At 49.5% G+C, this 54,195-nt stretch carries 34 protein-coding genes and 1 pseudogene; 2 read left to right on the plus strand and 33 right to left on the minus strand.

The window, feature by feature from the left end; all coding sequences use genetic code 11:
* The 21 genes and pseudogenes from QEH59_RS14345 to QEH59_RS14440 all read right to left on the minus strand — a co-directional run.
* Positions 1–1,435, minus strand: a 1,435-nt coding sequence (locus QEH59_RS14345; RefSeq protein ID WP_308986068.1) for an alkaline phosphatase D family protein, incomplete at its 3' end; no start/stop codon positions are given.
* Positions 1,436–1,645: 210 nt separating this feature from the next.
* Positions 1,646–2,422, minus strand: a complete 777-nt coding sequence (locus tag QEH59_RS14350; protein WP_308986069.1) for a PEP-CTERM sorting domain-containing protein — start codon at positions 2,420–2,422, stop codon at positions 1,646–1,648.
* A 272-nt stretch (positions 2,423–2,694) separates the two neighbouring features.
* Positions 2,695–4,122: a DUF459 domain-containing protein gene (locus tag QEH59_RS14355; RefSeq protein ID WP_308986070.1), complete on the minus strand. Its 1,428-nt coding sequence runs from the start codon at positions 4,120–4,122 to the stop codon at positions 2,695–2,697.
* Positions 4,123–4,194: 72 nt separating this feature from the next.
* Positions 4,195–5,010 carry a hypothetical protein gene (locus tag QEH59_RS14360; protein WP_308986071.1) on the minus strand — a complete coding sequence of 272 codons (816 nt, stop codon included), beginning with the start codon at positions 5,008–5,010 and terminating at the stop codon, positions 4,195–4,197.
* 125 nt (positions 5,011–5,135) lie between these two features.
* Entirely contained in the window at positions 5,136–6,350 is a 1,215-nt protein-coding gene (locus tag QEH59_RS14365) for an alpha/beta hydrolase family protein (protein WP_308986072.1), read from the minus strand.
* A gap of 129 nt (positions 6,351–6,479) precedes the next feature.
* Positions 6,480–7,322 carry a hypothetical protein gene (locus QEH59_RS14370; RefSeq protein WP_308986073.1) on the minus strand — a complete coding sequence of 281 codons (843 nt, stop codon included), beginning with the start codon at positions 7,320–7,322 and terminating at the stop codon, positions 6,480–6,482.
* A gap of 152 nt (positions 7,323–7,474) precedes the next feature.
* The gene (locus tag QEH59_RS14375) at positions 7,475–8,803 is read right to left on the minus strand and encodes a sulfatase family protein (protein WP_308986074.1); all 1,329 of its coding nucleotides are present in this window, start codon (positions 8,801–8,803) and stop codon (positions 7,475–7,477) included.
* 10 nt (positions 8,804–8,813) lie between these two features.
* Complete coding sequence (locus QEH59_RS14380; RefSeq protein WP_308986075.1) at positions 8,814–11,285, minus strand: glycosyl hydrolase family 95 catalytic domain-containing protein; 2,472 nt, start codon at positions 11,283–11,285, stop codon at positions 8,814–8,816.
* A 101-nt stretch (positions 11,286–11,386) separates the two neighbouring features.
* Entirely contained in the window at positions 11,387–12,058 is a 672-nt protein-coding gene (locus QEH59_RS18880; RefSeq protein ID WP_345785350.1) for a carbohydrate binding domain-containing protein, read from the minus strand.
* Positions 12,059–12,103: 45 nt separating this feature from the next.
* Positions 12,104–12,970 (minus strand): annotated as a pseudogene (locus QEH59_RS18885) (family 43 glycosylhydrolase); the annotation flags it as partial.
* A 98-nt stretch (positions 12,971–13,068) separates the two neighbouring features.
* Complete coding sequence (locus QEH59_RS14390; protein WP_308986077.1) at positions 13,069–14,520, minus strand: glycoside hydrolase family 28 protein; 1,452 nt, start codon at positions 14,518–14,520, stop codon at positions 13,069–13,071.
* A 32-nt stretch (positions 14,521–14,552) separates the two neighbouring features.
* Positions 14,553–15,935, minus strand: coding sequence for a glycoside hydrolase family 28 protein (locus tag QEH59_RS14395; protein ID WP_308986078.1), 1,383 nt, complete (start codon positions 15,933–15,935; stop codon positions 14,553–14,555).
* Between the two features lie 10 nt (positions 15,936–15,945).
* Positions 15,946–17,283 carry an alpha-L-fucosidase gene (locus QEH59_RS14400; RefSeq protein ID WP_308986079.1) on the minus strand — a complete coding sequence of 446 codons (1,338 nt, stop codon included), beginning with the start codon at positions 17,281–17,283 and terminating at the stop codon, positions 15,946–15,948.
* A gap of 231 nt (positions 17,284–17,514) precedes the next feature.
* Positions 17,515–19,032 carry a sialate O-acetylesterase gene (locus QEH59_RS14405; protein ID WP_308986080.1) on the minus strand — a complete coding sequence of 506 codons (1,518 nt, stop codon included), beginning with the start codon at positions 19,030–19,032 and terminating at the stop codon, positions 17,515–17,517.
* Complete coding sequence (locus QEH59_RS14410) at positions 19,029–19,598, minus strand: sulfatase-like hydrolase/transferase (protein ID WP_308986081.1); 570 nt, start codon at positions 19,596–19,598, stop codon at positions 19,029–19,031. The genes QEH59_RS14405 and QEH59_RS14410 overlap by 4 nt, the downstream gene beginning before the upstream one ends.
* Positions 19,599–19,702: 104 nt before the next feature.
* Positions 19,703–21,106 (minus strand): alpha-L-fucosidase, encoded by a 1,404-nt coding sequence (locus QEH59_RS14415; protein WP_308986082.1) that lies wholly within the window; start codon positions 21,104–21,106, stop codon positions 19,703–19,705.
* Between the two features lie 20 nt (positions 21,107–21,126).
* Positions 21,127–22,491 carry a TRAP transporter large permease gene (locus QEH59_RS14420; RefSeq protein WP_308986083.1) on the minus strand — a complete coding sequence of 455 codons (1,365 nt, stop codon included), beginning with the start codon at positions 22,489–22,491 and terminating at the stop codon, positions 21,127–21,129.
* On the minus strand, positions 22,491–23,018 hold the full coding sequence (locus tag QEH59_RS14425) for a TRAP transporter small permease (RefSeq protein WP_308986084.1): 528 nt from the start codon (positions 23,016–23,018) through the stop codon (positions 22,491–22,493). The genes QEH59_RS14420 and QEH59_RS14425 overlap by 1 nt, the downstream gene beginning before the upstream one ends.
* On the minus strand, positions 23,018–24,034 hold the full coding sequence (locus tag QEH59_RS14430) for a TRAP transporter substrate-binding protein (RefSeq protein ID WP_308986085.1): 1,017 nt from the start codon (positions 24,032–24,034) through the stop codon (positions 23,018–23,020). The genes QEH59_RS14425 and QEH59_RS14430 overlap by 1 nt, the downstream gene beginning before the upstream one ends.
* 12 nt (positions 24,035–24,046) lie before the next feature.
* Positions 24,047–26,221 carry a glycosyl hydrolase 115 family protein gene (locus QEH59_RS14435; protein ID WP_308986086.1) on the minus strand — a complete coding sequence of 725 codons (2,175 nt, stop codon included), beginning with the start codon at positions 26,219–26,221 and terminating at the stop codon, positions 24,047–24,049.
* An 18-nt stretch (positions 26,222–26,239) separates the two neighbouring features.
* The gene (locus QEH59_RS14440) at positions 26,240–28,495 is read right to left on the minus strand and encodes a sulfatase (RefSeq protein WP_308986087.1); all 2,256 of its coding nucleotides are present in this window, start codon (positions 28,493–28,495) and stop codon (positions 26,240–26,242) included.
* A 264-nt stretch (positions 28,496–28,759) separates the two neighbouring features.
* Between QEH59_RS14440 and QEH59_RS14445 the strand changes: the two genes are divergently transcribed.
* Together QEH59_RS14445 and QEH59_RS14450 are read left to right on the plus strand one after the other, a co-directional pair.
* Positions 28,760–30,691: a histidine kinase gene (locus QEH59_RS14445; protein ID WP_308986088.1), complete on the plus strand. Its 1,932-nt coding sequence runs from the start codon at positions 28,760–28,762 to the stop codon at positions 30,689–30,691.
* Positions 30,688–31,344 carry a response regulator transcription factor gene (locus QEH59_RS14450; protein ID WP_308986089.1) on the plus strand — a complete coding sequence of 219 codons (657 nt, stop codon included), beginning with the start codon at positions 30,688–30,690 and terminating at the stop codon, positions 31,342–31,344. The genes QEH59_RS14445 and QEH59_RS14450 overlap by 4 nt, the downstream gene beginning before the upstream one ends.
* A gap of 41 nt (positions 31,345–31,385) precedes the next feature.
* Here QEH59_RS14450 and QEH59_RS14455 read toward each other — a convergent pair whose 3' ends face one another.
* The 12 genes from QEH59_RS14455 to QEH59_RS19020 all read right to left on the minus strand — a co-directional run bounded on the left by QEH59_RS14455 (position 31,386) and on the right by QEH59_RS19020 (position 54,105).
* Positions 31,386–32,069 carry a hypothetical protein gene (locus QEH59_RS14455; RefSeq protein ID WP_308986090.1) on the minus strand — a complete coding sequence of 228 codons (684 nt, stop codon included), beginning with the start codon at positions 32,067–32,069 and terminating at the stop codon, positions 31,386–31,388.
* A gap of 58 nt (positions 32,070–32,127) precedes the next feature.
* Positions 32,128–35,466 carry a hypothetical protein gene (locus tag QEH59_RS14460; RefSeq protein ID WP_308986091.1) on the minus strand — a complete coding sequence of 1,113 codons (3,339 nt, stop codon included), beginning with the start codon at positions 35,464–35,466 and terminating at the stop codon, positions 32,128–32,130.
* Positions 35,467–35,858: 392 nt separating this feature from the next.
* Positions 35,859–37,277: a sulfatase family protein gene (locus tag QEH59_RS14465; protein ID WP_308986092.1), complete on the minus strand. Its 1,419-nt coding sequence runs from the start codon at positions 37,275–37,277 to the stop codon at positions 35,859–35,861.
* A 130-nt stretch (positions 37,278–37,407) separates the two neighbouring features.
* Positions 37,408–39,915: a glycosyl hydrolase family 95 catalytic domain-containing protein gene (locus QEH59_RS14470; RefSeq protein ID WP_308986093.1), complete on the minus strand. Its 2,508-nt coding sequence runs from the start codon at positions 39,913–39,915 to the stop codon at positions 37,408–37,410.
* Between the two features lie 203 nt (positions 39,916–40,118).
* A complete protein-coding gene (locus QEH59_RS14475) occupies positions 40,119–41,369 on the minus strand; it encodes a DUF6786 family protein (RefSeq protein ID WP_308986094.1) in 1,251 nt (416 codons plus the stop codon).
* Between the two features lie 69 nt (positions 41,370–41,438).
* A complete protein-coding gene (locus tag QEH59_RS14480; RefSeq protein ID WP_308986095.1) occupies positions 41,439–44,249 on the minus strand; it encodes a GH116 family glycosyl-hydrolase in 2,811 nt (936 codons plus the stop codon).
* Positions 44,250–44,532: 283 nt separating this feature from the next.
* Entirely contained in the window at positions 44,533–47,331 is a 2,799-nt protein-coding gene (locus QEH59_RS14485) for a glycosyl hydrolase family 95 catalytic domain-containing protein (RefSeq protein ID WP_308986096.1), read from the minus strand.
* A gap of 51 nt (positions 47,332–47,382) precedes the next feature.
* Positions 47,383–49,842 (minus strand): right-handed parallel beta-helix repeat-containing protein, encoded by a 2,460-nt coding sequence (locus QEH59_RS14490; protein ID WP_308986097.1) that lies wholly within the window; start codon positions 49,840–49,842, stop codon positions 47,383–47,385.
* A 205-nt stretch (positions 49,843–50,047) separates the two neighbouring features.
* Positions 50,048–50,713 (minus strand): PEP-CTERM sorting domain-containing protein, encoded by a 666-nt coding sequence (locus QEH59_RS14495; RefSeq protein ID WP_308986098.1) that lies wholly within the window; start codon positions 50,711–50,713, stop codon positions 50,048–50,050.
* Between the two features lie 193 nt (positions 50,714–50,906).
* Positions 50,907–53,093 carry an NPCBM/NEW2 domain-containing protein gene (locus QEH59_RS14500; RefSeq protein WP_308986099.1) on the minus strand — a complete coding sequence of 729 codons (2,187 nt, stop codon included), beginning with the start codon at positions 53,091–53,093 and terminating at the stop codon, positions 50,907–50,909.
* A gap of 109 nt (positions 53,094–53,202) precedes the next feature.
* The gene (locus QEH59_RS14505; protein WP_308986100.1) at positions 53,203–53,976 is read right to left on the minus strand and encodes an SGNH/GDSL hydrolase family protein; all 774 of its coding nucleotides are present in this window, start codon (positions 53,974–53,976) and stop codon (positions 53,203–53,205) included.
* Positions 53,977–54,018: 42 nt separating this feature from the next.
* A complete protein-coding gene (locus QEH59_RS19020) occupies positions 54,019–54,105 on the minus strand; it encodes a PEP-CTERM sorting domain-containing protein (protein ID WP_425609250.1) in 87 nt (28 codons plus the stop codon).
* Positions 54,106–54,195 lie beyond the last annotated feature (90 nt).

The following is a 54,195-nucleotide window of genomic DNA, read 5'->3' on the forward strand; positions in this document are numbered from 1 at the left end:
TGAGCCGAAATACAGTTTTCAGCCCCTGCCCGTCCGGGCTAAAAGTTAATTCGCCAAAGGCCCAGGAGCGGCTCTCCAAGCCAAACAGTTGATCCTCTGTATTTTTACCAAAGGCTCCCGGCCCGGGGACTCCCCCCATGGTCGCAACTTCAAGTTCGTAAATCTTCTTACCATTTGGCCGCGGAATCTCAAACCCGCGCGCACCGTGACGATCGCCTGATAAGAGTAGCACCAGTGAATCTGATTTGGCATCGATCCATTGGAAGATTTCTTCACGACCTTCAATATCCCAAGTGCCCCAACTATCCTTGCCGTCTGAAATATAATCACTCCACATCGTGCCACCACTAATGACAATGCAAGGAGAGGTGGACTCTGCCAGTTGCTGCTTCAGCCATTGTGTTTGAGTCTCCCCCAGAAAAGAATGCAACTGTCCACGTTGGGCATTGACCCGGCAGGAACGCGTGTCGAGAGCAATGTAATGAACAGGGCCGATCTTGGTCTGAAAATAGATCCCTTCCCGCTCAACATCCCGTTGAGGATTGTTCCACTGCATTCTCCAGGACTGAAGCAGACCCGCGACATCAATCGGCTTCTTCTGATTGTTGAACGCTCCAGAGGTATCGTTCCCCCAATAATCATGATCATCCCAAGTCGCAGTGATCGGGACATTCGCCGACAACTGTTGCCACGGAGCGGACAAATCGCGCAAGAGATAGTCGACATTGATCATCTGCAGATCATCCTTACGCCCGTCGACAGCCGAGTCTCCCAGTATCCACATGGCACGATTTCCGCGCTCTTGGATGAGTTGCATCAACTCTGGCCGATACATACCAACTTTATGGAAACAGGTGCCAAAAGCCATGCGAAACGGCTGCTTCAAGCGCTCAGTCGGCGCAGTGACAAAGCGCCCCTCCCCTAAGCGAACACCATCGGAAGCAATCACTTGATAGCGGTAAGCGGTATCCGGTGAAAGCCCCTCGCAACGCACAGAATGCACCCTCGCGGCCTCACTCGCGATGAAAGTGGTCGATGTATCAGAATCGACAGCTGTCAGCAGCACTTTGACAACATCAGGCTCCGGCAGGTGCATCCACACCGCCACACTCGAAGCACTTAGATCCCCGAGCAGCGGGCCACCAATCTTCCGACGGTTGAATTGCCGACAAACCTGCGCCACCGCTTGCTCGGGTGAATTTCCAGTCATCGCCACGCGGCAGGCCGTATAAAAATCCTGCACAACCCGTGGCTGCTTCATGTATTGATTCATGATCCGTAGATCAATCTCCAGAGTGCCAATGTGCGCGTCCTTTAAAGAGACAATACGAGGTGGCGCAGTGATTTGACTGCCATAGCCCACGAGTGTACCACCAATTGCTGTGGCGGCTAAAGCAAGGAATTCTCGTCTCGGAAGAGAATGGTAATGATTCATACAAATACAGGGGTAATTAAAAAAGTCGCTTAAGGTTGAATCATATACGAAATACGAAAAAGATCTATCGCGCGTTTAAGCGAGATTCTGCGCTAAAACGTGTCCCCAAAGCCATCTTACCTGAGACACCAGAAAACAATAGATACGTAGAAAACAGAAAGGCGTAGTGCTGAAAGCACTACGCCTAAACCTTCCCCCTAAATAAAAAATCTAAACACAGGACCTACGGCGACGAACCATAACAGACACTAAACCCAAAGCACCGGAAATAAGAGCAAAGGATGAAGGCTCAGGAATCGCGACAAGATCGAAGCCATTCATCGCCAAAAACGTACTATTCACGGCTGTATAAGTGATCTGTGCCATACCCGTGGCATCTGAGGTCAACGAAAAATCAAACTGAAAATCACCAACATTTGCCATTCCAGCATCAACTGTGCTGGTTTTACCCTGAGTAAAAATAGTGGAGCCAGAAGCATCTGTCGTAAACAGGAAAGAATTATCCCCCCCATCGACATGATAGGACGTGAGCACGAACTCTTGATTCGCTTCCAAGCCAGTTAGAGTCAGCGTCATTCTGCTCCCCGCACCGATTCCGCCATTTTCGGGACGAATGTCCATACCGATGTTGTCATTATAAAAATCATTCAGATTAGAATCTGTACGACCGTATGCTTGTTTCGTATCATCAGGATCAGCGGCACCACCATTATCATTCGCATCCGGCCAGGTAATCTCGACACCGACATTGTAGGTGCCTCCGAGACCACCTTCGAAGAAACTAATGCCATTAAAGGTTTGAAGATTCCCGGTCGTCGGCGATTCGTGATCAGAGAAAAAATCGAGGTAAGTCACGTCAGCTCCTGTTGGGCCCTGACCTGAAGCTGAGTCAGAACGACCAAAATTGACATTCATTTCTGCCTGCGCTAATACGGGGAGGAGAATTGAAGCCACAAGAGGAATGATTATTTTTATTTGAGGTTTCATGCTAAGGGTAGAGTGATTGTATTACTAATTTGAGATGCAGAATCTCAACTGGATGCCTGAATTATACACGATTCATAAAAATTATGACATCACGTATCTTCGCGAGAAACGGTGAATTCATCGCTACAGAAGGAAACCAAACCTCTAGAATCAGCTCAAAGAATCACACCACGCGGCCACTTAAAATATCAGTATCAGCTGTGACAAAAGACACAGAATCGACCAAAAATAGACGAAGAAACCGCTCACTCCCGCTGCATTCCGTCTGAAAATCAATTCGAGCCCCCTTGGGCACTTAATCCCAATAACGCTTCAGCATAACGCAGTCCAAGTTCGAACTGACTTTCCGTATTAAAGTGCCATCGATCTTGAGCGATCAAGCCCTCCGACGAGACACATGCGGTCATCGGCACAGCATACGGAAGCGCAGCTAGCTGGTTATTTATTAGTGGTATACCGTTAATCTGCCCGACAATGAAAGGCAATTTGGGATCTCCTAAATCCATTCGTAAATCGGCAATCAATTGTGTCAATTTAAGCAGATAATCCTCATCCTGATAGTCCGTCTCGCCTTGATGCCAAAGTATTCCTCTAAGAATCCCAGTTTGCTGTGCGACTTTCACCCGATTCACTGTCGAAGTATAATAATGCCCTCCCCGCCCCCAAGATCGAATACTGGAACCGCCCCTGGCATTAACGATCAAACCAAGCGGAACGCCTGGGTTAATAGATCGCATTTGTTGAGCAAAAGAGTAAGCGGGGCCCAGTTTTTGCATGTTCAAATCTTTTCGAATCGTGGAGTAACTGTTGAACGGATGCCTTGCAGGACTCCATTCGGCTTGCTCATTCAACAAAAACACCTGATCTAGAGCCTCTTGTACCTCTTGCGGGATCGGCGCACGCCCCGCCATATTCGACTGTCCTATCAACAAATAAAGATCCATCGATTGCACAGAGCCCGAGACCAGCGATTCCGAAGAAACCGAGTAAGATATCCCCAGTAAGTCACACACCTGCTGGGCAACTAGCTGATTCCCTATAGTGTTCAGATGAACGCCGTCTCGGGTTAAAACTCCTTGCTTCAATTGCTCACGGTTATACTTCGAAAGATATTCAACAAACACCTGCCTCAAATCAAGCAACTGTGCCCCAGTATCCCGCGCCACCATGCGAACGATGGCAGCATATGCATCCAGGCGTTGAAAATCCGGACTGTCAGGATCCACTATCTCACCGATGACAGTGGGTGTGCACAGTATCACCCGCGCCTGGGCCGATTGGATTTTGTTTACCAACTCACGAAGCCCCGCTTCATAAAGCTCAGGCGTCGTTCCTTCGCGCTTCGCCCCGGTCACAGGATGTGGCTTCGTCCAATGCCACACATCATTGATCCCAATGAAGATCATGACTGCGGTCGGCGCTTGACTCAGGACATCGCGATCCACACGCGCGAGCAAATCCGGCACTTTATTACCTCCAATCCCGGCACCAATTACTTGAATATTTTTTTGAGGAAAAACTGCAGCCACGGCATCTGAAACCAAGCTAACATACCCACCTGAATCTGCCCCAAAGCGCGTGATCGAATCACCAAAAAATACGAGTGTTTCGTTGCTTTTCAATCCTGGCTCTTTGCCGCATACTCGCCCCGAAAAAACAACAAGCAGCATGCTAAATACCAATAGAGAATTCCTGATCATTATAAAAAAATAGAGCGCTGGAAAATCCCAGCGCTCTTTGTTGCTATGAAAACTATTCCCGTCGAAGACTGACTAACGGCGACGTTTAGTTAGTCCTACAAGCAAAACTCCCAACCCACCGAAAAGAGCAAAGCACGAGGGCTCCGGAATCTGTACGACATCAAGTGCAATATTATGCGTCAAAGAATGCAAACGAACACGGTCATCAGTGCCCGCTGTCACAGTCTCGGAAACGACATCACCTACATTTATTGTAAAGCTCGACGCGGTGACACTTAACCCCAAATCACTAAAGCTATAACCACCAGTTGTAGTTGGTTGGCCGAAGTATGTATTCGTCCCATCGGTGATTGTAAGCTGTGTGTCATTGGCGGCCACACTCGACAATGTCAGTGTCGAAAAACCTACTGTCGCAGCATTCAACGTAGGATCCGTCACACCGGCAATACTGCCGGAAATGTAGTTCGTAAAATCGACATTCAAATTAGAAATGGCTAGGGTCAATCCTTCGAACTGATCCGCATCAAATTTCTGCGTATCCAACCATCCTGTTTCCGAAGCGTCTTCTCCTGCGGGAACATAACCTACGCCAAAACCACCAGAATTAGGTTCCGGGTTAAGAAAGCCATCCGTAGCGGTATATGTGACAACATATGAAAAATTAATGCCAGTAGTCGCGTCTGAAAACGAATAAGTGACCGCATCAACGGAGCTGGAACCGTCATCAACGATCCCTGAATCCAGACTAGTCCCATTTGGGTTATAAGCGGTAGTGCCACTCGTATTCGTGTCTGAACTGAGATCAAAATTAGGATTAAAAGTCACAACTTCCGCATGGCTCAGGGACACACAAGAAAGTAGTACAATGGGGATATAGGTATGTTTCATAGTAATAGAGTAGAGAGAATCTTAGAACAAAGCATTATACACTAAATGTAATAATCAGAGCATCATAACACGTATGAAGAAACATTTGCTATCGCGTATTTACGCGCGGACTACCGAGTTCAGAATTATTTAATTTGCTGATAATTCGAACTGGCGACCAGATCATTACTCTTTACATTAATAAACCACGCAGTGCTTCCCTTCGGCAAAGTAGCAGTCACTGTCCACTTCGTATCTGTCTTCGAAATCGTAGCACCCGATTCTACCCACGTACGCTGCCCGGTAACCCCCGTATCGGTAGTCGAAACCAATACTGCACTCTCCAGTGTTTTCGTAGAGCTAAAGCTCACCTTCACGAGATCTGCCTGCAAGGATACCTCTTTTTCCACACACCACGGCCCCACTCCATCAAGTAAACTCTCCGCAAAGGCATAGCCCTCCGGTCGCCTTTGCGGCGCCCGATGACCATGCCCCATCTCAGGCACAAGCGCCACCATGTGCTCACCAGAGACCCTGCCATAACACGCAGCAAAATGATTCATGGGGAAATGTTGGTCCTCCGGCCAAGATAGCCATAGTGTCGGCATAGCAACTTTGTGCATGCGCAACATCGGATCCCAAACCTCATGATACGTTTCGTTTTCACTCAAGGCCCGACCATACTGATTCGCAGCTTCCGCCAAGTCACCGCAACCATAGCTCGGGATGGCAAAGACAAAACGATTGTCGATACCAATCACCGTGCTAGTAATCACCCCACCCCAGGAAATCCCCATCAACCCAACACGTTCGGGGTCAACACCTTTCACTGAACGAATCAATGAACTCGCTAAAATCGTATCCGCCACGGCATGATACATCCATTGGTCTTCCAAGGGCTCATCTGAGTCACGATAAATGCCATTTCTCTCTGGCCCAGCCCATTCGTGTCGTTCCCATCGCTTATCGCGACGTTGGTCCGTCTGCCCTTCAACTGCAATACTGATCGCAGCATAGCCCCGCCTTGTCCACTCTTTGACCCAGTCCTTAAAGGCAGTGCCACCACCTCCATGCACTAATACCATCGCAGGCACATCTTCGGTCACATTCTGAGGCATACCAATCCATGCAAACACCTTAGTGGGCTTTCCCTTCCAATCCAAGGCGTCATAATATATTGCGGCTAATTGGTCCGTCGAATCAAAGCCCTCAGCTCGAAACATCTCTGGAGCGCTGGATAAATCAGCGAGGGCAGCCACTTTAGTGCGCTGCGCCTCAAAATCAGTTTGCCTTGTCTCGATTAAACTTAGCTCCTCATCATGCTTAACCAAGCGATCTTTCGAATTAACGGAGCAAGTCATCAAAAAAAGCCCCAAGCAAAGTATCACGATTCTTTTCATTTTAGATTTATAATGACAATACGTTCAGAATGAAAAAGGGCGCCGGGGAAACCCAGCGCCCTGACAGGTAAATAAGACTTTTGCTAATAACTATTTACGGCGACGCAGTAATACAGCACCGAGAGCAAATGCACTTACAATAAGTGAATAGCTGGAAGACTCCGGAATCGCGACCCCATCAAGAATAATACCAAATGCTCGTGCACGAGAACCATCTAAATCGGTGTTGATAAAGCGAAAGTCGAACGTCGCATCCGCAAAACTATCAGCAACATTATCAAAAGTAAACGAGGTGATTGCCGTCCCGCTCACTCCAAGCGATGTCCCAGAAAAATCATAGGAAGTGCCTGTAGTATCAAAAGCGTCTCCCGTGTCTTCCGCTCCAAGAAAACCACCAACTACCTCCTGATTTGAATCACCGAGCTGAACCTGTGCATAATCAGACGCAGTCGCGAAAATGAAATAAATAGTCCCAGAATTGTATCCAGCGGTATTAATAGTTCCAGAAAGATCTGACGCACGAATACCAGTATTTGTGGCGAAATTTGTGGTACCATCGGGTAGCGTTAAATCAACCTGAGCAAGGGTAGATGAAGATACTGTATTGGCAGGAAAAGTCGGTGTAGAAATCGAGGATCCAGCAGAGGCATACACATTCGCAGAGCCAGAAGCAGTCGTCGTCACACCATCTCCATTAAAAAACTTATATTCCGACACCGTTCCATCTCCCAGCGTAATTGGACCCACAGTGGAGCTATTCACATAGGTGCCACTAGCGCTGGCACTGCCAGCGGTGAGATCAATAATCACAGATCCAGCTAAGTTTTGCTCGTCTGAAAGACGTAGAGAAGAGCCATGTGCAATATCAGCCGCAGTCACAATTGAAGCACTGAATAGTGTGTAGGATGCAATGAATAGGATTTCTTTTTTCATAATGGGGTTTTGGTTTGAAGAAAGGAAGGTTAGCGTGAATAAATTTCCAATTGACCACCTCGTAATATACTCAATAGCACATAATTCAGCTATCGCGCATTTGCGCGAGATGCGATGATCCCACCTGTATATTTAACGAAATACAATAGGCTCTAATTCGCGAGTTCCGCTTGAACTTTCGTTATCTTTCTCTGATACGCAGCATTGGTCTCCGGCATGGAAGCGATGGCTTTCTTGAGCGCTTCGTAAGTTTGCTGTTGTGCAGCCGAGAGTTGATTCAATGAAATCGGACTGAGTTCTTCGCGATCTTTAACGATGTCATAAAAGAGTCCGTTTCCATATAGCTTATAATACTGATTCTGCACCCAGATGAGTTCTTCATTGCCGAGTTCATCAGGAATCCAGCTCCAGGACTTTGGCCAATAATATTGAAAGATCCAGTCACGGGGCGCGCCAGCTTCCCCGATGCACTGCGGCCAAAAGCTGCGCCCATCCAGCTGAGCTTCGGGCAGATCCGCGCCAGCGATTTCGGCGAGCGTGGGCAGGACATCGGAAAAATCGATCATATCGCTAGACCGTGCGCCAGCCGCGATATGTTTCGGGTTCCAAACAATCAATGGAGAGTGTGTGCCACGATCATGAGGCACGCCTTTCTTACCAGACACGGTTTCCCCGAATGATTCATACTGAAGCACTCGATTGGTGCCATTGTCGGTGCAGAAAAGCACGATCGTATTGTCGGCCACTCCCGCTTGCTTCAGCCCATCGACCACTCGCCCAACACACTTATCCATGTATTGGATCATATCTTTAAAATTCTCCTGCTGGTTCGTATTCTCGCGATTGACGCTATCAGGTGTGGGCTTAAACGGACCGTGAACCAGCAGCATCGGATAATACACAAAGAACGGGCCGTCCTTATTCTGATCTACGAAATCTAAAATGGATTCGACACACAGATCGGGACCGTAGTCATTATCAGCAAAGGTGACATGCTCCCCATTCACATCAAAATTAGGTTTCCAATAGCGGGAGCCATGACCAAATTGCGTATTCCACAATATCCACGAATCAAAGCCAGCCTCGCTGGTCGGCGTGCCACCCTTGCCGTCAAGTTGCCACTTCCCCGCAGCATGAGTGGTATACCCGGCTCGCTGCAGCATGTGCGCAAAGGTAGTTTCTGTCGACGGTAGGACTCCAAATGCTTCGTAATTACGAATACCACTGCGCCCAGTCATAATCTTCACACGGCTGGGCGTGCATTTGGGAGTCGAATACGCATGCTCAAAGGTAATGCCTTCGTCCGCCAGTTGATCCAGCCGAGGCGTCCATGACTCGCGCGCACCATAGGCCCCAAAATTGTTATCATAGGCGACATCATCGGCCATGATCAGCACAATATTGGGACGCTCTGCGGCCTGCAGACTAAAGGCGCTGAACAAAGCGGCTACGACAAATATTTTCTGAATGATTAAACGCATCGCTAGCCAATTATTTGAGTTGAACCCTTAACTTCAGACTATCTCCCTGAGCCAACTTCACCGTGCGATAGCGACTGCCATATTTGGACTCGGACACGGCCTCGGGTTGGCTGGAGTTTAACTCCGCGAGCTCCGCGGGGAATTTCAGATCGAAGAGCGCATCACGCACCGCGTTCAACTCTAGTTCAATCGTCTGATCCTGCAGATTCCAATTGGCGGATGTGCGCACACCTGAGCGTGTCAACATATCGCGAAAGGAGCCCTCGCCCCACTCTTCAGGCACGGCTGGAAAAATACGCAACATATCAGAAGTCGAACCGCACAGCATCTCCATTACCGCCGCTGGTATCCCAAAGTTGGCATCCATCTGAAAGGGCGCAGAGCGTCCATACTTATGATCGAGCGTCACGCCCATCTTGCGCCAGTCATTATGATAGGTAAACAAGTTTTGGCCCAGGCAACTGCGCGCCAGAATATTGAGCGCTTCCAAAGCACCCGCTCCATCGCCCAAGCGGGCATAGACATTGGCCATGTGAGCTAGCGACCAACCGGTCTGAGACTGGAGTCCAATCACCAGGCGCTTCTCAATCGCCACACGGCAAGCTTCGTAAATTTCCGGATTGGTCTCTTCAGTCACTTCAGTGCCCGGGAATAAGGGGTAGATGTGCGACTGATGCCGGTGCTCATAATTATCATCGAAATCAGGATGCATCCATTCACGGATGGCACCATCCTCGTTCACTTGATACTCCGGCATATCTGCGAGCATTTCTTTCCAACGCTGCACACCGGCCGCTTCCACATTCAGATGTTCACATGCTTCGACCAGGTTGTGGAAGACTTCCTTGGCAACCGCGACCGCGATGGTGGAATTGATCTGCACCTTGATCTTATAAACGTGCCCGGTTTTCGGATCTTCGATCATTTTATCTGCAGGCTGATTCTCAGGAGACTGTGCCGGCAGAAACATGTTTTTACCCTGCTCATCTTTGACGATGTAATCCTCATAGAACAAGGCGACCTCCTTCATAAACGGAATCGCACGCTCTCGGAGGAACTGCTCATCCCCTGTGAAGAGATAATAATCATAATAAAACGATGCCAACCAACCCGCAGCATCCGTCCAATAAATCACATGCGGACCAGTATGCCGTAACACCCCTGACTCCGGCGACATGAACGGTGGAATAAAAATTCCCCGACAGCCGTAAAGCTGCTGTGCATTGTGGCGAAACTCATCCAGGTGCGCATCAAAGTAATCAAAAAAGCCCATCATCGATTCCTTCAAATTACCCGGTAAAGCCTGCCAATACGCCATCTGCAGGTTCTCATTATTTCCGAGAAAAGCACTCCATGGTGGCCGGTAGTCCCCGTTCCAAATGCCTTGCAGGTTGGCAGGATACCCGCCCGATCGGCTGCTGGAAATCAACAAATAGCGCCCATAGTCGAAGAGTTTCTGAACCAACTCAGGCGATGCCGGATTCTGATACGCATCCAGCAGCAGGTGTTCATTCGGAGTGTCCTGTGGCCCCGCTGGGTTCAGGTTGACCTCCATCACATCAAACTTCTCACGGTGTAAGGGCGCATGACGCGCAAACAAGGTATCGTAATCCCCCTCAAGGGCCGACAACTGTCTTTTTAAACGTGGCACTGCAGCGCTCGCGGGCTCATTAGCAAAGAGTGCAACAATCAAAATGACCTCATCCGCGCCGACGAAGCGGATCTTTTGACCATCAACTTCCGTGCTTCCCTCTCGCGTCAATACACGCAAAACCCCACCAAACTCACCGCCGTCGGAGCCATCTGCACGAAATTCGACAAATTCACCCGACACCTGCGTCTGGTAAGTAAAGCCCGGATCAAAATCTTTGCCCTGCTGATCAATCGCATCTTTTAGATCATGGATATTCAGCGTCACGCTCCCATCCACAGCACCCGCTTGATCCGCGGTAATCGACATCACCGAAACATCATCGGGAATCGATACAAACAGTTTCCGAGAGAAGCGGGTGTCACCATCCCGCCATGTCACCTCCACTTCACCGGTCTCAAAGTCTACAGTGCGCAGATATTCTTCAAACATCTGATTGGTCTCCGTGATGAGATCCATGTCAAAGGCCGGATGGTAACGCGCATTTGTCAGATTGAAGCCCACATCCTTCAGCTGACTGCGGTAGTGCTCATTCGCTTCGCGATATTTCCCCTCCAGCAGTAACTGTCTGACCACTGGCAGCTCGGCCGAGACATCGGGTAATTCGCCCACGCGCCCCTGATACCACAGCTTATTGTGATTAAACAAAACACGCTCCTGATGCACGGATCCATAAACCAAGGCACCAATCATCCCATTGCCTGAGGGCAGCGCCTCACGCCATTGTTCAGCCGGCTTGATCATGCTCATGCCACGTCCAGATGAAGCGGCACTCACCGAAGTGATCGTTGCCAATATAATTAGGCCTAAAGTTATTGTCTTTTTTAGCATAGATTTTTCCTGACTCGCAATGTCCTCAATCAACAATGCGCTTAAGCAGAGCTACAAGCCCGGCGCTGGTTTATATTATTTTAAAATTACACGTGGATTGATCACTCTTCAGCAAGGACCAGCTGGTCCCAAAAACACCTGCCGCTGAAGTCTTTTGATGTACTGATTTGCAGAGTGATTTTTCGATTCTCCCCGCTATTAAAATCGGTGCTTAGCTGAACCCATTCGCCGCCCTGCGCGTCGGCGCTCAAGGCCAGCTTACAGTTCTCATTAAAAGGCTCCAGAGCATCTACGATCACTTGCCCCTCTGAATCTGGGCTTAGTTTCATCCAAGCACTCAAATGGTAGCGTTTATGAGGCTCCAGAGCGATACTTTGTGTAAGCGGTCGCATCGCTTTATCAGCCTGATACCACAGCGCATAATAACCGTCAGCAGGATCCTCTAAGCTGCGATTTAAATGACTAATATGCCGTCCTTGCCACCAGGATATGGTCTGTTCCACGCCTTGTTCAAAAGAGCCATTGATGACCAAATTATCTGATGGGCCGCTGCGTGTGACTTTTATAGAGGAAATAGCATTGTCGCAGCCAAGAACACTCAAATCGATACAGTCGTTTTCAAAGCGCCAGACATTACCTAAGAAATTGTCTTCTTCAAAACACTCCACCACGGTGCCGGGAGCGACTTCAAGTGATGAAATCGCATCATTCTCGATCCCCTGTTTAGCTAAATCTGCCGTGGTATAAGCGCCAAGATCAAGCATCCCCAGCATCCGGTTGAAATGGATATCCCGATGAAAGGTAGGCAACGGAACACCTCGCGATTGTTCCACCTTCCGGATGGTCCCATCCTCGTTAAAGAAAATCGGATCGAAACAAATAGACCGGTTATGTTCGATTCCGCCCGACAGAGCCCCACTGTGGTAAAACAAATACCACTGACCTTTGTATTCTACGCAAGAACCGTGAGTCGTTAATACACTGGTTTCATCCAACAGGACGCCTTTACTCTCCCAAGGGCCCAAAGGGTGCTCACTCATGGCATAATTCATTCGATGTCCACCGCTCGAATTGTCCGGGTAGATTAAATAATAAATCGCATTCCGCTTAAAGACATAGGGACCTTCGCGTAAGTCGTGCAGTCCTTCCTGCGCAACCATCGCCCCTTCAATTTCCATCATATTATCCTTGAGCTTACCAGCGTAGACAGGAGCCGGGCCGCCATGGTAGAGGTAGGCCTGTCCGTCATCATCGATGAATACACATGGATCAATCTGCGGAGTCAGCCCTTCGATATAACCCTGCACCTCAAAGCCTGAAGCTGGGTTTTGACTGGTGGCGACCCCGATCTTCCAGGTTTTACGATGATCATTGCCGCTGGGATGCGGAAAGTAGAAATAATAGGTGCCATCTTTATACGCACAGTCAGGAGCCCACATATAGCCGCCCCGCTCGCGTCCCCACGGGACATCATCCGAATGAAGAATTTCGCCATGATCCACCCATGTAATCAAATCATCCGTGGAAAACACATGATACCCGTCCATCGTCGCATAGCCCGCCGGCGATGATGTATCAGTGGAAGGATACACGTAAAGTCGCCCATCTTCCCAAACATGGGCAGATGGATCCGCCGTAAACATATGACTCACGATCGGATTGGAACGCCGCTGCGGATCTGCCATCAAGCTGCCCACGCCCGCCAGCAGTAAAACAAGTATATGTTTTGTATATTTCATACATTCAATCGATCTGAACTAACATAATTCAAAACCCGACTGGCTTAGTGCAGTTGGACTCCTTCGACATCGACCATCACGATTTTCTCCCGTGCATCGGGCGAACGGGTCGTCATTGTCACATTCTTAAATTCTACATTTTTAGCGTGACGGATGTAGGCCCCCCAAGCGGGCAGCACGCCAAAGAAGAATTGCTCCGGATAGCGCGCAATATCTTCAGCCACTACACGCTGCGCATCCTGTTCGCTACCGTGACCGGGGTATGAAATTTCGATATTTTCCAAGTGCACATTTTCAATCAAGTGCCCGGGAATACCGGTAATCATAATCGGCCCGGCTTTGGACTTTTCTTCGTCCGTAATGCCAGGCGTCCGATTCAACTTCAGGTTCTTATAGGGAGCTGCGATGGCTTTGGCGCGATCCTCGATCGTGACCTCTGCATACACATCGCGAATCCGAACATTTCTAAATTGTCCCACCGGCACACCTTCCGGTTCGACATCGGCGCCCTGCCCTCGATCGCTGTTGTTATCCTTGGTAAAATCCCGTCCACGATTCCCCAGCCGGAGAAAGATCGGATTGCCAACGTTCTTCATCACTATCCGCGAGATATCTACATTTTCCAGAATACCGCCATCCACCACTTGCAATTTGATCGCGCCCATCGGGCTATCGTAAAAATAACAATTGCTCACATCCACGTCGATAAATCCGCCACGCGAAGAGGTGCCAAATTTCAAAGCTGCCGTATTGCTGGAAACCGAACAGTTGCGAATCGTAATATTGCGGCATGGGTTTAAACTACTCTTCAAACAGATGGCGTCATCACCGGCGATTATGTCAGAATTTTCGATCAGCACATTTTCACAACCATCGAGATCCAGACCGTCGTTATTATAATTGTTGTTCCGCATCCGCAGCGTCACACCATTGAAATGCACCTCTTTACAATCCACCAAGTGCAAGCCCCAGAAAGCGGGATTCTTATAGGTGACACCAGAAAACTTCAAATGCTTACAATTCTCGAACCGCATCAGGCGGGGACGTGGCAGGCGTCCATTTTTCAGGCTCCCGTCCTTTGCCCGTGGAAAAGCCAGGTGTGTTCCGCGGCCATCAATGACGCCAAGCCCCTCGATCGTTATATTAGAAGCGTCTTCTGCATATAACAAACAGTGAGGCCCGCCCTCCCGGGCTTCGCGTAGATTGCCGACCGGGTAATCCGCCAGGTCCTGACTTCCCAGAATGGAAGCCCCATAGTCCAATGACAAGACGATGTCACTTTTCAGGTGAAGCGTCCCCGTCTGGTAGTCGCCGGGTGGCAACCAAACCGTGCCGCCGCCAGCAGCACTGCAAGCATCGATCGCAGCTTGCAGTGCCTCTGTTTCCATCGCGATACCATCCCCCACTGCCCCGAAATCCTTGACGTTATATACGGCCGCCGACGAAGCAGAGAAGCCAGCAACTAGCACATAAACAATGAAGTATAATGTTTTCACAATCGGGGCAGCAATGGAGGGATTAATCTGACTTACAGTTCGTCGCTCACGAAGTTTTCGACATTGACCTGAACAAACTTTGGACGCGCATCCAGAGCGCGGGTGCTCATATTGACGTTCTTAAATTCGACGTTCTTGGCGTGTCGGATGTAGAGGCCCCAGGATGGCAACACTCCAAAGAAAAACTGCTCCGGATAGCGGGCAATGTCCTCAGCCACTTCAACTTGAGCCTGCTCGGCAGTGCCACCACCGGGATAGCTGATCTCGATATTTTCCAATAACACATCCTCAATCATGTGACCGGGAATTCCGGAAATCATCATTCCCTGACGATCCAATTTGTCACCACTCACGGTCGCCTTGATATCGCTGATATGGATCCCCTTAATGTAGCCGACAGGTGCGCCTTCCGGCTCCACATCTTTAGCCTGAATCTGTTCGGTTGGCTTTTCATAGGTGCGCCCACGGTTCGCCAGTCGAATGAAGATAGGCCCTTCCACATCATCCATTACGATGTTGGAAATTCTAACATCTTCAATGAATCCACCATCTACAGCGAGTAGTTTTATGGCTCCCATGCGAGTTCCGGAGAAATCACAATCGGTCACCAGGATATTCTTAAAGCCACCACGCGATGAAGTGCCGAGTTTGAAAGCAGAAGTATGACTGATGGCACGGGTGTTGCGAACGACTACATTTTCAACGACTCGTGTTGTCGTGCTCTTTGGGCAAATACTATCATCTCCGGTGCGAATGTCGCAGTCTTCAATGAGAACATTCTTACAACCATCCAAGTCGAAGCCGTCGTTATTACGATTAACGACGCTATCGATCGTGACATTACGTGCGACGATGTTGTCGCAATCGACCAAGTGAGTGCACCATGAGGCCGCATTTTTAAATGTCACATCCTCAAAATGCACCCCGACGCAATCGACAAAACGAATCAACATAGGACGATCATGATAGGCAGTGCGTTCACCGACCGGGAAATTTTCTCTGTGACCACGGCCGTTAATAGTGCCACCACCAGTGATACGAATATTATTAGCATTTTCAGCATAGACGAGGCATTCATCAAATGCAGGGGCTTCAATCGCGCCCTGAATATCGCGGGCATAATCATCAAGCGATAAACTACCAAGCAGCTCGGCCTCGGGCTCTAGGCGCAGCTCGATATTACTCTTTAATTTAATCGTTCCAGTTACGTATTGTCCGGCGGGAACGAGCACAACACCTCCTCCAGCGTCGGCACAGGCATCGATCGTGGCTTGCAAGGCCTTCGTGTTTAACGCGACACCATCACCGATGGCTCCGTAGTCCTTCACATTATAAATCGACGTTGTTCTGGTAGCGCAACCAGTCGCAAGCCCGGCTGCCAGTAGCAACAATGATACTATTAGTTTTTTCATCATGATATTTTGTTTATTTAAATTCTACGTTGTTCAGTTTTACGACCACCGTGTTCGGCCAAGAGCGATTATTATAGATCCGCTGCGCACGCATGACTGAGACCTCCAAACCGTTTTCGGTTTGCTGGAAAGTAGACTGCGGTGCTGCATTCGGCTGATACTCCAGGAACTGGCTATTCTGCCCCAAAACGGATATTTCCGTCGTCGAGGTCGCTCTCAAATCTTTCAATAGGATATGCTTACGTTCGCCGTATTTCCACCGATTTTTCTCATTTGAAAATTGAGTCATAAAAGCGTAAACCGAGCTCCCGTCCTTTGACTGTGTATAATAAATACCGTCGTCGCCAATTATCTCACAGGGACGAACATTATGAATCGATTCACCATTGATAAACATCCAAAGCGCCAACTCCCGAAACCGCCGATCCTGCTCAAAGGGAATCACCCCCAGGGGATCCGGTCCGACGTTGATCAATAAATTGCCCCCCTTGGCACGCGTTTCGATCAACATATTGATCAGTTGCCCACCAGATTTATAATTCTCGTTGGTTGGTTTAAACTGCCATTGATTGCCTAAGGTAAAGCATGATTCCCATGGCCCGGGCAGTGGCTCTTTAGGCAGCTTTTGCTCTGGCGTCTCCATCTCACCACGAGTCACCAAACACTCCGGTTGCAACTGATGGATATACTGCGTGAGTGCTTCCATCCCTCTTCCGTCGAAGAACACCACATCAATGTCACCGTAGTTCGTAAATAACTCATCCAACTGCTGCTTGTTATAATCGCCCAACTCTGTCAGCCCATCGCTCATACGGCCCGCCGAACGACGAATATCCAATCCATTATTATACTGGAAAATAAAATCCTCCGGTGAAAAATAGAACCCGACTTTGATACCGTGGCGGCGGCAAGCGTCCACATAGGCCCGGACAATATCCTGAGCATATGGGGTATTCATAATATTAAAATCAGTGGTCTTGGTATCCCACATGCAAAAGCCATTGTGATGCTTCGTCGTGAAAACCATGTATTTCACCCCCGCAAGCTTGGCGATTTCCATCCATGCATCCGGATCGTAGTTCCTCGGATTAAAGGTCTTCGGCAGCTCATTGACATAGCGATTCACATAATCATCCGAAGCCCCCACCATCGAATGGCTGATCACCGAGCCCAATTGCGAATCCAATGACCAATGCACAAACATACCCAGCCCCCAGTCCATGAAAGCTTCTTCGCGCTGTGGGTCATTGAGCAAGGGCCCACGACTATACACTTGCAAAGCAAGGGCATCGTTCGCCGTCGTCCCAAGAATAGCAGCCAACGCGAGCAGTTTAATTAGTATTTTTGTCATCGAGGTATCCAACTGTATCCAAAACAAACAACAGTATCGGTGAAGAGAGGGTAAGCAGAGTATCCCATCATACTAACACCGACAGCCGTTGACCACCATCGCGCGTTTGCTCGATAAATGCTGATAATTGCGCATGAACGAGGTTTTCGCTCATCTGCATAAAGAACTACCCTATCAGGCTAACTAAAATTTAGAGATCTAACACCCCTGTCAGTCTTGCACTCCAGTATACTATTTTAGACTCAGCCCGAGGCCTTCCAACCACACGCGACACTCCGGCATCCAATTGACATCCTTCAACCCATGTCCGCCTGTTTCTGAAACGATGAGGTAAGTGGAAATACCTGCGGCCTTCAGCCCTTGCTCATAGGCAATCCCACCGGGATAAAAGCTATGGTCATCCTTGGCATAAACGAGAAAAGTCGGCGCGATATCGGCCGTCATTGGAAACTCTTCGGCCAATACAGACTCCTGCTGTGCCCCTTGACCTTTGTAGAAATAGGCTCCGGAAAAGATCACGACGAACTGAGGTTCACAACTTTCGCGATCGGCGGCATCCACAGCAGCATACGCAGGTGTAGCATAGTGCTGACTCAAACGAGCCACCAAGTGACCGCCCGCAGAAGAACCCACCACACCCAGTTGATCCGGATCCACGTTCCAACGCTTTGCATTGTGGCGCACTAATCGCATCGCACGCTGCACATCTTTAAAGGCCGTCTCGCGATCGTCAGGGACAGTGTAACGCAGCATAAACACCGAGATTCCCTGGGCGTTTAACCATTCAATAATCTCTGGCCGCGGTGTCAGGTGTTTATAGCCCCCCCCAGGGCTATACACCACCGCCGGCGTGGGCGCATGACTCTCCGCGAGATACACGACCAGATTGGCATCTTTGACATTCTCGTAGCGAATTTTGCCGCGTCGTGTAATATCCAAGCGGGGTTGAATCGCCGAATGGTCGCCCGAATCGTCTGGCCAGAGACGAAGCACTTCATGAGTGCCGACAATAGGATCCTCAACGGTATCGGCCTTGCTGGCTGAATCTGGCGAGTTCGTTTCAATCAATTCAATCGATTTATTGGCAAACTCTGTCCCTAAGGTTTCATAGCCTTCAACGGAGTAATGCAGGTCATTCACGACAACTTCACCTCGTGCGTTCAGTCCATCGTTCAAACTATCCGTATCAACCAAAGCCGCACGTGGGTTCGCTTTAACGACAGCAGCTTGCGCATCGCGCACCAGCATCCAATCCGGATATTTCTCACCTTTCAGGTCAAAATCGCTGAGACGACCGATCACGACATTGATATCGTCACGACCTAAGTCCCCAGACAATTGCTCAAGCAAGCCCTGCAAACTCGCGGCATAGACAGACCCGTGTTGCTCGCGGGCATCGCGCTCCCCTTGCATCCAGACGAAGGTGATGCTGGCAAGCTCCTGCCCCTCCGTCGCCTCTTCGACCATCGTCATTAACTGGTCGTAAAGATCCCCCGTAGCTTTCGGTTCATCCCCTTGCGCTGGCTTCCAATTTTTATACCACCGGCGAATCGGCAGTCCACCCTGAGCGTGCTTCACTACAATGACATTATCTTTGCCCAAAGCAGCCTCCACCATCGGAGTGAATGAAATCGCAGGATCAAGCCGCGCCATATTGGACTGCCCTGACAGGATAAAAAGATGCTTCTGCGCATTAGCGGCACTGACCGATAGCAGAGCGATGAATAGGATTTGTATAATTTTCTTCATAGGTTGTTCATTTGGGCTAAGGCCTTTTCTTTCCAAAGCACTATATCCACATCGTTGTTCAAATCAACTCCTGCCGTGCTACGACCGCGGACAACATCAGACTCTAGTTGTTGAAGCAAACGGTTGGCAATTTCCGGATGGGAATTATATAGATTGGTCGTTGGAATTCCAAGCCCGAGCTGCCACTTCCCGATGGCAGCTGTATGATAGCCCTGTGCTTTCAATAATTCCGCAACGGTCAAGCGATCATCCGCAAGCAAGGGTGCGCTAAAACCATACAACACATGCTTCTGCAAGCGGGTGCGCCAATTGTAACGCCCAGTCAAAATACCGTAACGCGTGGGCGTGCACACTGAAGAACTGCTATGCACATCGGTAAAGATCATACCGTCTGCCGCCAATTGATCCATGTGCGGTGTCGGAATCTGACTTCGCTCCGGGTTCATACACTGCACGTCACCGTAACCAAGATCATCGGCAAGAATGTAAACGATGTTCGGCCGGGGTGCCGCTTGAGCTATCGTACCGAAGCAAAGCAATAGAACTGCAATATAGAATTGTTTCACCGTTTTAATGATACAGTTATTCTAGTTCGAATAAGTGGAATCTTCATCAATTCCTCTGGGTCCTTATGATATTTCTTGGTGCATACATGCCTGCTGAAGCAGCTCTAAGGTGCGGAGCTGGATACATCCTGTATAAAGTCGACATTCTCAAAACGTAGGACAATCGCGTTTGGCCAGTTCCGCCAGTTATACAGGCGTTGCTGCCGTGGCACGTCCATACTGAGGCCCTCCGCGCTGTTCTCGAAGCGAATCGTCAGATCGATCCTGTCGCTGTAGCGCTCTTGGCGATGATCCTGACCGAGAATAGTGACCTTGGTCTCTGCATTGGCGATCAAATCAGGCAGCACAAATTGCTTACGTGTCGAACGTGGCCAAATCCGATTGTTGGGATCGGGTTGTGCTTCCGTAAATTGAGTGATGATCGCGTAGGTGTATTTTCCGTCCTTAGATTGCGTATAATACCCATCCTTGCTACCAGCGACCACACACGGACGAACGTTATGAATCGCTTCATCGTTCACGAACATCCACAGAGCTAGCTCACGAAAACGCTCCTCTTGCTCAATCGGAATCGTTCCGTCTGGTTTGGGCCCCACATTAATCAACAGATTACCGCCTTTGGCCCGCGTTTCGACCAGCATGTTAATCAGTGTGCTGCCCGACTTTAAATTGTCATTGGTCGGTTTATACTGCCATTGATTGCCCAGCGTGAAGCAGGTTTCCCATGGTCCGGGGATCGGATCCTTGGGCAGTCGTTGCTCCGGAGTCACCATTTCCCCACGCGTGACGAGCACGTTCGGATCCAGTTCGTGACAATACTCCGCAAGCTCTGCCTTATGCCCGCCGTCAAGGAACAAGGCATCCATAGGGCCATAGTTGGTGAGTAGTTCTTTAATTTGAACTTTGGTGAATTCGATCAGCTCTTTGCGTTTCTCACTGGGCATCTTCCCACCGCGAGCAGGATAGCCCTCCCGATAATTCCATGCAAAATCTTCGGGAGAATAGTAAAAACCGACCTTGATTCCGTAGCGGCGACAGGCATCGACATAGGCTTTCACGATGTCCTTTTGATACGGCGTATTTGCAATATCAAAGTCTGTGACCGCCGAGTCCCACAGGCAAAAACCGCTGTGGTGCTTCGTTGTGAGCACCATGTATTTCACCCCGGCGAGCTTGGCGAGCTGCATCCACTCGTCCGGATCATAGCGTTTCGGGTTAAAGGTCTGGGGCAGTTCGTGAATCACGCGCTCCAGATGCTTATCGGAGGCCATGTCCATGTGGTGACTAATCACCGAGCCCAACTGCGAGTCATGCGCCCAGTGCACAAAGAGCCCGAGCCCCCAATCCATAAATTCTGCTTCCCGCTCGGGTAGATTTCGCAGCTCGCCCGCCATCTTCGGCTTGCTGTAGCCCTGGGCACTAGCCGTCGAGCTGAGGCCGATCATCGCAAAGCCAACCAATAGAAAAAGGTAGACTCTACGGCGAAGTGATTGGGGCAATATCATCATTATTATGAATTATAAATAAGTTAAGGTTGGCTCGTTAATTCCTCGGTATCCTGAGGCGCATTCATAAAGTGAGCATTCTCAACATCGGTTGCTTTTAATTGCTTGGTCTCTACTGGCAGCCACAAGGAAACTGCGGGCACATAGGTGATGACTAAGAGCGCGACAATCATTGAAGCAAAAAACGGCAGCATGGTTTTAGTGACTTTTGCAATCGTGGTCTGCCCCACTCCGCAGCCGATAAAGAGGCAGGTGCCGACTGGCGGCGTGCACAGTCCAATACAGAGGTTGGCAATCATCATGATACCGAAATGCACCTCATGCATACCAAGCGCCGAGACGACTGGCAGAAAGATCGGAGTAAAGATCAGCACCGCCGGCGTCATATCCATAAAAGTGCCCACGCAGAGCAGTAGCAGATTTATGGTCAGCAAAATTAAGATTGGATTATCCGAGAGCCCGAGCAGAACCGCACTCACAGTCTGCGGGATGTTCGCCATAGTCATAATCCAGCTCATCCCGGAACTGGCCCCAATCAATAACATGACGACCGCGGTGGTGATACCTGTCTGTAGCAGCAGCTCCGGAAGTTCTCTGAGCTTGATTTCGCGGTAGTAGAGCACCGTCAAAAGGAAGGCATACACGACAGCGATCGCGGCAGCTTCCGTCGCGGTAAAGATGCCCGCGAGAATGCCACCGATCACCACAACAATCAGAAAGAGACTGAGAAAGGCGCGCTTAAAACCGATCAACATCTGCCGGATCGTTGAACGCGGCTCACGTGGATACTTTTTAGTGTAAGCAAATGCACCACAGACGAGCATGATGAAAAGGCCTGAAATAATTCCCGGTAGAATCCCCGCCATGAACATGGCCGCAATCGACACTGAGCCCGCGGCGACTGAGTAAACAATCATGATGTTACTCGGCGGAATCAGCAGCCCGGTCGTCGCGGCTGTGGTGGTGACGGATACATTAAACTCGCGGTTGTAACCCTTGCGATTCATCTCGGGAATCATGAAGCCGCCGACCGATGAGACCGCAGCCGCGGCCGAACCCGAAATAGAGCCAAAGAGCATGCAGGTGAGCGTATTGACGTAAGCTAAGCCACCGGGCAAAAAGCCAACCAAGGTGGCGGCAAAATCAATCAGTCGCCGCGCCATGCCGCCGCGCCCCATCAGGTGCCCCGAAAGAATGAAAAAAGGGATCGCCAATAGCGCGAAGCTATTCACGCCGTTCACCATATTAGCGGCCACCACAATGGTCGGATCGGCGCCCTCGGCGAGAATCGCCACAAAGGTCGCCAGTGCAATCGACACAGCGATTGGCACGTTCATGGCCAAGAGTAGCAGGAAGATCGCAATTAAGATCAATGCAGTTGTGCCCATTACTCAGCCCCTCCTTCAGCACTTACCTGGTTCCGATCAGCCGTAGGCGCCCACAGAACTTCGATAATATTCTCTAGCGTGAACAAGCTCATAAACACCCCCGCGATCGGCAATGCCAGATAGACATGGCCCATTTTGATGCCTAAGGCCGGAGTGGTTTGCTCCAAAATCAAGGCGTCGGAGACAACCTGCCAGCCACCGATCAAAAAGATCGAGACCGCAAAAAACAGCACCAATAAATGCGCGACCACCGCCATCAATTTTCGTATTTCAGGATGTAACTTTTCCACGAAGTAATCCACCCCGAGGTGACTCTTCTGCCCGAAGGCCACCGCACCGCCCAGCAGGGACACCCAAACCAAAAGGAATCGAGCCAGCTCCTCTGTCCAGTTGGCCTGCTCGCCCATCACGTAGCGTGTAAACACCCCCCAGACGACGTCCAGGACCAGTAGCGCAACAGCCAGGATCAGCAGCCCGTTGAGCGCTGTAGTCATCCACTGCTTAAATTTTAATAGAGCTTGTCGCATTAGTTCACTTGGGAAATTTGTTGAAGTAGTATGCGCACATCCGGGTGCTCGACTGCGTTGAGCATCGGCTGCACTTTTGCCTGGAAGAGTGCGGTATCGACTTCGTAAATATGCACGCCTTCAGCAGCCGCCTGCTCCATCGCCAGCTTGGTTTTCTGATTCCAAAGTTCGCGTTGATAGTCCGAGGACTCTTGCGCCACCTGCTGCACCCATCCTTGCACCTGCGGCGAAAGTTGCTTCCAGACCTTTGAACTCATCAGCAACATGTCGGGAATACGGGTATGCCCATCGAGTGAGAAATGCTTACACACTTCATAGTGCTTGTTGGAGTAGAAACTTGGGACGTTGTTCTCCGCACCATCGACGGTGCCTTGAGCCAGCGCGGAGTAGAGCTCACCCCATGCAATCGGTGTCGGCGAGCCTCCCAGTGCTTTGACCATATCAATGGCGGTGGCACTGTTCATGACCCGGATCTTCATTCCGGTTAAGTCATCCGGTGTGCGGATGGGCTTATCCTTGGTGTAAAAATTACGACTGCCGGCATCATAATAGCAGAGTCCGCGTAGATATTTGGCCTCGCCCTTTTCCATCAGCTCATGCCCGATTTCACCGTTCAGCACTTGCCAGTAATGCTCGGAATCGCGAAAGACATAAGGCAGGCTGAATGCAGCCATCGACGGGATGAAGTTTTCCAGTGCCGCGACGGACTGACAAGTCATGGCAAGCGAGCCATTCTGAAGTTGTTCTATGCTCTGCACTTCAGCTCCCAGAACTGCACTCGGATAGATATCGATCGTGACTGAACCACTGGAAAGCTCCTCCAATCGCTCCTTCATAAAGACCAATGATTGATGCACTGGATGTGCCGTATCAAGCCCGTGCCCTAGCTTGAGCACAGTTTGTGACGCAACTCCCCCACCGCTCTTTTGAGCACGTAGAAAGAGCGCAAAGCCACTCGTGGCCAATAAAGCACCGATGAAGATGCCTGCGATCAGGGTCGATAGAGTTTTATTCATAGTCGGGGAGACTTATTCGGGGTAGCTGCCATTCTCTAACACATCGAGTCCACGGCCAGTATGTTTATAGAAATAAGGATATACGCCTTCGGCATTGTTCATATAGTCTTGAGCCGAGCCCCAGAATGAACCGTTCATAATGCCGCGATACTTCGAGGTGTAAGGGCTGCCTTCTATGCGTGCAATCGTCTCCTTCAACATCAGACGGGTGCGCCACATATCCATCAGGCGCACATGCATGAACATCGTGTCCCAAATCCCATATTCCGCCTTATGCGCTTCGCTCAGGATCTTTTCCAGTTCGGCCAGTGCGAGCTTTAGATTATTGGCAAACACTTGAGGGTTCTGATCGACGAGGTATGCATCCACGCCCTGAACGACTTGATCCAGCATACGGCTGCCATACATGTGCACCGCGACCTGATAAGTGAAGTGCGCCTGGTAAAAATTCCGGCGGTCGACAGGAATGCGCGACTCCAGCGCCTTGGTTTCACGCCAGAGCGCGGGAAAGAATTCAGCGGTCTCGGTGAGGGGGCCTTTGGTCTGCTTCATTTGATTCGCAAAGCCCGACACATTGCGAATGTCTTCGCCCTTCTCGATGGCGTTGCTGTATTTCTTCAGCACTTCCTGAGTCAGGTATTGAAGCAAATGCTCCCCCCGGGCGCCTCTCCAACGGGTTGGATCAGGCATATTCTCACGCAGGTAAGGAATGTCATAGTAGTGCAGGCGCAAGGCTGCTAAATCGGCTGCCAACTCAGGTGAAAACTGCTTCGCATACCATTGCTGCAAGTATGCTTGCATCGCTTTATCGGCAGGTTGACTCAAATAAGGCTCTGCATCCCAGAGGAAATCATTGATCGCCTGCACAGACATCGCTGCGGGGCGAATACCGCTCACATTGATGATCGCATACTTAGTGGCACCACGCTCCACATAACGACGCAATTCATTATAAATACGGGCTGGCGGCACGGCCTCCGTGGTGCGGTTCTGCGTATTCATCATCATCATGACATGATAATAAAGCCCGTCACCTGGCGATAAATCGGAGCCATCGCCCTTGTCGCGCATATACCCACGACCATCATCGGCGAACATCTTGCAGACACCGTCAGGTATTTGCAGGATCCCATCATTGTAAAAGCGTCCCAGCTCATTCCACAGCGCAGCCACAATGGTAGCATCGGGATCAAACTCGCGCACGATCTCCGTCTGCTTCTGCATGGCAGCTGCAATCACATCCGCGCGGCCCTGATCATCTTTTGGCGCAGCAGGATCGCTGTGCCAGAAGGCCCCATCCGATTCGCCGCGAAAGCCGACGATCCATGCCACTTTCTTATCAGCCAGCGCTTGCGCCGATTTCCGCCAGGCATCTTCCAGGATATCCTTGTGGGTGACATAGGAAAACGGCAGGCCCTTCGGCCAATCCATCATGTTCAATCCCAAGGGAGATATATGGTGAAAGGTGATAATGACGTCGCGGCGTTTGCAAAGATCATAGACCGTGGCATCCGAATACGAAGACGACTCAGGGATCAGCATGTTTCCCTTGGTGCGGAGCAAGGTTTCGATAATTTTATCCATCCACTCCATGGAGATCACGTTGCCGCCGAGCGGATCGCGGTGCATACCGTCGTGCAATTCTTCATCGTTGATGAACCAACCACGGTTCTCAAAAGTCGGTTTCTTCGAAATATATTCATCCGCCGAAGTAAAGCTCACCTCAGTGCGTTTTTCAGGAATGCTATCGGTAAAGACATACATGGGGTCGATACCGAGCACCTCTTCGCAAAAGGTATAGATGGCAAAGATCGTGCCACGTGTGTCGCCACCGATCGCAGCGATTCCCGGGTTGTTCTTCACCTGAGCCAAGCGCAACACGTGTTGCTCCGCTCCCGCGGGAACTTGAGCATCCACCAGCGAGCTGGTATGTTCCACGGAACCGAAAATGACGACCGGCCCCGTCCAACTACTGCGTGTGTTATTCTTAAAAATGACCGGCGGATAGCCAAACACCTTATACCAATCGCGCTCCGCATCACGGATGGCTTCTTGAATTGCAGGATTTTCGAAATCGGCCGCCGTGACCACCCACGGAGTATCACCGTTGATGGTCAGACCATCCATCGATTTAGCAGTCAGGCTCGTGGTGACCAGCACGCACATAAAAAAGTGAATCCATTTCATGATATAATTCTCAAATGATTAAAAGGCTCCGCTTTGGCGGAAGAGGTTTAGGTAATAGTTATCCGCCTGTGGAATGACGCCGTGCCGATCACGGATGGCTTTTCTGAGTCCACGAATGCTGGCATAGTATTGTTCATCTGTGCCCTCGCCTGCCGCATACAATGCTTCTGCTTGAGCCAAGGCCTCGGACAAATCCGGAGCAGGCTTTTGCAGCTGTTTAAGCGCCGCCGAGGCTTCATGCCCCAACTGGATCAAGGCATAAAGACCTGGCCGGAAGGGATAGGCATGCTTGAGATACGATGAATCGGCATGACTGGACGACACCTCCCGATAGGACGGCAGTGTCTCAGACATCACTAGAAAGCCCTCGCTGTCGGTCATGCAAAAAACCGCATGGGAGGTGCCCGGCGGCACCCGCCCCTCAATACGACCGCCAGTAATCTCAGCGGGTGCTTCAAACCACATTTCACGGCGTCCGCGTGAAAGCTCAAACTCGCCGCCGTTCACCGTGTAAAGCAGCTTAGCATCCACGATGCTCGATGTATCCTTGCCTGTTTCAACTTCGACCCAGATACGGTCGCGGTCTTCACCGCGCGCGAGAACTTCGGGGATATTGTCCTGATGTTCGTGGCTCTCAATCGTCGGATTTTTATAAGGGTAGCTCACCCCAGCCGCATCCAGAAAGGCATCCAGTTCACTCAATAATTCTTGAGTCAATTCCGGCATGGCATCGGCCAGGTTATTCGCTTCCCCCACATCCGCCATTGAGCCATCCTCATGATACAGCCGATAGAGCGAAACCATGGGGTCTTTATTATTCCCCGGCCCAAGATTACGATACACCTTCCATGGTCCCTTGCGCATTGCAGCGCCGGAGGACAATTCGATCGGAAAATAGAAATAAATGCTCTCACGTGCGGTGCCATCCGCAAAACGAGCCACTGAGTCTGTGCCTTCAAATAATGGGCGAATATTACATCCATCCAGTTTTGGATTATCCGACTCAGGCAATCCAACCAGATCAACAAAAGTTGGATATAAATCGATTAAAGAAATCGGAGTGTCGCAAACAGAGCCTTCGGGAACATTAGGACCACTGACAATGAATGGAATGCGCACGCCCCCTTCATGTATGTCCTGTTTTCCTTCACGCAGCGGGAAATTATCAGTGACAGTGCCCCCCGCGCGGCGCACGAGTCCCCCATTGTCCGAACTCACGATGATATAGGTATTATCAATGAGCTTGTGTCCGGGGTTACGGGGATCCTCCGTATCTTCCAAATAGCTGATGACCTCGCCAATCATCCAGTCGAGCTCATCCACCATCGTGGCATAATACGGATCTGTTTTGCCGCCCAGCCCCACATTAATCGTTCCCGGATCCGTCGGAAAATCCAGGCCCATTTTTTTGCAATAATACTCCAGACGCTTGCGGTCCCGGGTTTGGATCGGGCCATGCACGTAATAGGTGCAGTAATTCAGGAAAAATGGCTCTGCGTGATGCTTCTCGAGCCACTTGAGCGCGACATCGAGCGTCTTGTCAAAAGGCCGCCCATCGTCACCTAATTGAAAGGGATCATCGGGGTCTTCAGTCGCCCAGCCTGTGATACGGTCAGGCTTCATCGTTTTCGCCAAACCGTTGTGCTGGTTACGCAGTTGATTCCTTGGGCCCCAAATATCCGGATCCGGATAGTAAGTGCCCCCCTTCCCCAAATCATCGACATAGCCAAGATCAAACCCATAGTCGCCAGGAAACGGATACCCGTTACTACGCCCGCCCAAATGCCATTTCCCGACATGGCCCGTCGTATAACCCGCCCGTTTCAGCTCTTTGGGAATCGTCATTTCCGTCAGCGGTAAGCGATAACGATAGAATGGATTTATATAGGTAAAATTGGGTGAATACGCCCGCGGCAACTTGCCCCCCATCACATGATAAATCCCCGTATGGGCTGGATATTGACCCGAGATATAGGCCGCCCGCGAAGGGGCACAAGTCGGCGATGGCGAATACGCCTGCATAAATCTACGCCCCCGCTGGGCCAACTTATCTAAATTAGGCGTCTCAAAAGGAGTCTCACCATCCACATCCATGCAGACAGGATCCTGCCAACCAAAATCATCAGTCAAGATGTGCACGATATTCGGCTTGGGCCGCTCACTCCCTCCAAGTGCAGCCCGTCCCTCCGCTGCGTATAAATCTGCGCACAGGGCAGCACATAGCGAAAAAATAAAAAGACAAAACCATTGGGGATTCTTACGGGGGTATTGCATAATTCCAAAGAGTGATACTACCCCATTACCCTACCCCCAACAATCGCGCATTCGCTCGATAAAACCTGGTATTTATTTTCCCGACGGCTCGCGATAAACAGAGAAGAGCTTGCAAGTCGCAGGCATGCGCTTCAATGTAAACAGACCCACTACACACTGGATCTATAGTAGTAATTGTATCTCCGCCCCTAGCGATCCACGACCAACATCGGTTCCTGCTTGAAGAACTTACACCCAATAAAAGCCATCTGCACATGCATCCTTTTGCTTGTATTCATACAAGCAAGTAGTGCAGAGTCCTCACAACCGTTCACGGAACTCTGGTTGCATGAACTGGAGGCACTAAAGCAACAAACTGAAGCCGAATTGAACGGACTGGCCCATCCCAGCCTCAATAGTGGCGTGGGTGCGGTCGGGTACCGATCCAAAGCTTATGCAGACGACGGAAACCATTATGAGTGGGTACAAATCGATCTAGAAGGCAGCTACATAATAGATACGATATTTATTATACCCACCTTGTGGCGCGATACGCGCTTCGGATTTGTCAATGATGCCTTTCCTCAGAAATTTCGTATTCTAATCGGTAATGCAGCCCATCCAGAGGGTAAGGTCATCTTCACCTACAATGCAGACGAAGCTCCCTTCACTGGGATCACGCCAATGCAAATCCCAGTGGATTCTAAACCCGCCTCATGGGTGAGAGTGGAAACCAATCACCTCACACAGCGCGCCCTCGATGGCATGTATATCTTTCAGCTATCTGAAATCATGGTCTTCGAGGGCAACGAAGACCGCGCGCTACGTAAACCCGTGTCTGCATCGTCTCCAGTTTATGAGAGTGCGACGCGCAATGCAGGGACGCTTGTCGACGGCATCTTACCGTATTTAATCAACTCAACCGAAGAAGAGCACAGCCGCGCTTATGTCAGTGATATCGATGTAGGCGATCGCCCGGCTCTCACCATCGACCTGTTGGAAACCACTGAAATAACAGGTATCCGACTCCATGCAACCGATCAAGCAGACACGGTCCCGACTGCACACGCGGGTGAATTTGGCCTCCCACCACATTTCATTGTCGAAACCGCCAACAACGAGGATTTCACAGATGCCGAAATTGTCTTAAATGTAAAACTGAACTCTATTTTCGAAATGGGACCAGTGCTCAGTTGGAACTTTAGCAAGCCATCACACGCACGCTACATTCGTGTCACCGCTTTAACGCCATATTATCATAGAGAAAACCACAAGGGCTCACGTGTAAGTTTCGCCGAAATTGAAGTGCTTCAACAAGGGCTCAACATTGCACGAAATAAACCCATCAGTACAAACTACAAAAGTGAGACAAGTGACTCCACTCTAAGCGCACTCGTCGACGGCATGAATATCTATGGCCATATTCTGCCACAGAAACAATGGTTAGAACAATTGTCACGTCGGCACGAACTCACGATACTGCTCGGGAAACTACGAATTGAACTACAGAGGCGCTACACACAGCAAAAGTCTTTTCTCAGGTGGGCAATCATAGCAGCGATCTTCATGGCACTCGTTATTGTTTTTACCATTCCCTACTATAAAATGCTTAGTTATAGGAAGGAGGTTCACATTCGCGAGCGTATTGCGGCAAATCTACATGATGAATTGGGCGCCAACCTTCACGCAATTGGAATGTTAGGCGATGTTGCTGAACGTTCTATAAACGTCCCCGAACGCCTCGTCGAAGCGGTCCGTCGCATTCGCGCCTTAACGGAACGCACCGGAGAGGCCGCACGTCACTGCACCAACATGCTAGAAGCACAAAATATTTGCAAGGACATCGTACTTGAAATCAAGCAAGATACTCAACGTCTCTTAGGGGACCATGAAGTCAGCTTAAGACTCTATGGTGAAGCAGAACTTGAAGCCCTCCCCCGTCGCGCTCGAATCGATCTTTATCTGTTCTTTAAAGAAAGTCTAACGAATATTAATCGACATGCGCAGGCCACCAAAGTATATATTCGTATTGCGGCCGACCCACAGATCGTAAAGCTCTCGGTTATAGACAACGGCTGCGGCATGAATGCGCCTCCAAAATCCTTACTACGCCGAGCACGCTTAATGCGAGCTTCCATTCAAACCAAACCAGTGCAACCTCATGGAACTCACATCCGGCTCAAAATAAAACTTAAAAGAAACCGACTATTCCTATGACCACAAAACATCAAATCATGTTAATCGAAGATAACCAGGAATTCCGTTCTGTATTGGAATTCTCATTATCCGGTGAGTCAGATATGGAAATCGGACGTCAATGCAGCTCTGCTGAATTTGCACTCAGAGTATTAGAAAATGAACCCGCAGACAAAGCGCCCACACTCATCTTACTAGATCTAAACTTAACCGGTATGACAGGCATCGAAGCACTCCCAGCTTTGAAGAAAATTGCACCGCAAACTCCGATCATTATTTTGAGTCAATCCAACAAAGAAACAGATGTCTTAACAGCGATCGCGAAAGGTGCTTCAGGTTATTTGCTCAAGTCTTCCACCGTTGATCAGATTATTGATGCCATTCGTGAAGTCATCGCAGGGGGCTCATCACTTGACCCAAAGGTCGCGTCTTACCTGTTAAAGCAAATAAGGGAACACGCCCCCGACGATGACGTGAACACCATACTTACTTCACGCGAGCGCGAAGTGCTTGAGTTATTGGCAGAAGGTTACGTTAAGAAAGAAATTTCAGATAAACTCGGCATTTCCTACCGAACAGTGGACACCCACATCCGACATATCTACGAGAAACTGCATGTAAACAACGGCCCTGCAGCAGTTAACGTCGCCCACAAACTCGGCCTATTTCAATAGCCTAAACTGCTTTCATTGCAGCACTTCCAGACTCAACTCACTTACTCTGCTAGAGGTGTCCTCAGGTCTTTCACGACCTCAGTAATAATACGAACACCTAAGCGCCCCTTACCGCGTCGACCATCGTAATTCCTCAGAAAAACTAGGTCGCGCACCTCGGGCTCGCTATACCATTTTTTGCTGTAGAGTAAATCCCCTGCGGCATCTCGAAAAACCACCGAAACAAAGCCTGCTTTATCTAGATCCGGCTTAATGGTTAAACGCTGACCTGGCTCAATCTTCTGCGGTTTTTTATCTTCAATTTGAAAATACAAAGTTTCATTGGCAAAGCTCACGAGTCGAAATGAATTCCGAGGAAACTCATCTAACGAGTCCTCCAATGTATAAATTCGATAATCAAACACGCTCGAATTATCAGGTTCGGGTGAGATAACCACCAAGACACGCCCACCATTTTGCTGGATTACTGTTTCACCACAAACTTGATACTGCACCTCCTCGGAAACTCCGGGCTCAAGGCTGACTACTTTCTTAAATAGCTGAAAGCGTTTGGGTCCCGAATAAACATAAGGCTTGGTGCGACTTAAATTACGCATTTCAATAAGCTCGTATTGATCGCCATTCCGATAGTATACCTCCTCTACACCACGCTTGGCCCAGTCGTAACAAGTGAAAACAACACGCACCTGATTCGTACCATCCTGAGCTGAAACTTCCAGATTCAAAGCTATGCTTATGGAGAAAAAGAGGAGTATATATCGAATCAACATTACTAGGTTTATTTTAGAGCCACTTGAAACTGACAATTTTGAAACGACGACCAAACAAATTATTCGATGCGCTTAAATCTTCGGGCAAAGTAAAGGCATCATTTGCTTCGTCCACATACTCCGGCAAACGCTGCACAACAACCTCACAAGTAGCCTGACTCGCGACATCTCCATTCAGCGTTCGACTTTCCCCATATGCACGAATTCGAAATGTATCCGATCGAGCAACCAGTTTAGGTCCAATCGCTTGTAGAATATCGGCTTGCTCAATAAATCCGTTGATGCCGCCCGAAGTAAAACCGGTGCCAGCATCTGAATTTTCATAATAGGTAGAATAGTCTGCGGGCACGCCCTCATTATTCTCTATATCAGAATTTAAACCAGTTGCTTTGATGGCTGCTTGTAGTGCCCCCATACGGCCCGTTTGATCAGTATCCAGTCGGCGATTGACAAAATCACTTAAACTCATGAATGGCCCACGCAATCGCACCTGCTTCACGATTTCAGCCGCTAAGCCAGTATCATCGGATTCGTCGTTAGGGGTGCCTTGATCATTCCAAATCAAATTCGGATTCACTCTGGAAAATCCAGCCCACGCATCACCAGAGTCACCATTAGGACGTTGCGATTTAAGAAAGGGTATGCCCGTAGCCGTATCCGATATTTCAGACAAACTATCAGCTGCGAAATAATCGATGGTCATATCCCGGTTCCCGCCTAATACAGCTGCCCATGCAGCCACTGATGTGGAATTCACATTAAAACCACCCTGCATAAGCATTGATGCTCCGATCTCTTTATAACCGTCCCCCGTAGTCAACTGATTCGCTATGCTATTAGGTGTCGAATCTGTTGCTATATTTGGAATCAAGTTAGCATTTCCATAGCGATCTGGATCCTGTTCAAAAAAACGAGTCAATGCGGCTTCCAGGTTCTCACTGGCAGCATAAGCCCCTGAACTATAACTGTAGGCTGGAGCGATCCCCGAGAAATAGTATTTATCCCACAGCGCATCGTTCAGCAACCATGTCGAATCATAGCGCTCAGCAGTCTGAGGTCCAGGCATGTCCCCATACAATTCATCCTGTCGTAAACGAGGATTTGCATAAGAGTTCCCTACAGCACGCGGATTCTCGAAAATGTAGGGTGTCAACATACCATTTCTTAATTGGGCTAAAGAGGTCATCGGTTCCGAAGGCAACGAAAATGCCGGGATATAATTACTTCCAGCAGAACTATACTCATAGCCCCAAAAGCCAGAATCGCCAAATGACTCAGGTAACATGACATTCAGAGAGGGCTCGGAAATTAGATGTAAGTAACGATTCCGCTGTGGAAAGACACGGATGTCACCGATTGAACTGACTGACAGTGGATTGAAAGCCGCCATAATCTCCGTGGGCTCGGCAGTCGTATTCGTTGGCTTCATCAAATAATCCAAATAGCCTAACCAAGATTTTCTGGATGATAAACTGGCCCCATCAAATGTAAGCTCAACCACATCGACTTGCTCTCCTGCAGAGGCCGCCGAGTTTGTCTGAATAGAGACAAATTGAGTTTTCAAGTGAGTTGAACGTTGGGTGCCAGTGCGTGCATTCGCGAGGTCGTCGTCATCAACAAGATAAGAAGTCGACCTGAAACGTCCGTTCTGAGCATCAGTCCCTGCCGTCTTTGTAGTGATCCCTAAGTTGACTTTGATAGTCGCAGCGCTCACTCCATCCACTAGAATCTCTCCTGCTTCGGGGTGTAGCCTTAAAATATTGCCACTCGTCGCGGTAATATTAGTCACGCCGGGGTAGCAATCTCCGTTTGTGCCAGAAGCAGAGAACAAGCGTACTTCGCCAGGCGCGAGCACAACATCACCAGCTGGATCCATCAAAAATGAATACAATTTATCCGATGAGCCATCCCAACCGTTTTCGATTAAATAATCCGTAAGTAGCACCTCGTCGATGGCTCGTGTCCCATTATTATCAGTCACCTCGAACTCGATGGTGACTGGAATTTCCTCATTATATTCAACTTTATAGTTCTCGAACCGAATGCTCTTATCATAGGGATTCCAGAGATAATAGACTGGGTCGAAAGCGAAAGCGATCTTAGCAGTATCGGCGACAGAGTCATACTCATAGGACGCCACCGAAAAAATTAAACGATACCCCAACATCACGGGCGTATAATTTCCACGGCTCAAATGATACAAATAGCGGCCCCCAGAATCTGTAAACTCCTGAACAAACGGATCGCCCCCCTTTGCAAATCTCCCTTCGAGAAAATCATATGCATTGCTTGCACTCTGCACCTCTGGATTATTGGGATAGAAAGGCTGCGCATTCAGGGTGAGATTGCCTGAACTCTGATCTAAACGCTTATATAAATTATAGTAATCCCGCAATAAATGCCAAGTCGGACCACGCGCTTTATTGACCGTAGAAGCTGTGCCATACGGAAAATGCGCATACACATAGCGACTATAAAAATCATGTCCCGGCGCCTGGCTGATCGCACCAGTGAGTGTATTTTCCACTTCCCGATTTCCACTATCACCGACAAAATCTGAATTATTGAAATAGCTCAGCCCGTTGGGACCTTGCAGCGCACCATCCATTTCAAATGCCAACGACAAGTCTTGTTTGAAGCCCCCATTGCGGACATCAGTCATCAGGCTGTGGGAATAAATCGTGAATTCGTGGCGATTTGCATTCACCCAAGTATTGTCCTCGGATGCGGTCAACCCTAGTTCGTCATCACTTTGAACCTTCTGCATGGCGCGGATTAGATCGTCATTAGAAGTTGACGAGATGGGGTATGTAATTGCCGATTCCATCCCTCCTCCCATACGACCGTAGTCAATACCATAGTTTAAACCATGAACCAATGGATTTGCATAAGCATCGTCATTCAGCACTGTATTAGATGCTTGCGGCAAAGGCTTCACAGAAGCTTTAACTCCCTCATCTTCTATCCAAAAAGCATACGCAGTATCCTCATCCAAAGTTTCGACCAAGGGAACGCGAACATCATCGCCGATATCATCCGAATCGAAGAGAATGATACTCTCGTTGGTATCCAATACGGCGCTCGGATATCCGACTTGATCACTCACTCCATCACTGTTTCCCGAAACGAGCCATTCGATAAATCCGTCATCATTTGAACCACTCTGCGCACCATGAGAGGCAGTTGGATTCATGTGATCAGTCGTCGAATTATTCCAAACACCAAGCCAACGGCGATTACCATCAACAGCTTCCACTCCGGCACTACCTATGGAAGAAAGAATCGAAGCGGTCGCGGTAATACGCTGATCGCCACCAGCTGCTTCCTGCAACTCACCGAGAGCAACTCGCATAGCAAGAAGCGCCGATTGCTCCGCTTTAACTCGCTCACTTGAAATGACAGAACTTTGTTGCTCAACCTGTACTAGTGTCGTTATGGACAACAATAACAGGAGGACAAAAGCCATCAAACTCAAAGCAATCACCAACGCAAAACCATTATTTCTGTGTGACACTTCACGCAAATTAACTATCTTTAAATACATTTTCGCGCTATGGGGGATCAGGTAGTAGGGAGTAGAAGAAGCTAAACTTTAGCCTCAATTAGTCTAGCAGAATCCAAATGTTTGTATATCGCGCGTTCTCGCGACGATCTATATTGAACTCAAATTTAAAAGTATAATAGTTAAAATCTGGGCTAAATCCCTAAGTAATGAGGGAATCTTGAGCACTCATTGCTCCACTTCTATTTTAAGGTCTCACGCAGCTTTGAAAAAACATCTCCAGTAGGCTCTGGTGGCAATGTTGCCAGCCAATCCGTAAGTTTTTGCTGTAGCTTAAAAACAGTCTCCGGATGTGCCTCCGCTAGGTTTTTAGATTCTAAAGGATCCGTAACAATATCATAGAGCTCCATATTGGAGGGATCACCATTTGTCAGGAACTTCCAATGGTCTGAAACAACGACATAATTCGCCCAATGAGAGGATGCTTCCGGCTTAGTGCGGCGAGTTTCAGATTTCCAAAACAAATCTTTTTCCCGCCCCGTTGTGGATTCTCCCAATAAGGCCGCAACTTGGTTGATGCCATCCGGCTCATATCCTTCGACTAAGTCAGCACCTGCAATACTACAAAATGTTGGTAACAAATCAACCGCAGAAATCATCGACTGATCATCAACCGCCCCTTCAGGGATCTTCCCGGGCCAACGTGCAAGAAAAGGAACATTGATCCCACCTTGATACAAAGCAGCCTTATAGCCCTTTCGCCCTCCTGTCAGTCCTTTGGCCGCAGCGATACCGAAGCCAACTCCAGTTGCAGAATCATAGCTCATCGTTAATTCCTGCCCCTCACGTGCCCGTGCGGGTCCATTATCCGAACTAAAGATCACCAGTGTGTCGTCCGCTAGATCCAGCGCATCCAAAGCATCCAACACCTCGCCGATACGCTCATCAGCATACGCAAGCGTAGCGGCATAGATACTGTCGCCATCGTCCTCAAGCTCGGGAAACATTTGACGGTATTTTGGAATGACGTGGAACGGTGTGTGCGGCTCATGAATCCATAAGTTAATGAAAAATGGGCGCTCTTCTGCTTTGGCCTTTTCCATAAATGCGATCGCCCGTCTAGCATCGTGATCATAGGGCATTTGTTCGCCCGATGCGTTAAAAGTGCCGTATTCATCATAACCATATTCTGAAGCTGGAGGCGAATCAGGGATCATATTGTTGGAAATATGCCACTTGCCGAAGTGAGCCGTTCGATAGCCCGCGGATTGCAGCATGCGGGGAAGCATCGGTGCCGCAGGGTCCACCCAGTCCGGCATGCCTCTTCGCGCATTATCCTTCACCCAGGCAAAGTGACCATCGACATTATATCGAGCAGGAAAGTGTCCGGTCATCACCGCCGTGCGACTTGGAGAACACACACCACTCGCGACTGTGAAACGATGGAAGTCAGTCCCCTCCGCTGCAAGGCGATCAATATTTGGCGTTTTTACATAAGGGTGCCCATGGCAACTTAGATCTTCCCAACCCCAGTCATCGGCAAAAATAAACAAAATATTCGGTTGACTCGCGACAAGCTCGGAAGTTTCGGCATGCGAGTATGAGACGCTGGTCGAAACCAAACTCGCAATCAGGGATATAAGAACGGGGATTTTTTTCATAAATATAGTAATAAGTCTAAAACAAATGAAGACAGTCAGTTATAGCGTCCTGACGATCTTCACTTTTAAAAGTATATAACAACGGGGTATCGTGCTCTAGATAAATAAGTTCTGATAAATTACAAACTCTCTATCGGAGGTGAATGGTCATCCTTACACTTTGATTTTCATCCAAATTCAGCACTCGATATTGATCACCCAATTCAGACGATTGCACCCGATCCACTTGATCACTCTCAATCGACTGAATCGCGCTGGGCAATTTCAGCGTAAACCCAGTGGCGCGTCCGGCGGTGAGTTGCAAACGGATCTCCTTCTTCGACAGATCCCACTGCGCCGAGGTAGTCACCCCCACCCGGGTCTGCATATCCTTAAATTGACCTGCCTCCCATTTTGTTGGCAATGCGGGTAAAATACGGAGCATATCGACAGTCGAGCCACAAAGCATTTCGGTAATCGCGGCTGTAATACCAAAATTAGCATCCATTTGAAAAGGTGCTGACTGCCCCCATTTGAACGGCAAAGTCACTCCCATACTGCGCCAGTCGTTGTGGTAAGTGAAGAAATTCTTCCCCAGGCAACTGCGGGTTAAGATATCCAATGCTTCAAGTGCTTTATCGCCATCACCCAGGCGCGCATAAACATTGGCCATGTGGGCCAAGGACCAACCGGTTTGAGACTGAAGACCAATCACCAGACGTTTTTCAATCGCCACGCGTGCGGCCTCGTAGATCTCAGGATCCGATTCTTCTGTCACCTCATTACCTGGAAAGACCGGATAGATATGAGATTGATGGCGGTGCTCATAATTGTCTGTAAAATCCGGATGCATCCACTCACGCAGCGCCCCGTCTTCGTTGATCTGATATTCGGGCATCAGAGCTAGCATTTTCTTCCAGCGAGCCACCCCCTCCGCTTCGACATTTAATATTTCGCACGAGCGGATCAGATTAGTCAGCACTTCTTTGCAAATTGCCACCGCGATCGTGGAATTCATCTGCACCTTAATCTTGGTCACACGCCCGGTTTTCGGATCCTCGATCATCATATCTGCGGGTTGATTCTCCGGAGATTGAGAAGGGAAAAACACATAGGTTCCATCCTCCCCTAGGACCGCATAGTCTTCATAGAATAAGGCGACTTCCTTCATGAAAGGAATCGCACGCTCTTCCAGAAATTTGGCATCTCCAGTGAAGAGATAATAATCGTAGTAGAAGGATGCTAACCACCCGGCCGCATCAGTCCAGTGCACCACGTGCGGGGCCGTCATCCGCATCACACCGGACTCCGGAGACATAAAAGGAGGAATGTAAATACCCTCAGTGCCCCATAATTGTTTAGCATTATAGCGAAACTCATCCAAATGCGCATCGAAATAATCATAAAAGGCCATCATCGACTCCTGCAGATTTCCCGGCAAAGCTTGCCAATAGTTCATCTGCAAATTTTCGTTAATACCATACAAGCCGCTCCAAGGCGCGCGGTAATCACCATTCCAAATACCTTGCAATCCGGGAGGATAACCACCCGCGGTGCTACTGGAAATCAACAGATAGCGCCCGTAATCAAAGAGTTTTTCCAAAAGCTCTGTCGAGGCCGCATTGCCTGAATAGGCATCCAGGAGCAAGTGTTCGTTTGAAGTAGAACGATCCTCAGTAGTGTTGATATCAATACCGATCGAATTGAATTTAGCTCGATGCATTTCCGCATGACGCTCAAATAGGGCCGCGTAATTAGGCTTCAAGTTAGCCAGTTGATCTTTCAAACGCGGAACCGCAGTCTCACTCGCTTCATTTGCATAGATGGCAATTAATAAAACCACCTCATCTACATTGTTAAAGTGCAAGTGTGTCTCCTCAGTCACATTAAGCACAGCCTTCGCCTTGCCATCCTTAAATGCAACCGCACGCAGCACTCCACCAAATTCACCCCCATCGGAGCCATCTGCCATAAATTCAACAAAGCCATCCTCCGCAACTGTCTTGTATTTAAAACCCGGATCGAAATAATCCCCATTCTGCTGAATTGCATCCTTGAGGTCGTGAATATCCAAAGTCACATCCCCACTCACTGAGCCTGCTTGATTGGCACGAATCTGCATGACCGATATCCCATCTGGAATAGAAACAAACAAGCTGCGTGCATATTCCGTAGCCCCATCACGCCAATTAACAACAACCTCGCCCGTCTCAAAATCCACTGTCCGTGAATAGTCTTTGAAAATCTGCTGCGTATCGGTGGTGAGCAACACATCAAATGCCGGATGATACATCGCGTTTCTGGCAGAAAAGCCCTTCTCTCCCAGCTTCTTCCGATAATAATCGTTCGCTTCAAGGTATTCGCCATCCAACATCAGCTGACGCACCACAGGCAGCTCTGCCGACATATCAGGCACTTCGTCGATCTTTCCTCCATACCAGAGCTCGTTATGGTTAAAGAGCACTCGCTCAGCATTCACCGACCCATAAACCAACGCGCCCACGGTTCCATTTCCCGAGGGTAAAGCCTCCCGCCACTGGTCTGCAGGTGTGAGTAGCGTCATGCCACGTCGATAAGAGACCTCAGCTTGTCCAATCGAAAGTAAAGATATTGAAAAGAGAGCAGTTCCAGCTAGTATTTTGGAGATACGATTGAGCATATTCTAATGAGGTATAAAATTCCATATCCACATATGGAACGGATAGGGTAAGCTCAGTTTACACCTACAATAACAATCGCACAATCGAGCATATACGCGAGATAAGCGGGAAAAAGCGAGCTACCACCATTACCGCTGTATCCAAATATTAAGGACTAAACGCTAAATATCATCAGTCGCTTATTCTTCAAAGAACCCCAAAACTAAAAGACCGCCTGAATGCCATCCAGGCTGACCCCGAATAGATCGCGAGACAAAGGGTCCAGCGTAACTTCTGCACCTTGAATGTGGAAGGTGCGTTGCACATGGCGCATGGTCTCTCCAGGCCGAAGAGCAGCGGCAGGAGAGGAGGTTTCCAACTCATAAAACGGCCCAAGCGGCGCGACGCCTGCTGCGGGTGAGCCGTCGTTATAAGCATTGATCACATCACCGGCATAAGGCTCTTGTTGTAACTCCCACATGGAATTGACGAAACCGTGGGGCGCATCCTGCACATTGTAGGTGACAACATTCAACACCTGCCCTGCGGCATCATAACTCCCCGCAATCCCCTTGGAACGTTGCGGACTAATACCGATCTTACCACGACGAGTGCCATCTCCTTTAAAAAAGAGCTTTTGCTCTTCTACATGTAAATAGTCTTCTGGAACCGCACCAAAGTAGCTATCGTTCACTTTAGGGCCGAGCACTTGTGCATCCCCTTCTTTAAAAGGAATCACAACTGTCGTTTCCGGCGAAGGATTATACATGCCAAGTATCCAAATCGACGGCAACCCGGACTCAGGCACCCAAGCCTGAGTCCCGATATTGGTGATTCGGTTGTCGGTCTCATAGCCAACTACGCGCAGACCTTCAGGTAGATCGACTTCAAGTAGTTCGGCAATTTCATCGTCCCCGAGTAAAGTCACACTGCGCTCAATTAACATATTAAATACGGTGCCACTGTAATTCATCAATTCAGTCTCTTTTTGGAAACTGGCACTGGTGGCTGACTTCTTAACGACTTTGAACGGCTCCGAATCAATGACCGCAGGCGTCTTCCAATCAGAAAATTCAAACTCAGCGCCTGGCTTAAAATACAATGCGTATTGCCCGCCTTCCGGCCCAAGCCAGAAACGCTCTTCACCACCGAAGATATAAATGTGCGCTTCCAACTGCCCCTCAATTTCCTCTTCAGAGCGAATCCCTTTTTCAATTACCGGACGGTTGATCCAACCGAAACTCGGGCCAGCCTTGCGATCATAGGTGCTGGTCATCACGCGCCCTTGATAATCTGGCGCGACCGCCACCGAAGCATCACCGTCTTGAAGAAGAATGATTGGCGTGTGTTGCTTCATAAATGATACATCATCCGAAAAAGCGCCTGGATCCGTCGTTGAAACAGTATGGCAACCCACGCTGAGAAGCGAAGCGACTCCAAGAGATCCTGCCAGTATTTTTTGTAACCCATTCATATCTGTCCCTTTCCTTAATCTTACTTGGCTCCTTTGAACGATCCAAACATCAATAAAACGGCGAATCCGCTAGCTAAGTTTCACATCCAACACTGTGTCGGTTGCGAGAGTGATTGGCTGTTCCAATTCGATGAAACACTGGCCGTTGGGCTGTTTTAAAACGGCCGCGATTGCTTCCCCCCGATAACTGACTTCAACCTTCTGAGGTGTCAGCTCCCGTGGCGCCAATTGCAGTGTTTTCATCGAAAGGCTGCCCCAGTTCAGCTTGAGTTGCGCATGCATCGTGTCGGCACTAAGCTGCTGACTATACGTCCCCCAACCTTCAGCGGCAGTAAATGGAGCCTTAAAATTGTCCGGGTGGATCTTTGGATCAAAACCGATGGCTCCCTTCGGCCCATGGTAGGTAAAACCGCATACCGTGAGAAAGATACCATAGGATGCCATTGAGCGTGCATAGTGGTCGCCACATTCGATCTCATTATACGGATTGCGCTTCGCTGCACCATAGCGATCGTGGACCGCCTTCATGATCGCGAGACCTTTTTCCAGCAACGAACTATCGGGAGCGGCTTCGGCCACCATGTGCCAAGCAACTTGATATTCAAAGCCGTTCATACACTCGTTGAAATAGCCCCCGGGGCCTGTCCACATTTCGGGATTCTCCACACTACGCAGCGTATCGCCGGGGATGGCGTCTTTCGCACCTCCTTTTGGCCATGTCGTCATCAGGAGGCCCGCTTCGCCTTCCATCGCATACCAGCGAAAAGCTTCTTCAATTTCCCGATGTTTGAGCGCATAGCCACCCGCATCAGGGGCAAAGTTGTATTTCCAAATACTTTCGAGCGCAGAAACCGTTTCTTTCTTCGGAATCACACGTCCCAATCCCACCTGATGCATCCAGGACTGGCCCAGCACTTGATCGATATGACAACCGATATTCGTATTAAACCCTTTGCCGACAGGCGGCCCCGGCTTGTGGATGAAGTATTCACCATCAAACAATTCGCTCACAATATTTTGGTAACCTTGGTCCAGAATCTTGCGGCATTTATTCGCGAAAGCATCGTCACCGACTTCACTCGCCATTGCCTCCCCGGCAGCTAAAGCCCCCAGATACATACTACTCATCCACGCAAATTTACCGGTCCACGCCGCATCGAGTGTATTTTGCTGTGCACCAGTCATGATACCGTCCTCGTCCGGATCTTTCGTCATCAGGTATTCAATCGACTGCTTCACACGCGGCCACAAGCGCTTCAAGAAGGCATCATCAGCGGACATCTGGTGCTCGCGATAGACGCGTAGGATCGTGCCCGCCTGACCATCTTCCGCAACCTTCTGCCTGGAATAGCCTCGATAGCCGATGCCGCCTGTTTCTTCGATAAAGGCCTGCCCGTAATCTGTCTTTTCCCGTAGACTGCGCTCCAATTCCGGGAAAATGCGCCCCATTGCTTGAGCGTAGTGAAACACATGTGTGCAGGTGCCCTCACAGCAATCCACACCTTCCCATGCCCAGGGACGCCCGTCATCAAACCAGTGAAACGTTTGTGTGGCTAAACAATCCAGTGCAATCATGCTGCGATCGAGCAACCAATAAGGCAGTGAACTGTCATACCAGGTTCGATTCCAAAGCAAAGTGCCATCGATCAGTTCTTCACTTTTCCCGGCAATATACTCTGCCACTTCGCCAGCAGACTCAAACCAAGGCAGGTAATGTCGATTGCCGAACGATTGCCCGACGTGCCCTTCCCGCTTTTGATGGTAAGGAAAATACCAAGTGACCAGACAGGTGATGACTCGGCTCTCACCGGGAGCGAGCTCCATCGATGCCATCATACCGCCAACCAGCAATTCATCCAATGGTCGAGTCACTGCAGCCGTATCGACTTGATCGAGTTCGGTGAATAATTGCTTCGCATCCTGCGGGTTGCCGATCGACGGCGCAGCGCTCACCCGAACCTTCGCGTCTGACAAAATGGTGAATGCGCTTGAGCCGTAGCCATGCTCTTTGGTTATGGCTTGCGAACCTTCTACAGTGCTTAATACGGAAGTGCGCAGTGGGCTCTGTTGCAATTGGTTCCTGCGCTGACCGAATGCAGCCTCTACAGTGTATGGGCAGATGGCATTTTGCAAATAGCCCCCCAGATCCACCTTCAACTTTGCATCCGAAGTATTCGTTACGGTGTAGCGCATGGTTGTAGCCGGCAGCGCGGAGTCTTTAGTATTTAAAGGAATAAAGGGACTGAAGGCTTCGAGCTGCACTTCCGCAGGAAAATCCGGATCCCGGTAAGTCACGCGCCCCACAGGATACTCCCCCCGAAAAGTCACTCCGGGGAATCCTTTACCATCCAGTGAACGCACGAATGATTGATCGCCCGACTGCACCCGGATCGCGAAACCTTGCGCCACTTGTTCACCATTTTGATGTGTGTATTCCTCCCCCACAGCCACTGGGTGCGGGTAGTGCCCTCCCATCGTCATGGCACTCATCTTCATCTCATGCTTTTCGCGCTTGTAGTTGGATTTAAAAATATCCCAGTGCCAGAGCCTCCCATCCCCCGCCAGATACAATTGACCACAACCGATACCACCAATCGGCATACCAATATATTTCAATTCCTCGCCCGAAAAAACCTCAGCGGCCCCGCGCTTGGTGAGCGCAGCAATCCAATTAGCGCTCAGTTTTTTATCGGCTGGTATCAGTTGTTCAAAGTCTTTCGCAGTAAAAGGCCCTGCCATTACAGGCAAACGACCAATCAACAGGAGAGCGGAGCTGAGTCCACCCGCTTGAATAAATTTTCGGCGGCTGATTGCAGTCATCAAACTGCTTTGTGCAGAGTTGTCGCCAGTAGTTTTTAGGGGGTAATTATCTACACTCATGAATAATGGGATAAGTGTAGATATTAACTGAACCCGGCTCAATTGAACATCGCGCATTCACTCGACACGTCAGCCAAACTGCCGGTGGTCGTTCCACTGGTTACAGTGCCCTCTCTAGTCATATCGCCATTAAAGCATTGGGCTATAGTTTCGGATAGTGCATAAAATATCCACTTTTATCGGCTAATACTCTAATCATACTATCGCTTAAATTCGCTATAATATGATTACAATCAGTAAAAAAAATACCTGACTGCCGCCTATTAAAATTCTATTTAGACAGTTAAAAAACTGTAAGTGCTCGAGCAGCACAGCCGGCTTGAGAATAAACACGTTTACGGTTCTCATCAAATATTCGAATCGTAAACCCTTCCAGCCGGTCTGCATTACCTTCTCGATTATAGACTCGGATTGATTCTATATCCACCTGCCGGCCAAGATCGACTTCCCACCATGGGTTTGCGTCATCGGTTTTAGTATGCGTGACTGATTGAGCATTGTAGTCGCCATTGGTATTACCATCGACCGCACGCTCGGCAATTCCGCCATATACCGTAGTGGACTGTGAGACAGCTTTATTAAGAGCTATATTCTTGCCTTCTTCGAAAACTTCAACTTCAGCCAGCGAGAGCGTCCGCTCTGCTCCAGGTAGCTCAATGCGAACATACCGCCCTGCTGGCAAGGGCACCCGCTTCGATAGCACCTTTGAAGGCTCTCGGGGCGTCACGTTCGGCTCTTTATAATAATGCTGATGCCCGGGCAAGCGTGTGGTTTTCTCGTTGAGCCCAAATAAGTTTAAACTCTCCGAGGCGACTGGAATCGCCTCAATCGTCAAATCAGTTTGACTGAGAGCTGTTGCCGTAATGAGCGCGGTCTCACCTTTTCTGAGGGGCAGCTTATAGAGGCCGTCTCCACTCGTCTGAAGCTGGAGTTCGCGCCCATTCACCGTGATGATAGGCTTCGGAATATCGACCTGCACGTCACAAGATGAACCAATCAAACTTTTCACTCTGACGAATTGCGTCACGCCATTTTCTTGCTTTGCACTCACGAGAAAGGCGCCCTGCCCCCGCAGATCATTAAAAGCGACATCGTCCCATAACTTGGGTGTAGCCGGGAACACGCGCAGCACCCCACCCCAGCTCTGCAAGAGCATGTCGTGAATACTCGTGGCAAATGACAATGGGCTTTCAATCACGGGGTTCCCCTCGGCATACATCGTCGTGGGCGAGACCCGATCGTGCTGAATGAAAAAATCAAGGTAATGGTAAGCCTGATCTTCATCGCCCAGCCAAGCATACATGGAAGCCGCGCCCGTGGCGGTATAACCGGTCACTGGCATGGCACTATCTTTATTTTCCCGAGTAAAAGTGACATCCAACCAATGATCCAGCGTGGTGCGTAGCAGCGTTTTGCCTTCAGCATTATCTGGTTTTAAAACCGCCAGTGGATAGAACGGTAGCAGGTGTGAATAATGACGGTGCGGCTTATCAAAGGGCACGTCTTTACTAATACGAAGACCATTTTCGTCTATCTGGAATCCGACCAGATTGTCTACGATGTTCTGCCATTCTTCCACGAGCGGATCATCGAGTTGATACGCATCGTTTATATCGATTAGCGTCTGAAAACACCAATTCATCAGGCCAATCGTGAAATTAATATCCTGCCCCCGTCCACCGGGATATTCGGGCGACCAACTCCGTTTAATATGGATCTTCCCATCATCGGCTTCGACAGGGTTCTCCTTTAAATAATTCAGATAGCTATTACCGACGCCGCGCAACTTAGGGAAGAGGCCATCGCGCAGTCGATCGCGATCGCCCGCAAACTCGCAGTGCAACCAATAGTTGTGCATAATCCAGCAAAGCATATCCGGCACGCTGGCTCCTTGAGCCGCCACCAAATCCTGCGGAAACAGGGTCGCTAAACCAGCGCTGTCTTCCCAATGATCGGGCACGTTCTTAAAAAGCTGCGCCTCATGCTTGTCGAACCAATTGACCAATGAAGCACCCACATCCAATCGGTTGGCCGTGAGGTGCGTCCAATACTGAAGTTGCACATTAAGATCGCCCCAAACCATCGGCCAAAATGTTCTATGATACCAAGGGCCCATCAAATCCATCACCGGTCCATTACCTCGTGTCGCGGAGGCAAATTTATACATTTGTATCCAGTAAAAGGCCTCCTTTTCCGGATCATTAATCGTTAAAAAGCTCTGCGGATAATACTCGTGCCACCATTCGCGGTGAGTGCTGAAAAAGCTGCCATCTGCCAGCAGTGCTTTCCCTGCTTGTAGATTCTCTTTAACCATCTGTTTGGAATTCGCTTCGGGAAAACTGTGATGAACACTGGCCAGCAACGCTTGTTTGCCAAACGGATCACCTTGTATCTCCCAACCGGTCGTCGTTTCACCACGATTCTGATAAAGCGGCTGAAAACAGAACTGCTGTCCGCCCTCTTCGCTGAGGATCGGTTCAGGCGGGAGCACATAGGGCGCATTGCGCATTTTATCCCAGCCCTTCGGGCCGCCGCCATTATCCAAAGTCTCACGCACAGGAGCCTTCGGCACGTCCGGGTGCCAGCTCACCTGAATCGACTCATTCGCGGCATCCGTTTCAAAGTAGATCACATCTTGCAAGGCATGCGACAAAGCTCTCACTGCATAGGAGCCCTGGGTCGTTTCGATGCTACCAGTCAGTTCCGCATTCCATAAATCCAAGCGTAAGTCCACTGCGGTAATGTTACCCTGCGATCTGAGCTTGAAATGACCGAGCGGCAACCGACTGCGATAGATCCACAACAACTCATTCCCCTCATGCGCCTCACGATGATCATAGTAGTCATGCCGACCGGTATAGATCGAGATCACATTCTTCGCTTCGCGCTTCGCTTGGTAAAACAAAAAACCCACATTGCCGTTGCCCGTGTATGGAGCCACTTCCCAACGAGTCGGTAATCGATCCCAAATCATATCGTGCTGCCCTAAGAAAGCCTCATAATCGACTGACAATTGGGCACGCAGCGAACTCGCTGACAGCAGAATTGTCACTGCGATTGATAATATAAATTGCAGTTTCATGACTTTCTTTAAATGGGTAATTTATTGAATAAAGATCGGCGGGATCCCCACTCAGCCTGCGCCTCCATCAGCTGGAACAGCAGCAGGCCCGGGCGAAGGCCGTAACACTTCGAGCTCAATAGTTTGCTGGTCACGCACGACTTTTAACTGAAGCAAAGGCGCTTGAATACCAGACAAGGCCTGAAAGAATTGATCGGTATTGGATACAGCAATCCCATTGATCGCCTGAACCAAGTCACCCAGCTGCAAGCCCGCATCCGCTGCAGCCGAGTCATTCGGCACGGCTGCCAAGGCAATCCCTCCCTCCTCCTGAGTGACTCCATACGCGGAGAACTCTTGCCCCTGCAAGCCATGTAGGGTCGCCCCTAACCAGGTCCGTGCTTTCGCAGCAGCCTTCCTGGCCAGAGGGTCTGCCATGTTAATTTTAACGACTGTATCGCCTGAGTGCATCCCCATGAAAGGCGTCTGGGCAATGGCTTTCAACGGAGGCTTCTTGACCCCGAATTGATCCATCGGAAAATTCTTAAAGCCGACCTCGAAAGCGGGTGACTCTGGTTTGACAGAATAATTCCCCTGCTCCGGATCCACAAACAGTGGGTCTCCGACCATCGAATGTGCATCCCAACCATATTTCTCATAATTACCCGCCAAAGTATCCTGATTGGCAGCGTAGTAGAAATTATAATCCACTAAACCATCTACAGGAACGACCATACGCAGGTAAGGGCCATTCGCTTTGGCCATAATATTGCGTGTGACTGCGTCCTGACTATTGGCAAACCATACATGCGAGCTGAGGCCGTTGTTAATAATGATATTATTCCATGCGCGCCGGCGAAAGCCTTCACGCAACTTCAAACCACCACTTAGCATGAGGTTATTATAGATATCATAATTGCTCGATCCATCATCCAAATCGATGTCCCAACCATGCTCACAGCGCCAACGGCTGTTTCGTATAATCGTCGTTTTCCAAGCATCCAAAAACGGTAGAGTGGGATCCGCATCCACCGCTGCCTGCGATGCGGTCTTATGATCTGAGCGCCAGTAACGATCACGCCCCCAGGAATTAAAGGATCCATGGTCGTGCGTCTCCAATACGGTATCAAAGACATCACATCGCTCAATAATATGGCCTCCCCAGGCGCCGTCACCGATGTTGATGCCAGCACGTGCCGTATCATAGATCGAACAATCTCGAATGGTGATTTCCGACGCCATATCCATCATAATTCCAGCGGGTTGCCGTTCCGTGCGACCGATGCCATGGATCAGGCAATCTTCCACCACCGATTGTGCTGGATAGTTATTTGTCTTGGGTCCCGGTGTTCGATTGATCGTCGCTAAATCGTTCTTCTGACCATATTCAAACAAGGGATTATAAACCGCATCAGGGTCCCCCACAAAACAGACCCCACTCGCGCCCGTATCGTGAATGTGACAGCCTTTAATCAGGACGTGACGATTATAGTTATTAACGAAAACCGCATTGCCACCGACCTGATCAAATTCGGTATCCAATATTTGAATATGCTCTGTGCCGGTCAGCATATAAGCGCCCCCACGATAAATCGCCCAATCCGAGCGCAAGAGTGGCTCTTTGGTATCCATAAAAGTGCGCGCCGCATGGCGCACCACGAAGCCTTGCACGCTGATATGTCTGACCGGATCGGCTTCGGTCCCCCGAAACTCAAGCAAATGGCGCAAGCGCACGACTTCCACTTTCGCAGTTTTCAAATCAGTGCCACTGACAGGCTTGTAGTAAAGCAGATTTGTCTTCGCATTATGAAACCACTCTCCTTCGGCGTCCAATTCTTCAAAGATGTTTTCCACCATGCGATACGCTTCATGCATTTTTGATTTACGATTATTCTGCCACCCGCCCTCGTAAGTCAGCTCACCACTGGTATCTTTACCCGTAATGAGGAAATGATAGCCGCCCCAGCGAGCCCGGTGCATGGCGTGAATATAGCCACCTGCGGGGTCTGCCCAGTTCGCAGCACGTTCTTTCGAAAAAGCGTCTTTTGCATATCCCTGATATGGCTCCGTTTTCTTTAAGGGATCATAATTCGGGAAACGCGCCATCCGCTGATTGATTCCATCGATAAACAATTGATCGATCTTCATCCCAGCGGGGACTTTGGCTTTAAATATACCGTCGCGGTATGGCGACCAGTCTAATTGCAATTCCAAACCACCGCTCAATATGGCTTGCCCCTCGTTCTGGGCTTTATAGTGCACTGGATACTTTGCAGTCCCTGAATCAGCAGGCGTAAAAACAAGTGTTTCCCGTAAATAATAAATGCCATCGTCCACATGCACATTAACCGCCTCATTACCCGCAAACTCGCGCACCTTTATTTGAGCAGCAGCCATGGTTGCCAAGGGTTGCCCGAGGCGCCCGCTATGGGTATCCGCCCCGTTTGGACTAACATAGATATCGACCGCACTTGCAGTCGAAAAAAACAGCCAAGGGATGCAATATAGGGTAAACGTTGCAATTTTATTCATCGTAGAAAATAGCGATAAAGAAGATAGTCGAAAGCAGCCGCATTGAACATCGCGCATTTACAGGAGATGTCATCGATTCTACCCCTGTGATCACTCCCACCGAATCAGCTCGATGCTTGCCTTGTTTGATCCCCAACTTATGAGAATCACAAGCCTACACGAATCCGTATCATACTAATATTGAAGCTCTGACTTCGAATTGCTCTTACTTCCTGTTACGGATCGAAAAAGCAGCCAAGCCAACAACCCCAACTAGCCCCAGCATCGACGGTTCAGGAATCGCATTCACCGTGCCATTCAAAACGATATTATCCAGTTGGTGATAGCGACTCGTAGAGCTCGAACCATCCGCGAGATAAAACCGGAATTCTACCGTATCCGCATTTTCCAAACCCGAGAAGTCTCCTGCAGAGAGGGTAACTGTCTGGTTAAATGCTTGTGGGGTTGAATAGTCTAAGTCAGTATCCACGCCATCCAGCTGTGCGGCGGCACTGGCGAAACCATCGACACTCGAATAGAGGCCCACGGCAAAATTGAGAGGCTGAATCACAGTATAATCATAAGTCAGTGACGTCAGATCCAGCGTTTCCCCCGCCCCCAAGCCCGTTACGGTCAGGGTAAAACTCTGGTAGCGAGCTCCCGTCCCAGCGGGATCGACATCCCCACTTTGAGTCACATCAGCGCCCGTGGCAGAGACGAGCTCACCGCTAATTGAACCAACACCGACATTAAATGCCGTAAGCGAACTGTAAATCGAGCTATCACTGGAAGCCGCGGAATCTCCGGTAAAGCTAAAGTCTGCCAGCACTTCCGCATGGACGACTCCAGAAACGGCAATGAAAGCGCTTAGGGCACAGAATATTTTCTTCATTATTTATTCTCTGTTGGGGTTAGTTATTCATTATAAAACTATAAATGCTAGGCAGGGGTATAGAGTGCGCTATTGATGAATAGCGCCTCAAAAAAGATATTACCAAAAAACAAGGCCTCTGCACATCGCGCAATTACGCGAGGAAACGCCCTTATCGACTTAAAACGTTAATTGCCAAACGGCATTGATGAACTCATCGCAGCGAGGCCTTCCCCCACAGAACCCAGTCGCCGCCCCAGCCATTACCGCCTTCGGTGACAATCAGCTTGAGCATCTGCGCCCCGGATACATCGACTTCAATCGCTTCGGGTGGAGTGTTTCCTTTGAAGTAAGTAGATTCATATACCTTCTTGCCATCGGTATGTATCTCAAAAGTAACCGAGGCCTGATAACAGGGTATGAGCGTGGCTGAAAATGTGGAGAACTTGCCATTTAGGAAATAGCTGAGCTGACTGGGAGAGTGCACCTGCAGGCCATTGGTAACATCCACACCTTTAATCGAGTCGTCGAGCTCCACCGACTTCCACTCCGAGTCGAAACGACCATCGATCTGATCCGCCAAGCCAAAAGTGAGCACGACGCTGCCGTCTGTTTTCCTCACCTCACCCAATTGAAAAGGCCGCTTGCTCAAAAATGCTGCTTCTGTAATAGGCTCCCAGGCTAATTTCAGAAACTCAGGCTTCGACTGACTTCGACTGGTAGAGAGTCGGATCATGGGGCGGTTCAGTGCGGACCAATTCAGCAGTTTAGCTTTGGTTTTCTTTTCCTGCAGATCGAAAGGATAGATTTCAATCTGCTGGTTATCGGCTCCTCCCGATATATTAAAAACACCACGATAGCCTCCAATTTCGACTGTCAACTGGTTGGCTTCGTCACTCTGAACTTCAAGCATCAGTTTGCCAAATTCAGGCATCGGAATACGCGCATTATTTAATTTATAGGAATCCCATCGATAATCGGAAATAAGCCACTCTTTCTCCCAATCTGCTCCGAAGGGTTCAATTAAGAATGAAGTTTCAGATTCCATTTTGATTCCTGCTTGCGCTAGGTCCTCGCTTGAAAACATAGCCAAGCGAGTCGTCACCGTAAACGTATCGGATGACTGAGTAACAGGAGCTCTATCCTCAGACGGTTTCAACTCATAGTAAACATTGGCAAAGACCCAAAGCGGTTCATTGATGTCAAAAAGGTCGAGACTTGCCTGATAGATTTGGCCTTCTCGTGTTGGCTTCGCGTATTGCCAATAGCGCGTCCGATTAGTCGCATTTTCAGAATACTTCCCATCACGTGTGTAAAAAATATCCACATGTGAGATCGGCATAGAATCGTCCGGACGAACGTAGACCTTGGGGTGGCGATTACTCGCATCGAGTTTGACAACGAACTCCGGTTGTTTGGGAAAGGCAGAATCCCCCTTCAACTTGGCGTCGAACCACAGTTCCCGTGCGGCCATGGAACTCGCGTCATTCTTATGATTAAGATGCACCGAGCGGGCAATATGCACATCCTGGCTGGGAATATGATCAACCATCCAGGCAACATCCTCAACCATACCGTGAAAATCGTTGGAAGGTGCCATGATCATAAGCGGACACTTAATAAGTTTCGCATAAGCATTCGTCTTAGCGGTTCGCCCCAGCAGACTACCGTCCAATAGCAGAGGTGGTGCCCACCAAGGCGATGCAGCTTTCACCCGATCATCCATAGCCGCAGTCATATAAGTAATCACACCGCCCATAGAAAATCCATTGACGCCTAAGCGGCTACCATCAACTTCCGGTTGCTGCTCTAAAAAGGTCAGCGCGCGCCGAGCGGCAAGGGTCCGTAAAAAGTAACCGTTGTTGCGGGCCGAGTCCACAGGATCGTAGTGCTTCTCACTTTCAGACTTAACATGCCGGGTACCAGCAACCTGGCGCCCTTCGACCGCGCCCCAATCCGTTTGCGCCGCGGCTGGCAGGTCATGCATCTTCAAATATTTTGCATCCCCCCGCCAACTCAAAGAAAGGGTGGCATATCCCCGCTTCCCATTGTCAATACACTCGCGTATGGTGGCAAAACCACCGCCTCCATGCACCTGGACAATGCCCGGCAGATTCCGTGCGCCTTTGGGAAAGCTATACAGCGCCGCCATCCAGGACTTCTGTCCCTTAAAGACCCCAATACGATAGCGAACCGCTCGAATGATAATGCCTTGCTCCTCCCACTCCTTGATAAGCTGCGTTTCAAGAGGTTCCAGCCGCGGGTCGTAGCCCGCCCACGCGGCCTCGACGGTCTGCGGCGACTGGCCATCCTTTAGTGGCGGCAATGACTCCGTCAATGCGCTTAGTGGCTGCGCAATTAGCGCAGCAAGCGCAATCGTTAATAATTCCAATTTATTCATAGTTACACATTAGGCAGAGCTAATGATACGCAAAGACATTCGCGTTCCAGCGCGATCTAGACTGGACGAATCGTCTCGTCCGCAGGTCAGGGAGCCTTCCATCGAACGCCTACAAGCTACGTCCTTTGTTCGCCAATTCTTCTGAGATAACCGCAGCCACCCGTTCGGCAATCGCCTGCGAACCCTTCGGTTTAAAATGCACATTCATTGGCTTCTGCCACTCCGCTAGATTCGGCAGGCAATAGGCATGCAGATCATTCACACGAATCTGATTTTCTGCCATAATTTTCACCGCGATGGCATTGTATTCAACCGGCGCCTCTGGCGTGCGCAGCGGATTGAGCGTCCCTGGTACCACGGGAGTCGTCGTTGCAAAAATCAACCGTGCATCACTCTTACGAAGTTCACGGACAATTTCCCGCAAATTCTGGTCGTATTCCTGAGGTGTCGACTGCTGAGGGTCCTTAGGGTCGTTCGACTTCTGATTTGTGTGTGCCTGTTTCACATGCTTGAGATCATGCAAGCCCCAATTAAAGTGAATCACGTCCCATTGATGTGCCTGCAACATTGGTTGACAGATCTTCAATCCAACGTCAGTACCAAAGCAGTTTCGCGGGTGGGTACCGTCGTCACTCATCGGACGATAGACGTTGGCTTTACCTTGCAATAACTCACGCACCTGACGCGTATAACCGATCGAAATGGAATCCCCCAGAATCAACACATTCGGCAGTGCTGCATCGGGAGTAAAAGTCCAATCTGTTTTTCGATCGAACTCTGCATCCGATCCCACCTCTGGCACCCCATGCAAACTAAAAGTGCATGCGCAAAGCAATACAGTCACACCTGCCGCGAATTGTTTAATTCTATTTCTAGTGATCATTTGAATAAAAAACGTAAGTTTTGATCAGTGACCTTAAGCCGACTACCGACGACGACCTAGCCCTAAAAACGCCATCCCAACTATACCGAAAAGTAGAGCAGAAGTCGCAGGCTCTGGAATGGATGTCACCTCAAATACAATCGAACTGCCAAGTTCACTTAGACGAATCGCCCCATTCGCATCATACGTTGCCGTAAAGGTGATGAGATTATCCGTAAC

It is taken from the genome of Thalassobacterium sedimentorum (genome assembly GCF_031127905.1).
In the GTDB taxonomy this organism is placed as follows: Bacteria; Verrucomicrobiota; Verrucomicrobiia; order Opitutales; family Coraliomargaritaceae; genus Thalassobacterium; species Thalassobacterium sedimentorum.

Excerpts from the sequence above, each read along its gene's own strand:
- QEH59_RS14500 (WP_308986099.1), bottom strand. The coding sequence starts at position 53,093 with ATGAATAAATTGGAATTATTAACGATTGCGCTTGCTGCGCTAATTGCG.
- QEH59_RS14495 (WP_308986098.1), bottom strand. The coding sequence starts at position 50,713 with ATGAAGAAAATATTCTGTGCCCTAAGCGCTTTCATTGCCGTTTCTGGA.
- QEH59_RS14490 (WP_308986097.1), bottom strand. The coding sequence starts at position 49,842 with ATGAATAAAATTGCAACGTTTACCCTATATTGCATCCCTTGGCTGTTT.
- QEH59_RS14415 (WP_308986082.1), bottom strand. The coding sequence starts at position 21,106 with ATGATGATATTGCCCCAATCACTTCGCCGTAGAGTCTACCTTTTTCTA.
- QEH59_RS14475 (WP_308986094.1), bottom strand. The coding sequence starts at position 41,369 with ATGAATGGGTTACAAAAAATACTGGCAGGATCTCTTGGAGTCGCTTCG.
- QEH59_RS14430 (WP_308986085.1), bottom strand. The coding sequence starts at position 24,034 with ATGAATAAAACTCTATCGACCCTGATCGCAGGCATCTTCATCGGTGCT.
- QEH59_RS14370 (WP_308986073.1), bottom strand. The coding sequence starts at position 7,322 with ATGAAAAAAGAAATCCTATTCATTGCATCCTACACACTATTCAGTGCT.
- QEH59_RS14420 (WP_308986083.1), bottom strand. The coding sequence starts at position 22,491 with ATGGGCACAACTGCATTGATCTTAATTGCGATCTTCCTGCTACTCTTG.
- QEH59_RS14355 (WP_308986070.1), bottom strand. The coding sequence starts at position 4,122 with ATGATCAGGAATTCTCTATTGGTATTTAGCATGCTGCTTGTTGTTTTT.
- QEH59_RS14460 (WP_308986091.1), bottom strand. The coding sequence starts at position 35,466 with ATGCGAGTTGCTCTCGGTGAGTTGCAGGAAGCAGCTGGTGGCGATCAG.
- QEH59_RS14465 (WP_308986092.1), bottom strand. The coding sequence starts at position 37,277 with ATGAAAAAAATCCCCGTTCTTATATCCCTGATTGCGAGTTTGGTTTCG.
- QEH59_RS14505 (WP_308986100.1), bottom strand. The coding sequence starts at position 53,976 with ATGATCACTAGAAATAGAATTAAACAATTCGCGGCAGGTGTGACTGTA.
- QEH59_RS14360 (WP_308986071.1), bottom strand. The coding sequence starts at position 5,010 with ATGAAACATACCTATATCCCCATTGTACTACTTTCTTGTGTGTCCCTG.
- QEH59_RS14480 (WP_308986095.1), bottom strand. The coding sequence starts at position 44,249 with ATGAGTGTAGATAATTACCCCCTAAAAACTACTGGCGACAACTCTGCA.
- QEH59_RS14440 (WP_308986087.1), bottom strand. The coding sequence starts at position 28,495 with ATGCAATACCCCCGTAAGAATCCCCAATGGTTTTGTCTTTTTATTTTT.
- QEH59_RS14395 (WP_308986078.1), bottom strand. The coding sequence starts at position 15,935 with ATGATGAAAAAACTAATAGTATCATTGTTGCTACTGGCAGCCGGGCTT.
- QEH59_RS14435 (WP_308986086.1), bottom strand. The coding sequence starts at position 26,221 with ATGAAATGGATTCACTTTTTTATGTGCGTGCTGGTCACCACGAGCCTG.
- QEH59_RS14450 (WP_308986089.1), top strand. The coding sequence starts at position 30,688 with ATGACCACAAAACATCAAATCATGTTAATCGAAGATAACCAGGAATTC.
- QEH59_RS14470 (WP_308986093.1), bottom strand. The coding sequence starts at position 39,915 with ATGCTCAATCGTATCTCCAAAATACTAGCTGGAACTGCTCTCTTTTCA.
- QEH59_RS14365 (WP_308986072.1), bottom strand. The coding sequence starts at position 6,350 with ATGACTTGCTCCGTTAATTCGAAAGATCGCTTGGTTAAGCATGATGAG.
- QEH59_RS14400 (WP_308986079.1), bottom strand. The coding sequence starts at position 17,283 with ATGACAAAAATACTAATTAAACTGCTCGCGTTGGCTGCTATTCTTGGG.
- QEH59_RS14380 (WP_308986075.1), bottom strand. The coding sequence starts at position 11,285 with ATGCTAAAAAAGACAATAACTTTAGGCCTAATTATATTGGCAACGATC.
- QEH59_RS14485 (WP_308986096.1), bottom strand. The coding sequence starts at position 47,331 with ATGAAACTGCAATTTATATTATCAATCGCAGTGACAATTCTGCTGTCA.
- QEH59_RS18880 (WP_345785350.1), bottom strand. The coding sequence starts at position 12,058 with ATGCTGGGGATGCTTGATCTTGGCGCTTATACCACGGCAGATTTAGCT.
- QEH59_RS14350 (WP_308986069.1), bottom strand. The coding sequence starts at position 2,422 with ATGAAACCTCAAATAAAAATAATCATTCCTCTTGTGGCTTCAATTCTC.
- QEH59_RS14425 (WP_308986084.1), bottom strand. The coding sequence starts at position 23,018 with ATGCGACAAGCTCTATTAAAATTTAAGCAGTGGATGACTACAGCGCTC.
- QEH59_RS14375 (WP_308986074.1), bottom strand. The coding sequence starts at position 8,803 with ATGCGTTTAATCATTCAGAAAATATTTGTCGTAGCCGCTTTGTTCAGC.
- QEH59_RS14405 (WP_308986080.1), bottom strand. The coding sequence starts at position 19,032 with ATGAAGAAAATTATACAAATCCTATTCATCGCTCTGCTATCGGTCAGT.